Source organism: Rhizobium rosettiformans W3, from assembly GCF_004912135.1.
GTDB lineage: Bacteria > Pseudomonadota > Alphaproteobacteria > Rhizobiales > Rhizobiaceae > Allorhizobium > Allorhizobium rosettiformans.
The window spans coordinates 1-57671 of record NZ_STGU01000018.1 but is presented as its reverse complement, the minus strand read 5'-3'; the positions used below and the strand labels follow the sequence as shown (position 1 = coordinate 57671).

Annotated in this window: 48 protein-coding genes, 1 other RNA gene and 1 pseudogene (1 of these 50 running past the window's edge); 22 read left to right on the top strand and 28 right to left on the bottom strand. The window is 61.7% G+C overall.

Annotation, left to right across the window (positions count from 1 at the left end; translation table 11 throughout):
* The 3 genes and pseudogenes from FAA86_RS21565 to FAA86_RS21555 all read right to left on the bottom strand — a co-directional run.
* Positions 1-2430 carry part of the coding region annotated (locus FAA86_RS21565; protein ID WP_136543050.1) for a hypothetical protein on the bottom strand (this coding region is incomplete at its 3' end). The annotated region extends 548 nt beyond the left edge of the window, so 2430 of the 2978 annotated nt are shown.
* Between the two features lie 379 nt (positions 2431-2809).
* On the bottom strand, positions 2810-3718 hold the full coding sequence (locus tag FAA86_RS21560; protein WP_136543049.1) for a thymidylate synthase: 909 nt from the start codon (positions 3716-3718) through the stop codon (positions 2810-2812).
* Between the two features lie 137 nt (positions 3719-3855).
* Positions 3856-4383, bottom strand: a pseudogene (locus tag FAA86_RS21555) (thymidylate synthase); the annotation flags it as partial.
* Positions 4384-4545: 162 nt separating this feature from the next.
* On the opposite strand from FAA86_RS21555, the gene ssrA reads away from it, so the two are divergent.
* The 5 genes from ssrA to FAA86_RS21530 all read left to right on the top strand — a co-directional run bounded on the left by ssrA (position 4546) and on the right by FAA86_RS21530 (position 6646).
* Positions 4546-4923, top strand: a transfer-messenger RNA (tmRNA) gene (ssrA, locus tag FAA86_RS21550).
* A 170-nt stretch (positions 4924-5093) separates the two neighbouring features.
* The gene (locus tag FAA86_RS21545) at positions 5094-5597 is read left to right on the top strand and encodes an SspB family protein (RefSeq protein ID WP_136543048.1); all 504 of its coding nucleotides are present in this window, start codon (positions 5094-5096) and stop codon (positions 5595-5597) included.
* 54 nt (positions 5598-5651) lie between these two features.
* Positions 5652-5843: a DUF4169 family protein gene (locus FAA86_RS21540; RefSeq protein ID WP_113460842.1), complete on the top strand. Its 192-nt coding sequence runs from the start codon at positions 5652-5654 to the stop codon at positions 5841-5843.
* A 61-nt stretch (positions 5844-5904) separates the two neighbouring features.
* On the top strand, positions 5905-6135 hold the full coding sequence (locus FAA86_RS21535; RefSeq protein WP_136543047.1) for a ribbon-helix-helix domain-containing protein: 231 nt from the start codon (positions 5905-5907) through the stop codon (positions 6133-6135).
* 142 nt (positions 6136-6277) lie between these two features.
* Complete coding sequence (locus FAA86_RS21530; protein WP_136543046.1) at positions 6278-6646, top strand: FlxA-like family protein; 369 nt, start codon at positions 6278-6280, stop codon at positions 6644-6646.
* 24 nt (positions 6647-6670) lie between these two features.
* On the opposite strand, the gene FAA86_RS21525 is transcribed toward FAA86_RS21530, so the two are convergent.
* From FAA86_RS21525 to FAA86_RS21510, 4 genes are all read right to left on the bottom strand, one after another.
* Positions 6671-10420: an AsmA family protein gene (locus FAA86_RS21525; RefSeq protein WP_136543045.1), complete on the bottom strand. Its 3750-nt coding sequence runs from the start codon at positions 10418-10420 to the stop codon at positions 6671-6673.
* 74 nt (positions 10421-10494) lie between these two features.
* A complete protein-coding gene (locus FAA86_RS21520; RefSeq protein WP_136543044.1) occupies positions 10495-11904 on the bottom strand; it encodes an FAD-binding oxidoreductase in 1410 nt (469 codons plus the stop codon).
* Positions 11905-12031: 127 nt separating this feature from the next.
* Positions 12032-15181, bottom strand: a complete 3150-nt coding sequence (locus tag FAA86_RS21515; protein ID WP_136543043.1) for an efflux RND transporter permease subunit — start codon at positions 15179-15181, stop codon at positions 12032-12034.
* The gene (locus tag FAA86_RS21510; RefSeq protein ID WP_136543042.1) at positions 15178-16389 is read right to left on the bottom strand and encodes an efflux RND transporter periplasmic adaptor subunit; all 1212 of its coding nucleotides are present in this window, start codon (positions 16387-16389) and stop codon (positions 15178-15180) included. The genes FAA86_RS21515 and FAA86_RS21510 overlap by 4 nt, the downstream gene beginning before the upstream one ends.
* A gap of 277 nt (positions 16390-16666) precedes the next feature.
* Between FAA86_RS21510 and FAA86_RS21505 the strand changes: the two genes are divergently transcribed.
* Positions 16667-19147, top strand: a complete 2481-nt coding sequence (locus FAA86_RS21505; protein ID WP_136543041.1) for an ATP-dependent helicase — start codon at positions 16667-16669, stop codon at positions 19145-19147.
* Between the two features lie 26 nt (positions 19148-19173).
* Here the strand turns inward: FAA86_RS21505 and FAA86_RS21500 are convergent, their stop codons facing one another.
* Positions 19174-19773 carry a thymidine kinase gene (locus FAA86_RS21500; RefSeq protein WP_113460836.1) on the bottom strand — a complete coding sequence of 200 codons (600 nt, stop codon included), beginning with the start codon at positions 19771-19773 and terminating at the stop codon, positions 19174-19176.
* 124 nt (positions 19774-19897) lie between these two features.
* A complete protein-coding gene (locus FAA86_RS21495) occupies positions 19898-20815 on the bottom strand; it encodes a LysR family transcriptional regulator (RefSeq protein ID WP_167495062.1) in 918 nt (305 codons plus the stop codon).
* Between the two features lie 143 nt (positions 20816-20958).
* On the opposite strand from FAA86_RS21495, the gene FAA86_RS21490 reads away from it, so the two are divergent.
* Complete coding sequence (locus FAA86_RS21490) at positions 20959-21579, top strand: cupin domain-containing protein (RefSeq protein WP_167495061.1); 621 nt, start codon at positions 20959-20961, stop codon at positions 21577-21579.
* Between the two features lie 2 nt (positions 21580-21581).
* On the opposite strand, the gene FAA86_RS21485 is transcribed toward FAA86_RS21490, so the two are convergent.
* Both FAA86_RS21485 and FAA86_RS21480 read right to left on the bottom strand, forming a co-directional pair.
* Entirely contained in the window at positions 21582-21863 is a 282-nt protein-coding gene (locus FAA86_RS21485) for a DUF6074 family protein (protein ID WP_136543038.1), read from the bottom strand.
* 140 nt (positions 21864-22003) lie between these two features.
* Positions 22004-24343 carry a glucose/quinate/shikimate family membrane-bound PQQ-dependent dehydrogenase gene (locus tag FAA86_RS21480; protein WP_136543037.1) on the bottom strand — a complete coding sequence of 780 codons (2340 nt, stop codon included), beginning with the start codon at positions 24341-24343 and terminating at the stop codon, positions 22004-22006.
* A 193-nt stretch (positions 24344-24536) separates the two neighbouring features.
* Between FAA86_RS21480 and pncA the strand changes: the two genes are divergently transcribed.
* From pncA to panB, 3 genes are all read left to right on the top strand, one after another.
* On the top strand, positions 24537-25163 hold the full coding sequence (gene pncA, locus FAA86_RS21475; protein ID WP_136543036.1) for a bifunctional nicotinamidase/pyrazinamidase: 627 nt from the start codon (positions 24537-24539) through the stop codon (positions 25161-25163).
* Between the two features lie 89 nt (positions 25164-25252).
* Positions 25253-26125, top strand: coding sequence for a pantoate--beta-alanine ligase (gene panC / locus FAA86_RS21470; protein ID WP_136543035.1), 873 nt, complete (start codon positions 25253-25255; stop codon positions 26123-26125).
* Position 26126: 1 nt separating this feature from the next.
* A complete protein-coding gene (gene panB / locus FAA86_RS21465) occupies positions 26127-26954 on the top strand; it encodes a 3-methyl-2-oxobutanoate hydroxymethyltransferase (protein ID WP_136543034.1) in 828 nt (275 codons plus the stop codon).
* On the opposite strand, the gene FAA86_RS21460 is transcribed toward panB, so the two are convergent.
* Positions 26955-27203 carry a DUF2164 domain-containing protein gene (locus FAA86_RS21460; protein WP_167495060.1) on the bottom strand — a complete coding sequence of 83 codons (249 nt, stop codon included), beginning with the start codon at positions 27201-27203 and terminating at the stop codon, positions 26955-26957.
* Between the two features lie 161 nt (positions 27204-27364).
* On the opposite strand from FAA86_RS21460, the gene FAA86_RS21455 reads away from it, so the two are divergent.
* Complete coding sequence (locus FAA86_RS21455) at positions 27365-28072, top strand: AzlC family ABC transporter permease (RefSeq protein ID WP_136543032.1); 708 nt, start codon at positions 27365-27367, stop codon at positions 28070-28072.
* A complete protein-coding gene (locus tag FAA86_RS21450) occupies positions 28069-28380 on the top strand; it encodes an AzlD family protein (RefSeq protein ID WP_136543031.1) in 312 nt (103 codons plus the stop codon). Before FAA86_RS21455 ends, FAA86_RS21450 begins: the two co-directional genes overlap by 4 nt.
* A gap of 3 nt (positions 28381-28383) precedes the next feature.
* Here FAA86_RS21450 and FAA86_RS21445 read toward each other — a convergent pair whose 3' ends face one another.
* Positions 28384-30219: an aminopeptidase P family protein gene (locus FAA86_RS21445; protein WP_136543030.1), complete on the bottom strand. Its 1836-nt coding sequence runs from the start codon at positions 30217-30219 to the stop codon at positions 28384-28386.
* Positions 30220-30481: 262 nt separating this feature from the next.
* On the opposite strand from FAA86_RS21445, the gene FAA86_RS24720 reads away from it, so the two are divergent.
* Positions 30482-30655, top strand: a complete 174-nt coding sequence (locus tag FAA86_RS24720; protein ID WP_167495059.1) for a hypothetical protein — start codon at positions 30482-30484, stop codon at positions 30653-30655.
* Between the two features lie 150 nt (positions 30656-30805).
* Here FAA86_RS24720 and FAA86_RS21440 read toward each other — a convergent pair whose 3' ends face one another.
* The 3 genes from FAA86_RS21440 to FAA86_RS24715 all read right to left on the bottom strand — a co-directional run bounded on the left by FAA86_RS21440 (position 30806) and on the right by FAA86_RS24715 (position 32655).
* Positions 30806-31690 (bottom strand): 50S ribosomal protein L11 methyltransferase, encoded by an 885-nt coding sequence (locus FAA86_RS21440; RefSeq protein ID WP_113460824.1) that lies wholly within the window; start codon positions 31688-31690, stop codon positions 30806-30808.
* 87 nt (positions 31691-31777) lie between these two features.
* On the bottom strand, positions 31778-32377 hold the full coding sequence (locus tag FAA86_RS21435; RefSeq protein WP_136543029.1) for an SCO family protein: 600 nt from the start codon (positions 32375-32377) through the stop codon (positions 31778-31780).
* A 122-nt stretch (positions 32378-32499) separates the two neighbouring features.
* Positions 32500-32655 carry a hypothetical protein gene (locus tag FAA86_RS24715; protein WP_167495058.1) on the bottom strand — a complete coding sequence of 52 codons (156 nt, stop codon included), beginning with the start codon at positions 32653-32655 and terminating at the stop codon, positions 32500-32502.
* Between the two features lie 137 nt (positions 32656-32792).
* Between FAA86_RS24715 and FAA86_RS21430 the strand changes: the two genes are divergently transcribed.
* The 4 genes from FAA86_RS21430 to FAA86_RS21415 all read left to right on the top strand — a co-directional run bounded on the left by FAA86_RS21430 (position 32793) and on the right by FAA86_RS21415 (position 36787).
* Positions 32793-33581 carry a DUF2189 domain-containing protein gene (locus FAA86_RS21430; RefSeq protein ID WP_136543028.1) on the top strand — a complete coding sequence of 263 codons (789 nt, stop codon included), beginning with the start codon at positions 32793-32795 and terminating at the stop codon, positions 33579-33581.
* A 192-nt stretch (positions 33582-33773) separates the two neighbouring features.
* Entirely contained in the window at positions 33774-35741 is a 1968-nt protein-coding gene (locus FAA86_RS21425; RefSeq protein WP_136543027.1) for a methyl-accepting chemotaxis protein, read from the top strand.
* A 2-nt stretch (positions 35742-35743) separates the two neighbouring features.
* Entirely contained in the window at positions 35744-36208 is a 465-nt protein-coding gene (locus tag FAA86_RS21420) for a chemotaxis protein CheW (protein WP_006725961.1), read from the top strand.
* Between the two features lie 219 nt (positions 36209-36427).
* Positions 36428-36787: a hypothetical protein gene (locus FAA86_RS21415; protein ID WP_113460821.1), complete on the top strand. Its 360-nt coding sequence runs from the start codon at positions 36428-36430 to the stop codon at positions 36785-36787.
* A gap of 210 nt (positions 36788-36997) precedes the next feature.
* On the opposite strand, the gene FAA86_RS21410 is transcribed toward FAA86_RS21415, so the two are convergent.
* Together FAA86_RS21410 and FAA86_RS21405 are read right to left on the bottom strand one after the other, a co-directional pair.
* The gene (locus FAA86_RS21410) at positions 36998-37486 is read right to left on the bottom strand and encodes a CreA family protein (RefSeq protein WP_113460820.1); all 489 of its coding nucleotides are present in this window, start codon (positions 37484-37486) and stop codon (positions 36998-37000) included.
* Positions 37487-37532: 46 nt separating this feature from the next.
* Positions 37533-38171 (bottom strand): 3'-5' exonuclease, encoded by a 639-nt coding sequence (locus tag FAA86_RS21405; protein WP_136543026.1) that lies wholly within the window; start codon positions 38169-38171, stop codon positions 37533-37535.
* A 246-nt stretch (positions 38172-38417) separates the two neighbouring features.
* Between FAA86_RS21405 and FAA86_RS21400 the strand changes: the two genes are divergently transcribed.
* From FAA86_RS21400 to FAA86_RS21380, 5 genes are all read left to right on the top strand, one after another.
* Positions 38418-38954 carry a GNAT family N-acetyltransferase gene (locus FAA86_RS21400; RefSeq protein ID WP_136543025.1) on the top strand — a complete coding sequence of 179 codons (537 nt, stop codon included), beginning with the start codon at positions 38418-38420 and terminating at the stop codon, positions 38952-38954.
* Positions 38955-39125: 171 nt separating this feature from the next.
* Positions 39126-41192, top strand: coding sequence for a DEAD/DEAH box helicase (locus FAA86_RS21395; protein ID WP_136543024.1), 2067 nt, complete (start codon positions 39126-39128; stop codon positions 41190-41192).
* Positions 41193-41320: 128 nt separating this feature from the next.
* Entirely contained in the window at positions 41321-42181 is an 861-nt protein-coding gene (locus tag FAA86_RS21390; protein WP_136543023.1) for a TIGR02587 family membrane protein, read from the top strand.
* Positions 42182-42191: 10 nt separating this feature from the next.
* Positions 42192-42596, top strand: a complete 405-nt coding sequence (locus tag FAA86_RS21385) for a TIGR02588 family protein (protein WP_136543022.1) — start codon at positions 42192-42194, stop codon at positions 42594-42596.
* 245 nt (positions 42597-42841) lie between these two features.
* Positions 42842-43687 (top strand): GGDEF domain-containing protein, encoded by an 846-nt coding sequence (locus FAA86_RS21380; RefSeq protein WP_136543021.1) that lies wholly within the window; start codon positions 42842-42844, stop codon positions 43685-43687.
* Here the strand turns inward: FAA86_RS21380 and ligA are convergent, their stop codons facing one another.
* The 10 genes from ligA to FAA86_RS21330 all read right to left on the bottom strand — a co-directional run bounded on the left by ligA (position 43688) and on the right by FAA86_RS21330 (position 57347).
* Positions 43688-45844: an NAD-dependent DNA ligase LigA gene (ligA, locus tag FAA86_RS21375; RefSeq protein WP_136543020.1), complete on the bottom strand. Its 2157-nt coding sequence runs from the start codon at positions 45842-45844 to the stop codon at positions 43688-43690.
* A gap of 62 nt (positions 45845-45906) precedes the next feature.
* A complete protein-coding gene (locus tag FAA86_RS21370) occupies positions 45907-46734 on the bottom strand; it encodes an endonuclease/exonuclease/phosphatase family protein (protein WP_136543019.1) in 828 nt (275 codons plus the stop codon).
* A 75-nt stretch (positions 46735-46809) separates the two neighbouring features.
* Positions 46810-48258, bottom strand: coding sequence for a cardiolipin synthase (gene cls, locus FAA86_RS21365; protein ID WP_136543018.1), 1449 nt, complete (start codon positions 48256-48258; stop codon positions 46810-46812).
* Positions 48259-48316: 58 nt separating this feature from the next.
* Positions 48317-49990: a DNA repair protein RecN gene (gene recN, locus FAA86_RS21360; protein ID WP_136543017.1), complete on the bottom strand. Its 1674-nt coding sequence runs from the start codon at positions 49988-49990 to the stop codon at positions 48317-48319.
* 34 nt (positions 49991-50024) lie between these two features.
* Complete coding sequence (locus FAA86_RS21355; RefSeq protein ID WP_374725483.1) at positions 50025-50831, bottom strand: outer membrane protein assembly factor BamD; 807 nt, start codon at positions 50829-50831, stop codon at positions 50025-50027.
* A gap of 280 nt (positions 50832-51111) precedes the next feature.
* Positions 51112-52068 (bottom strand): UDP-3-O-acyl-N-acetylglucosamine deacetylase, encoded by a 957-nt coding sequence (gene lpxC, locus FAA86_RS21350; protein ID WP_136543016.1) that lies wholly within the window; start codon positions 52066-52068, stop codon positions 51112-51114.
* A gap of 262 nt (positions 52069-52330) precedes the next feature.
* Positions 52331-54076 (bottom strand): cell division protein FtsZ, encoded by a 1746-nt coding sequence (gene ftsZ / locus FAA86_RS21345; protein WP_136543015.1) that lies wholly within the window; start codon positions 54074-54076, stop codon positions 52331-52333.
* A 96-nt stretch (positions 54077-54172) separates the two neighbouring features.
* Positions 54173-55504 carry a cell division protein FtsA gene (gene ftsA, locus FAA86_RS21340; RefSeq protein WP_136543014.1) on the bottom strand — a complete coding sequence of 444 codons (1332 nt, stop codon included), beginning with the start codon at positions 55502-55504 and terminating at the stop codon, positions 54173-54175.
* Positions 55501-56433 (bottom strand): cell division protein FtsQ/DivIB, encoded by a 933-nt coding sequence (locus tag FAA86_RS21335; protein ID WP_377343445.1) that lies wholly within the window; start codon positions 56431-56433, stop codon positions 55501-55503. The genes ftsA and FAA86_RS21335 overlap by 4 nt, the downstream gene beginning before the upstream one ends.
* Positions 56421-57347, bottom strand: a complete 927-nt coding sequence (locus FAA86_RS21330) for a D-alanine--D-alanine ligase (RefSeq protein WP_136543012.1) — start codon at positions 57345-57347, stop codon at positions 56421-56423. Before FAA86_RS21330 ends, FAA86_RS21335 begins: the two co-directional genes overlap by 13 nt.
* Positions 57348-57671: the final 324 nt, after the last annotated feature.

The following is a 57671-nucleotide window of genomic DNA, read 5'->3' as shown; positions in this document are numbered from 1 at the left end:
CAACGTAGGTCTCCACATCTGCGGAGTTAGCGCAACTTGCTCAATGCCATCAATTGTACTGCGCTGCTGTTCGAAGAACTTTCGAAGCCCGTACTGATTAATCGGTTGTATCCGTGGCCCAACCTTCTGCAAGAACATCAGGCCTTCGTGTTCTGGGGGGGCAACGTCTCTCAGGTACTTGCCCCATTTCAGTGCGACTTCCAGAGCAAGGCATTCATCAGACCTAACTTCAAAATAGTATATGATAGGCTTGCCCTTCGCCTTCGCCTTGAAGCCCACAACCCGCCGGTAGTTCTTGTCGTTAGACGGTTGGTAGCATTTTTCCAGCAGCCCGCGCCCAACGGGAAGGTTGACGCCCGACCCTTGGAAATAAATCGACGCGCACGCCAACATGAGGGCATTGGTCGGAAGCAGGTAGGCCTGCATCTCGCTTGATGGGGCGATCTCCTGATAGCGCCTCTTGAAAAACCAGTATCCCTCTTCGCCCTCGAGCGGAGCCTTCCTTTTGAACTTGTCCCGGATAAGCCTAAGAGAATTCTTCAAGGCCGTGCGGTCTTCTGTGTCCGGGTTCGGGAAGAACTCTCTGGTTAGGCGTGATTTTTCACCCTGGCTTAATTCGCCATCACAAAGACGGTGCCAGTAAAGGTCCGGGTCCTGCCCCAGCGACGCGAGACGGTCTCCCTCTTCGAGCGTTTGCACCCCCTCGGCGATAAGCGTTTTGAAGCGCTCGTTGAAAAGCTCCTGCCTCCGTTCGATTATAAATCGGGTCGCAGCCACGACTTCGAGGGGGCCTTCTGTTCCGTTGATAAGGAAGTCCTGCTTCAGGGCGGCATAGAAATTCTTAGAGTCAACGCGGTCGGCTTCCGCAAACAATGAGAAATTGTCTGAGTTGGTGAAATTCTCGATGAACTCCATGAAGCCATCGACTCGGCTCTCGTGACCGTCAACCGGCGTCGGTGCAACCTCTGCGAAAGACTTGATGGTTCCGGTGGGTGCCTTACGTCGCCCATTGGGGATGCCACAAGCGAGCCACGGCACCAGACCGGCGACAGCGAGGTTGCGGCTTAGATTGTTCACGACCGCAATTAAGCGAGGTTGGCTGCGCTCGTCGACGCTGTCTTTGTAGCGCATCAGCACGTAGAGCCAGTCTACGTCCTTAACAGCACCTTTGATATGAATATTGTTGGCTACAGCGGCCACAACCCTGTCCTGATGCTTTAGCCAGATGAACAGTTTCATAAGAGCGAGGTGGTATCGTCCGGCCTCCGGCCCCTTCAGTTCCGAGTATGATTTTCGAAAGCACGTTGCCATGCTCATGACGTAGGACTCGGGATAGCCAAGATCGCACATAGCCCCAAAGGAGAAGTACCGTCCTTCGATCTCGGCGCACAGCGGATCAGCTTTAAGACGTGTAATTTTCTCCTTCTCGAACGAAGCAATGAGTTCCAACGCATCTTGATGGAACCGCGGAATACTCAACTCCTTGCGTAGGGCCTTCAAATTGGCAGTACCGTACAGTTCGCGCGTGAACTTACCGGAGGCCAGCAATTCAGAGAGCCGCTGCAACTGCTTTTCCTTGCGGACGCATATGTATCCGGCCTCGAGTGCTTCGCGATCGCGGCGCTTGAAAAGCGCGGTCATGCGCGCTCGTCTCTCGGCGGTAGAAAATGCTTCGGGGATTTGACTTTGTATCGCCGCCCGGTGCTCTAGTTTACCGACAACAACATCTACCTCGCGTGCCTCGATGGAAGCCGTGATCGCGGCATCGACTCTCCGCTCCAGCTCAGCCTCGATCTTTTCCCAATTTCCGTGAAGTAAATTGAAATGGTCGAAGACCTCGGGATGAAGACTGAGGTTCGCCGGATCGATACCCATCCTCTCGGCGATCTTAGACTTGACTACTCGCCCGTGTTTCCAAATTGGTTCTCCGTTTTCGATGCAATTTTGGACAGCTAGGTAGATGCGCTCGCGCTGTGAACCGGGGGGAAGAAAAACGGCTGGCATGCCGGGCTTCATCGTATATCCGATTTCCCGCGCACGCTTGTCGAAACCGACGAGAGCCGCTTCGATGCGCGGAGACAATGCGGCCTTCCGACCAACATCAATCGCTTCAAATGCTTGCTGCCTATCCAACTTCTCATTGGCATAGTGCAAAGTGCGATCTCGAAAGCCTTGATCGATGAAACCGCATAGTTTGGTCAGTCTGTCTTGGGCGTATCCGTCTGCCGTCCTGTCTTCGAATTCGCGAATGAGGTCCTGGTTCTTCGCGACACAAGCTTGAGATAGGCCAAGCTGTCGAGCGAGCTCCGTGTGATTGACGAACCCATGGTCCGTGTAAGGGACGGAGTTGAACGATGGAGCGCCGTTCAAAAACTGACGGAGCCTCTCTCGCCCCCATGCACCCTGACTGACCTCGTCGACAACCGTCACGCCCGCCGCCCCTCGTGACGCGAGGTGGGGACGTCGACGATCCCAGCGCGGGAGACGCGGCCTTCCTTTTCTAGTAACGATCTCGGATGAGTTTCCATTTCCACCACCATCGAAGAATGATGCCGAAAATGAGAGTTCAAATTCGTTAATTATTCGTTAAAGGATTACTGAGGAAAATATTACGCATCACCCAGTGGAAATAAGACGTTGCATTGATCGATGACGGTCAAAATTTTGGAGTCTTATATTGTTCCTATAAATAGAAATTTCATTCGGAGTCTTATATTTTCATTCCAAGAAATTGAAGACTTGGATTATGTCTTTGATTTCCTGGCACCCGTCAGCAAGCTCGCATTACTTTCACCGTTAAGACATCAGACTAAACCGCTACATCTCCGGCTATAGGTGGATGCGGCTCATACCCAGTGACACTGAAGTCTGCGATAGCGAAATCGTTGATGTCGGAAGCCCTGCGACTGATTGAAAGCTTGGGGAAAGGCCGTGGCTCACGGCTTAGCTGCTCCCTTACCTGCTCAAAATGGTTGGAGTATATGTGAACGTCACCGCCTGTCCAAACAAGCTCACCGACTTCCATGTCCACTTGCTGTGCAATCATATGCAATAAGGCGGCTTGCTGGCACACGTTAAAGGGCAGACCGAGGAAAAGGTCACAAGAGCGCTGGAACACCATAAGATTCAATCGCGGGCGCGAACCTATTCCTGAAACGTGGAATTGGTACACCATGTGACAGGGCGCGAGCGCCATTTCGCGAAGTTCCCCCACGTTCCACGCGTGAAAAATGAGACGCCTGCTTGAGGGATTGCCCTTCAAATCATTGATGAGCGTCGCGACCTGATCATGAACCGTGCCGTCAGACGCTACCCAAGCCCGCCACTGTTTCCCATATACTGGACCGAGATCGCCCCACCGCACCGCGAACTCTTCGTCGTCTAGGATGCGTTGCTCGAAATCCTTTTGACTGATCTTTTCGCCCGTAGCCTGCCGGTAAGCTGCCAGTGGCCAATCGGTCCAAATCCTCACTCCCTGGGCCAGAAGTGGTCGTATGTTGGTGCCCCCGGTGAGAAACCAGATCATCTCTTTGACCGCGAGCTTCCAATAGACCCTCTTCGTGGTGAAAATCGGAAAGTCACCCGTCGAGAGATCAAATCGCATCATCGCACCGAGCGAACTAACGGTACCCACACCAGTTCGGTCCATCCGGCTGTCTCCGGAATCAAGAACACGCTGAAGGAGATCGAGATACTGACTTTCTGGATGATGGGTCATCGATTGCCCCAGGCGCTGTTTTGGATTGCTATCGCGTCAAGCTGTTTTGGCCAAGATAACGGTAGCTTGACGACATTGGAATTATCGCTGATAGTTCAATGAATTGCGTGCGTGCTACCGTTCGACAGTCTGGAAAAGAAGGGCACTCCGAGGAAAATGTCGGCGGAACGCTGATAGAGCTGGCAGGACAGCCGCCCGTCCGCCACATAGAACTGGAACAGGCAATGACAGGGCGGCAGCGCCATCTCATCGACAAGCGCCGGGTTCCAGGCCGTCACGATGTGACGCCGCGAATTCGGGTTCGTCTTGATGCTCTCGACGAGTTTGGCCATCTGGTCGATATGCCCGCCGTCATAATCCGGCCAAGAGCGCCACTGCGCGCCATAGACCGGCCCGAGGTCCCCGTTCTCGTCGGCCCACTCGTCCCAGATGCTGACACCGTTTTCCTTGAGATAGCGGATATTGGTATCGCCCTTCAGGAACCAGAGCAATTCGTGAATGATCGACCTCAGATGCAGCCGCTTCGTCGTGATGACCGGGAAACCATCGGCAAGATCGAAACGCATCTGATGGCCGAACACGGACCGCGTGCCCGTGCCGGTGCGGTCACCGCGGTCGCTGCCATTCTCCAGCACGTGGCGAAGGAGGTCGTGATACTGGTGCATGGGTCCATCATCGAGTCGTTGATGCTGGCATCATATCGCCGCCGCCGCCACGAACCAATGCGTTTCGCGGGTTATCCCCGAATCGAGTGGCGGCGCTTCCTCGGAGCACAGCAGGCGCGGTATCGTCAGCCATCCTGATGCGGTGTCCGATTATCCGCTCGCCCTCTTTTCATCGCGATCGGAAACACCTATATCAGCCTTGCCGGGGCTTGCTCCGGCTATGGCAATAAACGGTCGGTGTAATAAACCTATTGGACCCGGGGGCGGTACCCGGCGCCTCCACCAAAAACCGGTCGGTGACGACATCATGTTCGGACCGGCTTTTGATGGGGGCGAAATAGGATCGACAAGGGCGTAAAGATCGAACTTTTGCTCGGCATGATACCGCCGTTATCGGGTCACAAGTGTAGTTGCAAACGACAACAACGCTAAGGGTTACGCTCTCGCTGCCTAATGGCGGTGCGGGAAACCCGCTCTAAGTCCTTAGGGTTAGCCCCTTAAGGCGGGGTCCGAAGGCACCTGGCAACAGAAGCCTTCACCTAACCTCCCCCATTCCTTCCCCATGACTTTGCTTCGGATTTCGCTGCTACCCGGCGACATTGATTTGATATACATTACGCGAACCAGTTTCACGCGCCGGGGCTTTTCCGCTTCGCCGTGTCATGGCATAAGCCGCTGAAATTCGGCATGACAAGGAAAGCAGGGATCTGATGGGGCACGACCATATTCGCTACGACATTCTGGCCCAGGACGCACTTCGCGGCGTCATCCGCAAGGTCTTGGCCGAGGTTGCCGCGACGGGGCGCCTGCCGGGTGACCATCATTTCTTCATCACCTTTCTGACCGGCGCTCCGGGTGTGCGGATCTCGCAGCATCTGAAGGCCAAGTATGCCGAGCAGATGACGATCGTGATCCAGCATCAGTTCTGGGATCTGAAGGTGACCGACAGCTTGTTCGAAATCGGCCTGTCCTTCTCCGATACCCCGGAGAAGCTGGTGATTCCGTTCAACACCATCCGCGGTTTCTACGACCCATCGGTCAACTTCGAACTCGAATTCGATGTGCCGCTCTCCGAGGAGGAGGAAAACGACGCCGAGATCACCGCGTATCCAGTCGAAGCCATCGCCAAGCCGGACGAGACAGATGCGGCGAAGACCGAGGAAAAGAAGGAGGGCTCAGTCGTATCGCTCGATGCCTTCCGCAAGAAGCATTGATCAGACGACGATCGGCCGGGTCAAAAGCCCGGCCTTTTTTGTGGAGCACCGAGAATGGCCGCCGACATCGTCAATCTTCGCCAGTTTCGCAAGGCCAAGGTCCGCAGCGAGCGCGAAGCCGCAGCCGAGCAGAATCGCATCAGCCACGGTCGCACCAAGGCGGAAAAGTCTCTGACACGGGCATTGAACGACAAGGACGCCCGCCAGCATGAGCAGGGACGCCTCGAGAAGCCTGAGCAGGATTGAGGGCTTTTCAATCCACGTTCGTCCAGCTTGGCACGCGTCAGCGTCTAGCACGGAGTTGCCCTTGATCCGGAAGCGATCAATCAGCCTTCAGGGACACCGGACAAGCTTCTCGATCGAGGATGAATTCCTGGCAGAGCTGAAGCTGATTGCGGGCGAGCGGAAAATGAGCCTTGCGTCCTTGATTGCTGAGATAGACGAGGCACGCCCTGTGACCTCGAACCTGTCGTCGGCCTTGCGACTGTTCGTCTTGGCCGAGGCCAAGAAGACAGCATCCAATCGTGACAAAGAATAATTATCTGCGGCACATACTCATTTAAATATTGGAATAGGATGATCCTGTATCGCCGGAACCGGCGATTCGGCCTAGCTGCCGAATGGCCTGACACTCTGACGGACTTTTGAACTGCAACTTTTTCAGTCAAGGTTTTCCGATCATGACCTCCATCTCGACGTCGACATCCTCCACCACGATATCCACATCCACCACATCCGCCGGCAATTCGACATCGGCCATCAAGGCTCAGATAGCCAGCCTGCAGAAAAGCATCTCGAGCCAGGAAGAAGCTCTGGATGCAGCGGCCACTGACGACGAGAAGGCTGAAATCAATGAAGCCCTGACAGAACTTCGGGCGCAACTCTCGAAACTGGAAGCGCAGCTTGCGGCCGCCAAGGCAGCGTCCGATCAGGCGACTGGTGAAGAGACAGCGCCGCTGCTATCCGGCGAGAGTGATCTGATCGGCAGCTCGAACCTCACCGAAAATGTCGAAGACACGCCCTTCGGTGAACGGACCGCCTACGTCTGAGACGTCCGGGCGAACCAAAAGGCATTACTCAACGCCCGGCAGGCCCTCGAAGGTCATGTCGGGCAGCGGCTGGCGCACGACGCGCTCCTCCGGCGCGACGGGAAACGCCGGTCGTTCGGCGGGAATGGTCTCCGTCGTCACGTCACCGGGCTCGGTGCTCGGCTGCGGCTCGACAGGTGTCTCAGCCTCCCCCGCGGCCTGCGCCTCCGCGGCAGCATTGGCTTCCTGTTCGGCCTTCAGCCTGGCTTCCTCTTCCAGTCTCAAACGCTCGGCCTCGGCACGCTCCCTCTCGGCAGCGCGGGAGCGTGCGAGAGCAGCCTCGCGGCGCAGACGCTGCTTCTCTAGTACACTTGCTTGCAGTGCCTCGACCCGCCGGCGCTCAATCTCGAATGCCCGCAGCGACGCGAAATTCGTCAGTTCCGTTACGTCGAGCGAGCCCTCCGGCGCTAGAACCGGACCATCGAGCAAGAGCCGGAAGTTCGGTTCGGCGCCCTCGATAGCGCCATCGCCAGCATCGAGCGCGATCCCGACTTCGGCCTCCAGCATGCCGCTCCGCAGGTCTAGCCGCAGATTCCCGTCGAGCTCCGCGTCCGCCGTCCGCTGTGTTGCGGCCTGAACACGCACGGTCCCATCCGAAAGGGCAAAGGGCAGCGCCACGTCACCCAGGTCCGTCGGACCGCTCCGCAAGAGACGCTCAGTGATCTCCCGCACCTTCTCCTCGGTTACCTCGGTACCGAGGGCATCAAAACCGCTCAGGAGGTCCGGCATGATCGAGAGATTGAAGTCATCGATGCGCGCTGCCTTGAGGCGGACCTCGCCGGATCCGCTTGCGCCACCGATGAGTTCGGCCGGCGTCTTGCCGCCGCCCTCGACGACGAAGGTGGCGTTGAGCTCTCCAGAAGGCGTCTCGCTGGAAACGATGCCACGCTCGACACGCAGCGCATTGATCGCCCGCGCCAAATCCCCCTTGGAGAGATCGAGACGCGCCTGCATGAAGCCATTGCCGTCGCTGTTGGCGATCGAAAGACGCCCCTCGACCGCCCCACCAAGCCATGTGCCGGAAATATCCTCCAAAGCCAGTTCGCCGGCATTGTTGCGAAGCTTGGCCCGAACCTCAGTCATCGCCTCCGCCAGGCCTGGCCACAGCCGCCCAACGGAAAAATCGAGGTTGAGGTCGAACGGCAATGCGGCAGCAGCCAGCGGCGTTTCGGACAGGCTGCCGGTCGACGGATCATAGACCGGTCCGACCACACTCTCCGCCAGCCACTCGAGGTCGAGTTGTTCGAGCGTCAGTGACCCTGTCGCAGCCGGGACCGTCCCTGTCAGGTTGATTTCTCCCTTGGCCGAAACGTCTTGCCCGGCCACACGGCCGTCGAGGCTCTCGACCGCCAGCTGACCTTTCGCAAGCGAGATCCTGATGTCGCCGGCCACCGGCACGCCCGTCGCGGCCTCCGGCAGACTGAGGCCGAGCGCCATCAGATAGGGGCCAAGATCCTGGCTTTCGACTGAGACGACCCAGGAACCGTCGAGCAGACCAGGCGTATTGACTGCCGTGAGGCTTCCCGTGGCGTCCAGCGTCGTCACTCTGCCTGCGAATGCGACCTCGGCCTCCGCCGTGCCGTCGCCCGCCGCATCCAGCGTCAGCGTCAGGACACCACCCTCACCGACAGTCCAGGGAAGCGGGTCGAAACCGACCTGTCCGAGCAGGATTTGCGCCTCGTCGTTTTCCAGCTGCACGTCAAACCGGCGCGGACCGCCGTTCAGAAGCGCTGAAAGGTCGGCAGCGGTGGCTTTGGCCGAGACTGCACTGTCATTGATCCGACCCGATAGATCGAGGCTGACGTCACCCGATGCCGGTACGGCGAGCGTCCCCCGGAGGTCGCTGTCTTCATACCAGCTTGCGCTGTTCGAGAGCCGCTCGATCAGCGGAGTGTTCGGCAGCCGCTCGCGCATGAGCGCAAGGAATGGGCCGGCATCCGCGGAAGAAAAACCGATCTGTACCTGGCCAATGGGTTTCGTCTCGGCATCGCTCAAATTGCCGGTCACCCGCAGGGAGCTTCCCGCGACATTGCCGAGGTTCAGACGCTCGATCGAAAGCTCACCGGCCTGGTAGGAGGCGACAGCTTCGACATCTTCGGCGGTCACACCGAATGCCCGGAGCGCATCCACCTTCAGGCGCGTCGCCACGCGCTCGGCCAGCAGCCGCTGCTCAGCATCCTCGCCGACCACCAGCGCCGCGATCGCGCGCGCCGCGTCGAGATCGAGCCCCTCGCCCGTGAGGTCAATGGAGAGGCTCGCCGCCTGGCCACTGCGCGATTCCCGCTCGATACGGCCCTTCAGCGGCTCGGCACCGATGGCAAGCTCGAGGTTCTCGAACCGCTGCAACTCGGACGTCAAACTGACCGAGGCGGAGAAGCCGGCCGACGGCAGACCTCGTATCGCCGGATCGACACGCCCGGAAATCCAGGTGGCAAGGCCGGAGGGCTGGGTGGTGGCGATCAGAAGATTGCCCTCGAAGGACGGCGTGCCGCGAAGCACCAGCCGACCACTCGCCTCGACCTGGGTGCGGCCTGGCAAGACCCCGACGGCCTTGTCCACGGTCCAGCCATTCCCCGCCGGACGCACATCGAGCTGCAGGTCACGGAACACGGTGTCACCCGCGACAATGGCCGGAAGCCGCAGCGTTGCGCGACCGGGAACCGTCGGGATCGGGATCTCGGCGGCGGTCGCCATCAAGAGCGCCATGCGCTGCTGCATCGAGACCGTGCCGTTACGCGAGGTCTTGGCCCGGCTTCCATCCGCCGCCAGCCGGTTCACATCCACCTGCTGCCCCTCGGCCGTTAGCAGGAATTCAGGCTCTGCGCCTGTATCGAGCTTGCCCTCCCCTGTGATCACATAGGGGTCGACGGCATCGCCTAGTTCGAGACGGTAGCTGGGAATGGTCACGCTGTCATTGGCAAGCTTGAATTCGCCGCGCACACGAGGCGCCGGCGCCGGCGCCGGCCGCTGGCTCGCTTGCGCCTCCTCGACAGGTTGCGCTACCTTCCAGGTCGAGCTGAATGTGCCCGCATAGAAAGGCTTGCCCTCTTCGAGCGCCAGCTCACCATCGAGCGTCAGATCGAAGGGCCGCGCCTGCGGATCGATCCGCAGCCGGAGAGGCAGGCTCGCATCGGTGAAGGCCGAAGTCGTCAGGGTGAATTGCGCCGCCTCGCCGTCGAGCACCGCCTCGCCTTCGACCGACCATGGCCCGGCCAGCGTGCGCGCCGACAAGGCCGCATCAAGTTCACTCAAGAGCCGATTGCGGCCGGTTTGCTCGTCGATGAATTCCACCGTCCCGCCGGTGACGGAAACCTTCTCCAGGATGACGGACCGCGCCGGGATGGTCGGCCTGCTGCCACGCAGCCAGTCGAGCGTGCCGTCGGGCAAGAGCCGGATGCGCGCCTTCGGCTCTTCGATGCGCATGTCGAAGATGCGAGCCTCACCAGACAGGAAGGGGGCGAGTTCCGCATCGAGGGAAAAGCGCGCCACCCGCACCAGCGGCGTTCCGTCCGTATCCGTCCCGACGGTGACGTCCTCCATCGTGACGGAGGGGAACGGCAGCAGGCGAGCGCTGACCTCGCCATTCACCACGACCTTCTTGCCGAGCAACTGGCTCGCCTGGTCCTCGAAGTTCTGGCGGAAATTGGTCCAGTCGACGAAGAACGGTGCCAGCAGCGCTGCGAAAAGCGCGAGCACCAGAAGTCCGCCGAGCGTTGCCAGTATGCGTCCGAGCACCGAATGCCACTCCCTTGATTACGGCCCCGAAGGTAACGCAATTCGCCGCAGGGGCAACCCGCAAGCTCTTGCAGTCACAGGCGAAAGATCTTGCCGGGATTGAAGATGTCGTGCGGGTCGAGACCGGCCTTGATCGCCCGCATTGCCGGCAAGGCGGAGCCCAGTTCCTGCCGCAGATATCCGATCTTGCCCTGCCCGATGCCGTGTTCGCCGGTGCAGGTACCCTCCATGGCAAGGGCGCGACCGTTGAGGCGCTCCAGGAAGGCTTCTGCCCGCTCGACATCGGCCGCGTCCTTATCGTTGAAGAGCAGCAGAACGTGGAAATTCCCGTCACCGGCATGACCGACGATCGGTGCAAGGAAGCCGTTCTCCTGGATGTCCGCCTGGGTCGCGGCCACGCATTCCGCGAGCCGCGAAATCGGAACGCAGACATCCGTGGAAAGGGCCGCAAGTTCCGGCGCGAGCGCCCGGCTTGCCCAGTATGCATTGTGCCGCGCCTTCCACAGCTGATTGCGCTCTTCCGCATTGGCGGTGTAGGCGAAAGGCCCGCCACCGAACTCAGCCGCGATCTCGCCGAACTGCGCAGCCTGCAGCGCCACCGTTTCCTCCGTGCCGTGAAATTCGACGAAGAGTGTCGGCTGCTCGGCATAGGAGAGCTTGGAATAGGCGTTGCAGGCGCGGATCTGCATTTCGTCCAGCAATTCGATGCGCGCAACGGGTATCCCCATCTGGATCGTCATGATGACCGCATTGCAGGCATCCTCCAGTGTCGGAAAGGCGCAGACGCCGCCGCTGATCTTGGCCGGGATACCCTGCAGCCGAAGCGTGACCGACGTGATGACCCCGAGCGTGCCTTCCGAGCCGACAAAGAGCCGCGTGAGATCATAGCCGGCGGAGGATTTGCGCGCCCGATGGGCCGTGCGGATTTCCTCGCCGTCAGCGGTCACCACGGTCAGCGCCAGCACATTGTCCTTCATCGTGCCATAGCGCACGGCATTGGTGCCCGAAGCGCGCGTCGCGGTCATACCGCCGAGCGAGGCGTTGGCGCCCGGATCGATCGGAAAGAAGAGACCGGTGTCGCGCAGATACGTATTGAGGTCTTCCCGCGTCACACCAGGCTCGACAGTGCAATCGAGGTCTTCGGCATTGACCGACAGGATCTTGTTCATGCGGCTGAAATCGACGGAAATGCCGCCGAACGGCGCATTTACCTGCCCTTCGAGCGAGGAGCCGGTGCCGAATGGCACGATCGGCACCCGATGCTCCGCGCAGAGGCGCACGACTTCCCGAACATCCTCGCTGTTTTCGACGAAGACGACGCCGTCGGGCAACTGCGACGGCAGATAGGTCGTGGTGTGACTGTGTTGCTCGCGGAAGGACTGACCGGTCTGGAAGCGCTCTCCGAAGCGCTGTTTCAGAAGTGGCAAAACGGAGGCGATACCCTCTTCGTTGCGTTTGCCGTCGATCACATCCTTGCGGGCCATCCGCGACCTCCCGAAATCCTGTCATGGCGCGCACCGGCCAACTGCCGATGCGCTCCTGCTATGGGATAGGGTTTGGAGATTGTCCAGCCGTCCGAAGGGCAGAGGAGGAGCGTATCGCCCCTCCCCGTCACTCGGCAGCAATCCGCGGCGGTGCACCGGGATCATTGGCAATCTTCAGCGTCGCATCCTCGAGCTCCGTCTTCAGACGCGCCTCCTCCTGTGCATGCGGCTTGCTGAAGCGCGCGAGCAGCAGATAGGCAACGGGCGTGATGTAGAGCGTGACAAGGGTCGCGATCCCGAGACCGCCGACGATCACCCAGCCGAGCGCGATGCGTGCTTCCGCACCCGCCCCTTGCGCCAGCACCAGGGGCACACCGCCGAGCACGGTCGCAATCATCGTCATCATGACAGGACGCAGGCGGATCGTGCAGGCCGTTTCGATCGCCTCACGCACAGACAGTCCGCGATCGCGCAACTGATTGGCGAATTCCACGATCAGGATGCCATTCTTCGCCATGACCCCGACCAAGAGAACGAGACCGATCTGGCTGTAGACGTTGAGCGTCGAACCGGTGATGACGAGAGCGAAGACGGCACAGGCCAGACCGAGCGGCACGGTCGCCATGATAATCAGCGAGGACACCACACTTTCGAACTGGGCGGCGAGCACGAGGAGGATGATCGCAATCGCAAAGCCGAAGGTCAGCGCCATGCCATAGCTGTTTTCCTCGAGCGTAGCCGCCTCAGCCAGCGGCATGAGACGCGAGCCGCGCGGCAACAGTGGCTCCGCCATCTGGGTCACCAGCTCGACGGCGTCGCCGAGCGCGACGCCGTCCGCAAGACCGGCCGAGAAGGAGACCGACGCCAGCTGTTGCTCGCGATTGAGCGTTGGCGAGACCGCCTTTTCCTCAAGCGATGCGATCGACGACATCGGCACGACACGGCCGTCGGAGGTCGTGAGGAAGATGTTTTCGAGATCCGTCGGATCGTTGATCGGTGTCGTGCTGGACACCAGGCGGACCGGGATCGAATTGCCGTCGACAAACACGTCGGTGACCGAGCGTCCCTCGAGCAGCGCCTGCAGCGAGGTGCCGATCGCGCCGATATCGATGCCGAGATCGGACGCTCGCTCGCGGTCGATCGTCACCGAAATCTGCGCCTGGGTCGGCTCGTTGTCGATCCGCGGGGTCTGGAATTCCGGACGGTCGCGCATCTGCTCGACCATCGCCAGCACTGCCTCGGTCAGCCGCTCATGGCTGGCTCCGACCATGGCCATTTGCAGACCGCTGCCGGCGCCACGGATCCTCAGACTGTTCGTCTGGAAGACATTGCCGCGAAGCGCCGGCACCTTGGCGGCGGCAGCATTGACGTCCTGAACGATCTCGTCCTGCGATCGATCGCGTTCCGACCAGGGGGCGAGCGTCATGACCATGAAGGCGCTGTTGGAAGATCCCTGGCCCGAAATCGAGAAGATGTTCTGGATCTCGCCATTGTCCCGCAAGGGCTGAAGATTCTCCTCGACCCGCTGCAGCTGGTCACGGGTATAGGCGAGGCTCGATCCCTGCGGCGTGGTGAGACGCATCAGGACGACCGAGCGGTCCTCGCGTGGCGTGATCTCGCTCTGGATCATCGTGAAGGCAAGGTAGGCGGCGCCCGAAAACATCCCGGCCACGACAACCACGATCAGCGGGTTGCCAAGGCAGGCGCGCAGGCTGCGGCCATAGAAACTCGCAAACCGCTTCCCGAAGGCACCCAGCAGTCCTTTCTTCTCCTCACTCTGGCGCGAGAGCATGCGCGACGCCATCATCGGGCAGAGCGTGAGTGCCGTGAACGAGGACAGGAGAACGGCAAATGCTAGCACGAAGCCGAATTCGCGGAAAAGGCCGCCGAGCTGCCCCGGCAGGAAGGAAAGCGGAATGAAGACCGCGGCAAGCGTTGCGGTCGTCGCGAGGACCGCGAAGAAGACTTCCTGCGTGCCGAGCACGGCGGCCGCCCGAGGCCCCATGCCCTCGGCGCGTCGGCGCACGATATTCTCGAGCACCACGATCGCATCGTCGACGACAAGACCGGTGGCAAGAACAATCGCGAGCAGGGTCAAGATGTTGATCGAGAAGCCGACGAGATAGATCGCAACCAAGGTCCCGATCAGCGCAACCGGCATGGTAAGCGCCGGGATCAGCGTCGCCCGCCAGTCGCGGAGGAAGAGGTAAAGCACGACCAGCACGATGACGGCGGAGAGGCCGAGCGCGATCTCCACCTCGTGCAGCGCGCCTTGGATGAACACGGCGTCGTCGCTGGTGACGATCACCCGTGTGCCCTCGGGCAGAGCACTCGCCATGGCATCGACAGCCGCATGAACACCGGCCGAGATGTTCAGCGTATTCGATTGAGCCTGACGAATGATGCCGAGACCGACACCCTGGACGCCGTTGGATCGGAGCGAGGTCGAGCCGTCATCCGCGCCGAGCGTAACCGTCGCCACATCCCGCAAACGCACCCGTTCGCCGATCAACACGTTTTCGAAATCCTCGACCGTCGTGAGGTTCGCCGTGGCGCGGACGACGATGTCCTGCGTCTGCGATTCCAGCGTGCCAGCGGGTACGTCGAGCGACGCGCTCTGCAGTTCCGTGGCAAGATCGGCAACGCTCAAGCCCCGGCTCGCCAAAGCCGCCTGGTTCACGTCGATCCGGAAAACCTTTTCCTGATCGCCATAGATCTGAACATCGGCCACGCCTTCGACCGCCGCCAGGCGGTCGGAGATCTCGTTCTCGACCAGCAGCGTCAGGTCTTCCATGGAAAGCGTGCTGGAGGTGACGCCGAGGCGCATGATCGGCTGGGAATCCGAATCGGCCTTTACGATGCGCGGCTCGTCCGCATCATCAGGAAGCTGATTGCGTACCCGCGCGAGCGCGTCCCGAACGTCGTTGGCAGCAACGGCGAGGTCGACATTGTCGCCGAATTCGAGCGTGGTCCGGCTGTCCCCAAAAGATGAGCGCGACGACATGGACTTGAGGCCGCTCACCCGGGCGACGGCCCCTTCGATGATGCGGGTCACCTCCTGGTCCATGGTCTGAGCTGATGCACCGTCATAGTCGGTGCTGACGGTGATGACAGGCTGGTCGACATCGGGCAGTTCGCGGATTTCAATGCCGGCGAGCGCTGCCAGACCGGCAACGACAAGAAGCGTATTGAGCACCGCAGCCAGCACCGGCCGGCGGACGAACAGTGCGGTAAAGCTTCGGCCGGACTGTTCGGAACCGTTCTCTGTCGCGCTCATCGTGTGGCGACCTCCTCGGTACCGGCCCGATCGCCACCCGCGACCTCGACCGCGCCGCCTTCACGCACCCGCTGCAGTCCTTCGACCGCGACCACGTCGCCTTCCGTCAAAGAGGAGTCGACGAGGATCTGGTCGGAATTGCGTTGGACAATGGTGACGCGGGTCTTCACGGATTTGTTATCGACGATCTGCCAGACGAAAGAGCCTTCGCCATCCCATTGAACCGCAAGCGGGTTCACGGCCGCATATTGGTCGCCGGGGAAGCGCATGACGACATTGAAGGACATGCCGGCGCGCAGCACATCGTCGGGATTGTCGATCTTCGCACGAATGCGGATCGTGCGGCTCGCCTCGTCAACCCGGTTGTCAACGGCCTCGACGCTGCCTTTGAACACCTGGCCGGGACGCGAAACGGAGCTCGCCTCGACCGCCATGCCGGGGGTTACGGCGGCTGCGAAACGCTCGGGCGCCCAGAAATCCACCAGAAGCTGGCTGCGGTTGTCGAGCGAGACGATGGCGGTCGTGTTCGTCACGTTGTCGCCAATGCTGACGCCGACGATCCCGATCGTGCCGTCGATCGGCGCGACAATGTCACGGCGCTTCAAGTTGAGCTCGGCGGTCGTCAGCTGCAGCTGCGCCTGCTCCTCGGCAATCTGTGCGTCGAGAACGTCGAGACGCGAGAAGCTCTGCAGATTGCGATAGGACTCGGCCTTTTCCTTTGCGCTGCGCAGCGCAACGGCTGCCTGATCGCGCAGGATCACCTGCTCTTCGCGGTCGAGGCGGGCGATGATGTCGCCCTTTTTCACCTTCTGGCCTGAGGAGACCAGGATTTCCGCGATGGTACCGGAAGCCTGCGGCATGACGGTCACGGCCTCGATGGCCTCGCCGTCACCGATCGCGCTCAGCCGGTCATTGACCACGCCGATCGTCACCGGCTGGGTCGCTACAAGGATGTTCTGATTGCCGCCGCGGCGACCGCCCTGCCCTTGCCCCTGTCCCTGCCCTTGTCCTTGTCCAGCCCCCTGAGCCGACTGACCCTGGGCCTGCTGCCCCTCGCCGTCAGGCTGACCCGAGACGAGAGCCACCACAGATTGCGGCACGCCCATGGACACGAGCGTCTGCCCGGCTCCCGGAGAGAAATAGACCCAGGAACAGAGGGCAACGAAAATCAGGGCAATACTGATGGCGAGTTGCTTCCAAAGCGGCATGCAGGGCTCCGAAATGTCGAACTGGATGATGTCGGTTAAGTATCGGGCGCAAACCCCAAGTGGCAATGGCAGAACGCCAAGCTTACTGATTTGTAATCTCGCGTCTTTTCACGCCACCGTGATCTCGGCCCGGCTGCATGCCATAGGAAGTCTCAGGCGGCGAGCTTAGCACATCCCGTCAATCACGCGCCTGGAAATCCGTGCGCAACACGGCGCAAGGAATAAAACCAGAACGCCGTCACTGGCCTTTCCGACCCGAATCACTACATTGGGCCGCATGAGTAACGGTTTCGACGACATTCCCTTCTTCGACGAAGAGCCCGCGCCGCGCAAGCCGGCTGGATCTCCTGCCACCGCGGCTGGCACGCCTGCCGCAGGAGGACTGGGCATTGCCGCCCGCGCCATGGCAGCCCGTGACCAGGCTCGCGCGCCCGATTACCTCTCCGGCTTGAACCCGGAACAGCGCGAAGCCGTCGAAACCATCGATGGTCCGGTCCTCGTTCTCGCAGGCGCCGGCACCGGCAAGACGCGCGTTCTCACCACCCGCATCGCCCATATCCTGGCAACGGGAAAGGCCTTTCCGAGCCAGATCCTCGCCGTGACCTTCACCAACAAGGCCGCGCGCGAGATGAAGGAGCGTATCGGCCACCTCGTCGGCGGTGCGGTCGAAGGCATGCCCTGGCTCGGCACCTTCCACTCCATCGGCGTCAAATTGCTACGGCGCCACGCCGAACTGGTGGGCCTCTCCTCCGACTTCACCATTCTCGACACCGATGATGTCGTGCGGCTGATCAAGCAGATCATCCAGGCCGAGGGCCTCGACGACAAGCGTTGGCCGGCCAAGCAGTTCGCCCAGATGATCGACGGCTGGAAGAACAAGGGCCTCGACCCCGCGCAAATCCCGGAAGGTGACGCCCGGGCCTTCGCCAACGGCAAGGGCCGCGAACTCTACATCGCCTACCAGAACCGCCTGAAGACCCTGAATGCCTGCGATTTCGGCGATCTGCTGCTGCATCCGATCCGCATGTTTAAGGCGAACCCGGACGTGCTCAAGGAGTATCACCAGCGCTTCAAATACGTGCTGGTCGACGAGTATCAGGACACCAACACCGCGCAGTATATGTGGCTGAGGCTGCTTGCCCAACGTCCCCCGGGCGTGCCGCAGAATGTTTGCTGCGTCGGCGATGACGACCAGTCGATCTATGGCTGGCGCGGTGCCGAGGTCGACAACATCCTGCGCTTCGAGAAGGATTTCCCGGGCGCCAAGGTCATCAAGCTGGAGCGCAACTACCGCTCGACCGAACACATCCTCGGCGCCGCCGGTCATCTCATTGCCCACAACGAAGGCCGCCTCGGCAAGACCCTGTTTACCGACCGCGTCGACCCGAACGACGGCAAGGTCGTCGTCCATGCCGCCTGGGATTCGGAAGAGGAAGCGCGTGCCGTCGGCGAAGAGATCGAACAGCTCCAGCGCCAGCAGCACCCGCTGAACAACATGGCGATCCTGGTCCGCGCTTCTTTCCAGATGCGCGAATTCGAAGACCGCTTCGTCACGCTCGGTCTGAACTACCGCGTCATCGGTGGCCCGCGCTTCTACGAGCGCCTCGAGATCCGCGATGCGATGGCCTATTTCCGCCTTGTGTGCCAGCCTGCCGATGACCTCGCCTTCGAGCGCATCGTCAACACGCCGAAGCGCGGTCTCGGCGACACCACGATCCGCAACCTGCATGATTACGCCCGCGCCCGCGACATCCCCATGCTCGCGGCAGCGGCCGACATCATCGAAACCGACGAGTTGAAGCCGAAGGCGCGCAAGGCGCTCTTCGACGTCGTCACCGACTTCCGCCGCTGGCAATCGCTTCTCGAAAACACACCGCACACCGAACTCGCCGAGCAGATCCTCGATGAGAGCGGCTACACGGCCATGTGGCAGAACGACAAGTCTGCTGAAGCGCCGGGCCGGTTGGAAAACCTGAAGGAACTCATCCGATCGATGGAAGCCTTCGAGAGCATGCGCGGCTTCCTCGAACACGTGTCGCTGGTCATGGACGCCGAGACCAACGAGAACCTCGATGCCGTCTCGATCATGACGCTGCATTCGGCCAAGGGTCTGGAATTCGAGACCGTATTCCTGCCCGGCTGGGAGGAAGGCCTCTTCCCGCACCAGCGTGCGCTTGACGAAGGTGGCCGCGCCGGCCTCGAAGAAGAACGCCGCCTCGCCTATGTCGGCATAACCCGCGCCAAGCGCCGCTGCCACATCTGGTTCGTCTCCAACCGCCGCATTCACGGGCTGTGGCAGTCGACCATGCCCTCGCGCTTCCTCGATGAGCTGCCGTCGGCACATGTCGAGGTCGCCGAGGCCGAGACCTCCTATGGCGGCTATGGTCGCAACCCCTATGGCCAGTCCCGCTTCGACAAGCAGGAGCCCTTCCAGAACAGCTATTCAACGCCGGGCTGGAAACGCGCCCAGGCGAACAAGACGGATGCCACCCGCGACAACTGGGGCACCCGCTCAGGCCATGCTGTCGAGCGGATCGGCTATGGCGAAAGCGGCCCCCGTGCCAAGACGATCGAGGGTGAACTCGTCGCCAAGTCGACGACGTCGGAACCCTCCCGCTTCTCGGTCGGCGACCGCGTCTTCCACCTGAAGTTCGGCAACGGCAACATCGCCTCGATCGAAGGCAACAAGCTGACGATCGATTTCGACCGCGCCGGCCAGAAACGGGTGCTGGATGGGTTCGTGGAAAAGGCCGGCTGATCGGCCTCTTTCGCCTGTCGTTGGGATCAGGCCGCCGAATGCACTTCTTCAGCGGCGAAGGCGAGCTGCCAGTGACGCCGGCAGAGCGAGGTATAGGTCTCGTTGCCGCCGATCAGCACCTGTGCCCCGTCCCGCTGCGCCTTGCCGTCTTCACCCATGCGCACGACCATCGTCGCTTTGCGGCCGCAGTGGCAGATCGAGCGTGCCTCGGTGAGTTCGTCGGCGATGGCAAGCAGCGCCTTGGAGCCAGGAAAGAGCTCCCCGCGAAAATCCGTGCGCAAGCCATAGGCCATGACGGGTATGTCGAGCACATCGACGATCCGGGCGAGCTGCCAGACCTGGTCGGTGGTCATGAACTGCGCCTCGTCGACGAAGACACAGGACAGCGGCGAGGCTTCGTGATCGGCCTTGATGGCAGAGAACAGATCCTCGTCGGGGCCGAAGGCCTCCGCTTCCGCCTTCAAGCCGATGCGGGAGCCGATGAAGCCCTTGCCTGCCCGATTGTCGAGCGCACTGATCAGCGTGGCAACCCGCATGCCGCGTTCGCGGTAGTTATAGGCGGCCTGCAGCAACAGCGTCGACTTGCCGGCATTCATGGTGGCGTAAATGAAATGAAGTTTGGCCAAGGCTTCGCTGCTCAAGAACTGTGTGCGTGATCGGCAACGTTCTAAAGGACGCAAGCCCCGCGGGACAACCGCCACAAGACTTTGCCAACAGGCAATTGCATCGCCGGTCGCAAAAACGGCGACCTCAGGCCGGCACAGCCGCCGCCGCCATTCGCTGCCCGCTGGTCTCCTTCACCAGCTCCTTGATCACGTCCATGACGGCGCGGACGCGGGGCACATGACGCAGCCGTTCATCCGTGACGAGCCATACCTCGGCGGCAGGAGGCACGGGCGGGCGGAAACAGAGAACCAGTTCGGGATCTCCGGCCGCCACGAAGTCGGAGTAAAACCCGACGCCGACGCCATTCCTGACGCTGGTGAAGACGGCGGGCACCGAGTTGTGCCGGAGCAACACCTCTGCCGGGAAGTTCTTCGTTGCCCAATCGAAGATCGGGCGGCCGCGGACATGGGCATCGATGCCGATGATGGCGTGGCCGGCCAGGTCTTCGACGCGACTTGGGACGCCGTGGCGAAGGCTGTAGGAACGCGAGCAGTAGAGGCTCCAGTAGTCCTCGATCAGACGAACTCCCACCAGACCCGCTTGGGTGGGTGCGGGTGACGCCCGTAGCGCCACATCGGCTTCGCCACCAATCAAGTCGCGCAGGACATTGGTCGTATCCACTTCGAGCTTCACCCCGGGATGCCTTTGCCGCAGGCGCTCGATCAACCGCGGCAGCACAAAGGAGCCCAGAACCTCATTGGTCGTGAAGCGGACGGTACCGGAGATCTCGCGGGAAAGGCTGTCGACGGCACCGGAAAATGCATCGACGGCCTGGCGCACGGCCTCTGCGGGTGCGAGAAGAAGTGACCCCGCCTCGGTCAGACAATAGCCAGTTCGGCGCTTGTCGAAGAGCTCCACCTGAAGCGCGTCCTCAAGCGCTGCTATGCGCCGCGAAACCGTGCTCTGGCTGACCCGCAACATCTTGGATGCAGCAAGCGTCGTCCCCGTCTCGGCGACTGCCAGCATGTAGCGCAAGTCATCGAAGTTCAACGGTGCGGTCACGTTATGCAAATCCGGTGATTGTCGCGGCAAAAACGGTGTTTGAAGCGGAAACGCTGACAATCTACACGCTTTTCATCGCCCGCGATACATGTCCGCGGGCTTCCAATACGCACTCAAAACCTAGATCAGCAAGGAGTAAAGCCATGCGCGAAGCGCTTGTGCCAGCCGGCACCCGTATCCTCAATTCCTTCAACAAGGAGACTTTCGTATTCACTCATCCCTATGAGGACACGATCTCCAGCCGCATGGACGTCGTCCTCGGCAAAGGCGGATCCGGCGGCGGCAATGCCGTCGCCCATATCCATCCTGAGACGGACGAGATCTTCACCGTCAACAGCGGCCAGGTCATGGTGATGATCGACGGACAAGAACACTATGCCTCGGAAGGCCAGTCGATCACCGTGCCGAAAGGCGCCAGCCATTTCTTCCGCAATGTCTTCGACGGAGACACGCATCTCACGGTCACGTTTGTGACCGCGCAACAGCATCTGCGTTTCTTCCTGAACCTTGCGCGCTGGACCTCGGAGCAGCCGGGCTACTTCAAGCCGGATGGTTCGGTAAAGCTCTTGCCGATTGCGCTAGGGCTGAACGCGTTCCGCGACCACCTCTATATCTCAGGCCCGCCTGTGGTCGTTCAGAAACTGCTATTCGCCGCGCTCGCGCCCATCGCGCGGATCATGGGCTATCGCCTCGCCGTTGCTCCACGCAGCGCGTCCCGGCAGGTCGAACCGGAACACGAGGGCAGTCTTGTCTCAGGTCTTTGAGATCAGCCCTGGGCAGCTTCTTCGCGGTGCAGCCACATCAGCTCGACCTGGACGGCCGCCTGGAAGTCCATGATCTCGGCGCGCATCTCGTCTTCGGGGCAGCCGAGTTCGAGGAGTTCATTGCCGAGCCTGCGGCAGGTCGTCTTCCAGAATTCGGTGGCCGCATAGCCATTCAGGCGATCGAGTTCGATCGCGGAGCGGCGCACCAGGTCCCGGCGGCTCGCAAGCGGAAAGAAGGCGATGGTCGTCGGATTGGTCTGGCCGTTCATGGCTTGGCTACTCATGCGAAACATCCTCACGTTACGGCATGTGTGTAGAATCACATGGTTAACGTTCCGTTTCGCGCCAAGACCGGACACGCCGAAGTGTGCCGAAAGTGAACCCGCCCACGACGGTGGGCGGGTTCTACTGTGTGTTGCGACCGTCAGTCCGGAAGCGTGTAGGCGATGACATAATCGCCTGGTGTGGTGCCGACGGATCCATGTCCACCGGCCACCATCACGACATACTGCTTGCCGTTGCCGAGCGCGTAGGTCATCGGAGTGGCCTGGCCACCGGCCGGCAGTCGGCTCTCCCAGAGCTGCTCGCCCGTCGTCAGGTTATAGGCCCGCAGGTAGTTGTCGACGGCGGCACCGAGGAAGACAACGCCACCCTTGGTGATCATCGGACCACCGATACCGGGAACGCCTACCTTGAACGGCAGCGGCAGCGGCGTCATGTCGTAGACGGTGCCATTGCGCTTCTGATACGCGATCTGACCGGTTCTCAGATCGACGCCCGCAATCGTGCCCCACGGCGGCGCCTGGCAGGGAATGCCGAGCGGCGACAGGAAGGGCCCCATGACGACGCCGTAAGGCGCGCCTTCATTGCGGTTCAGCCCCTGCTCCGAACCCGTGGCACCCTCTTCCTTCGGCGGAATTTCCGAGCGCGGAACGAGCTTCGAGGTGAAGGCGAGATAGGTCGGCATGCCGAACATCACCTGCCGCTCCGGATCAACCGCGACAGAGCCCCAGTTGAACGTCCCGAAATTGCCGGGATAGACCAGCGTGCCCTCGAGAGAAGGCGGCGTGTACTGGCCCTCGTATTTCAGCTGATGGAACTGGATGCGGCACATCATCTGGTCGATGATGGTCAGACCCCACATGTTGCTCTCGGTCATCGTCTGCGGACGGAAGGTGAGGTCCGAGATCGGCTGCGTCGGCGATGTGAAGTCTTCCGGGATCGCACCGCCAGGGGCCTCTATCTCGCGGACCGGGATGATCGGTTCACCGGTCCGGCGATCGAGCACATAGATGTCCCCCTGCTTCGTCGGTCCGATAAGGGCCGGCGTCTGTTCGCCGTTCTCATTGGTCAGATCAAGCAGCACCGGCTGGGCGGGCACGTCCATGTCCCAGAGGTCGTGGTGCACGGTCTGGCGTACCCAGCGATCCTGTCCGGTGTTGATGTCGAGCGCGACGATCGAGGAGGAATACTTCTCCACACTTTCGCTGCGTCCCATGCCGAGCTGGTCGGGAACCTGGTTGCCGAGCGGGATGTAGACGAGACCGAGAGCCTCATCGACCGAGAAGATCGACCAGCTGTTCGGCGAGTTCGCCGTATAGGTCTCGTCGGGGCCGATCGGCGCCGTTTCTGTCGGGTTGCCACTGTCCCAGTTCCAGACGAGTTCGCCGGTATCGACGTCAAAGGCGCGGATGACACCCGACGGCGACTGGGTCGAGTAGTTGTCGTTGACGGCGCCGCCGATGATGATCTTGCCGGCAGCAATGACTGGTGGAGAGGTCGAGTAGTAGTAGCCAGCCGGGTTGTACGGCATGTTCTGCTCGAGCCGCAGCGTGCCACCGTCCGCGAAGGCCTCGCAGATGGCACCCGTGTCGGCGTCGAGTGCGATGAGACGGGCATCCGACGTCGGCAGGTAGATGCGTTCGGCGCAGACAGTGCCTTCCGTGGCGGCCGGGTCCCGATAATAGGTCACACCGCGGCATGTCTGGTGCTGGCGGTCGGGCTCAAGACCCGCATTGGGATCGTATTTCCACTTTTCCTGGCCGGTCTCGGCATCGACCGCGATCGCCCAGTTGTGTGGCGTGCAGAGGTAAAGCGTGTCGTCCACCTTGAGCGGTGTCACCTGATAGGTCGTCTCGCCCACATCTTCGGGCAGCTTCACGTCGCCCGTTTGGTAGGTCCAGGCGATCTTCAAGTCCTTCACGTTGTCAGTGTCGATCTGCGTGAGCGGCGAGTAGCGCTGACCGTACGGCGTGCGGCCATACTGATGCCAGTCGCTGTCGGGCACATCTCCGCCGAGTTCGGGAGCTGCGGCCACCTGTTCGGTCGGAAGCGAGCCATTGCGGTCATAGGAGTCGGTGAAGAGCGAAATGAGAGCGACGATCGTCGCGATCACGACGGGAACGGCAAGCGGCAGAAGCCCTGCCGCCACCCGGAGCCGACGATCGGCCGGGCCAAGCCGGTGGCGAATGGCAGGCAGCATCAGCCAGAGGCCGAGAACGACGATCAGTCCGCCTCGCGGACCAAGCTGCCACCAGTCGAGCCCGACTTCGGAGACGGCCCAAATGAGGCTGCCGAGAATGAAGAGGCCATAAAGCCAAAGCGCCTCGACGCGGCGCAGGAAAAGCAGCAGAGCCGTGCCGAGAAAGACGAGCCCGGCGATCAGGAAGTATGGGCTGCCGCCGAGCAGCACGAGCTGAGCGCCACCGACGCCGAGCACAAGGCCCAACACGCCGAAGATGACAGCGGTGATAGTGAGAAACATACCGATTCCAATCGTATTGCGAGATGGAAAGTTCGTCCCGCGCCATCAGGATCGCGGGAACAACCACGATGGCCGAACGTGGCAAAAGCGTGATTGTTCCATTTTCACATCCGGCGTCGAAATCCGGCGAAATGGCCTTGATCCCGCAGCGCTCGATTGCCATCTTGCGCCGCACAAGAGAGGACGTGCGATCATGACCAAGGCCCTGCTGCTCATCGACATCCAGAATGGCTTCTGCCCCGGCGGAAACCTGCCGGTTGCCGAGGGCGATGCGGTCGTGCCTGTCGCAAACCGTCTGATGGCAAGCGGCGCCTACGATCTCATCGTCGCCTCCCAGGACTGGCATCCCGCCAATCACGGCAGCTTCGCCTCCCAGCATCCGGGCAAGAAGCCCTTCGACATGGGTGAGCTGTCCGGCCAGCCGCAGGTCATGTGGCCGGATCACTGCGTGCAGGAAACGGCAGACGCAGACTTCCATCCGGATCTCGACACCACCAGGATCGACTTCGTGCAGCGCAAGGGCGAGAACCCCCTGGTCGACAGCTACTCTGCCTTCCGCGACAACGACAAGGCAGCGCTGACGGGCCTCGCCGAGTGGCTGAAGAACAAGGACGTCACCGAACTCGACATCATGGGGCTTGCGACGGATTACTGCGTCAAATTCTCAGGACTGGACGCCGTCGACATGCTGCCCGGCGTCAAGGTCCGCCTGATCGAGGACGGCTGCCGCGGCATTGATCCTGAGGGCGTCAAGGACGCGATGGACGCCATGCGCGCAGCCGGTGTCGAGATCGTCGACAGCAGCCGAATCGGTTTCTGAGGAAGTTTCTGCAAAGGATTCGTGCGATTGCCTTTTTTGTCGGCAAGCGCTAGAGCCGAGCCAACGAGAAGACAGGGAGGACGCCGGTCATGGAAATCGTTACCACGATCGCCGCTTTGCGACAGAAGCTCGCGCCCCGCCGCCGTGCCGGCCAGACGATCGGCTTTGTGCCCACCATGGGTTACCTGCATCAGGGGCACCTGAGCCTTGTCGGACGCGCCAAGTCTGAAAACGACGTGACCGTCGTCTCGATCTTCGTCAATCCGCTGCAATTCGGCAAGAACGAGGATCTCGATAAGTATCCGCGCGATCTCGCCCGCGACAGCGCCATGCTGGAAGAAGCAGGCGTCGACATTCTCTTCGCACCCGGTGTCGAGGACATGTATCCCGAACCCATGCAGACGGTGGTCGACCTGCCGAAACTAGGCTCCGAACTCGAAGGCGAAGCTCGTCCCGGCCATTTCGCCGGTGTGGCGACCGTCGTCACCAAGCTCTTCAACATTGTCCAGCCGGACAACGCCTATTTCGGCGAGAAGGACTACCAGCAGGTCACAATCATCCAGAAGATGGTCGAGGACCTGGCTCAGCCGGTGCGCGTCGTGCCGGTTGCAACCGTCAGGGAAGCCGATGGCCTCGCCTGCTCCTCGCGCAATGTCTATCTCTCGCCCGAGGAGCGCGCTGCTGCGGTGATCGTCCCCAAGACGCTGGCCGAAGCCGAGCGCCTGTTGCTGACGGGGATCCGCGATGTCGCGACCCTGGAAGCCAAGCTGATCGAGTTCCTGCGAAGCGAACCTCTGGCCGAACCGGAAGTCGTCGCCATTCGCGACCCACGAACACTGGAGCGGATCGAGACGGTCAAGGAGACCGCGCTGGTTCTTCTCTATGTGCGTTTCGGCAAGACCAAACTTCTCGACAACCGCATCATCGGCCAAGCGGCCGCCACCGGCATGGAGGCCGCCTGACATGAGCACACCACCCCGCCAGAAGCGTTTCACACCGGCCGACATCACAGCCCTGAAGGGCGTACGGCCGATCGTCTCGCTGACCGCCTATACGACGCCGATCGCACGTATTCTTGACCGTCACTGCGACCTGCTGCTGGTCGGCGACAGCCTGGGCATGGTGCTTTACGGCATGGACACGACCGTTGGCGTCACCATGGACATGATGGTGGCCCACGGCCAGGCGACCATGCGCGGCGCAAGCCGCGCCTGCGTGATCGTGGACCTGCCATTCGGCTCCTATCAGGAGAGCAAGGAACAGGCCTTCCGCAACGCCGTGCGCCTGATGAAGGAAACCGGCTGCGATGGCGTCAAGCTCGAGGGCGGCGCGGAAATGGCGGAGACGGTCGAATTTCTCGTCTCGCGCGGCGTGCCGGTTTTCGGCCATATCGGCCTGATGCCGCAGCAGGTGAACACCTCGGGCGGCTACCGCTCAAAGGGCCACAGCGAAGCCGAGCAGGACAAGATCCGCCGCGATGCGAAGGCGATCGATGAAGCCGGCGCCTTTGCCATGGTCATCGAGGGAACCGTCGAGCCGCTGGCGCGTGAGATTTCGGCCACGGTGAAGGCAGCAACCATCGGCATCGGCGCGTCTCCGGCCTGTGACGGTCAGATCCTGGTCTCCGACGACATGCTGGGCCTGTTCAATGAGTTCAAGCCGCGCTTCGTCAAGCATTACAGCGAACTGGCCGACGTCATCGACAAGGCCGCCAGCGATTATGCCGCCGAGGTCAAGGACCGCGTCTTCCCGGGCCAGGAACACACGTTCCCGATCCGGCCGAAGAAGTAGTCACGCCTCGGGCAGCCGCTCCATTTCATAAAATGCATCGTTGATCTGGTCGACCTGCCGGGCAAGCAGTGCCTGGGCATCCCGAAGACCCTTGTTGTAGTAGTGCGGCCCGATCAGCCGCGCCACGAGGTCGACGAGCGCTTCGACCTCGAAACGCCCCAGATCGACTTCGGCCTCGTCGGATAGATGACGCTGGACCTTGAGCAACAGCCGCTCTTTGTCCTCGCGGCTGATAAGATCCTTTTCCATCTGCCCTTCCCTCCACGCCGGATGCAACTTTTCGACAAGACTGAAATCCTGACCGGATGGCAATCCCATGCATCAATGCCGATGGTCGTTCCATCAGCGGAATTGGTTTGTCGGACAAGCCGACAGCGGTTAGCCAACGGTTGAACGTGAGAACTTGCAGCATGTCCCGATCAGACTTCACCGAAGGCGCACTCAAAGCCCTTCCCATGATCATATCTGCCGGCCCCTTCGCCGTCTTGTTCGGCGCAGTCGCGGTGGCAAACGGCCAGACGGTCGCCGAAGCCGCCCTGATGAGCGCCACGGTCTATGCGGGCGCAAGCCAGCTCGTCGGCATCGAGCTCTTCGGCCAGTCGGTGCCGATGTGGGTCGTCGTGTTGTCGATCCTCGCGGTGAACTTCCGCCACATCCTCTATTCGGCGGCGATCACACCCTTCATGGATCACTTCACCCTGCCCCAGAAGATCCTGAGCTTCTTCCTGCTGACCGACCCGCAATTCGCCGAAACGCTGGCGCGCGGCGAGAGTGGCCGCAGTGTTTCCTTTCCATGGTATCTGGGCTTCGGCGCGATGATCTACGTGCCCTGGGTGGCGATGACCGCGGTCGGCGGACTTGTCGGCAAGGCCATGGGCGACCCGGCGGACTGGGGCATCGACGTGCTCCTGCCGATCTACTTCCTTGGCCTGGTGCTCGGCTTCCGCAAGCGCAGCAATTTCCTGCTGATCGTGATCGTGAGCGCCGTGGTCTCCGTGGTGGCGCAGCACCTCATCGGATCCCCATGGCACATCAGCGTCGGCGCTCTGGCAGGCGTCCTTCTGGCGGCACTATTGCCACCACCGCAGCAGACCGGACCCGAGGAGGTTGCACGATGACCACCCTCCTCACGCCTTACATGACGCTGTTGATCGCGGCCGCAGCCGCGGCCACGTTCGTCACCCGTATCGGCGGCTACATCCTGGTGAAGCGGCTGAAACAGATGCCGCCGCGGCTGGAAGCGGCCCTGAATGCCGTGCCTGCCGCAGTTCTGACAACACTTGTCGCACCGGCCTTCTTCTATGGCCAAATCGACGTGAAGGTCGCCATGGTGGCGGCCTTCCTGATTGGTTTGCGCTATCCGCCAATCCCGATGCTGATCGGCGGCTGGGCCGCCGTCATGCTGATGCGCCAGTTCCTCGGATGACCTTTAGCGCCTGAAGGGCGCCGTTGCCTGTTCCAGCCACTGGCGGGTCGCGGCGTCCGAGATGAGCGGAGAGAGCTCTTCCCGGGTCTTCGCATGATAGGCGTCGAGCCATTGCAGCTCGTCACGCGTCAGCAGGTCCTCGACGATCAGGTTGCGGTCGATCGGTACGAAGGTCAGCGTTTCGAAGCCGAGCATCGGCTGGTCGCCGCCCTCGATCGGTTCTGCCTCGCGCACATAGATCAGGTTCTCGATCCGGATGCCGAAGCTGCCCGGGCGGTAATAGCCAGGCTCGTTCGACAGGATCATGCCGGGCAGGAGTTCCTGCGTGGAAAGCCGGGCAATGCGCTGCGGTCCTTCGTGAACCGAGAGATAGGAGCCGACGCCGTGGCCCGTGCCATGGGCAAAATCGGCACCGGCCTTCCACAGCGCGATGCGCGCCAGCGGATCGAGATCGCAGCCGCGCGTGCCCTTGGGGAAACGCGCCGTGCTGATCGCAATCATGCCCTTCAGTGCCAGCGTGAAGAAGCGCTTCTGCTCGTCGGACACCGCGCCGACGGCAAGCGTCCGGGTGATGTCCGTTGTGCCGTTCACATATTGTGCGCCGGAATCGATGAGAAACATCTCGCCGGAACGGATCTGCCGATCACTCTCCGTCGTCACCCGGTAGTGCATGATGGCTGCATTCTCGCCGGCACCGGAGATGGTGTCGAAGGAGATGTCTTTGAGCGGATTCTGCATCCGCTCGCCAACGGCGGCGCGTACCGCTTCCAGCTTCCGGGCGGCCGCGATTTCGGTCAGGCTGCCATGCGGCTGTTCGTCGAACCAGTGCAGGAACTCGACCATGGCCACACCATCCTGAAGATGAGCGGCAGCCGAACCGTTGAGCTCCACCATATTCTTGACCGCGCGGCCAAGCTTTGCCGGGTCATTGCCTTCGACTACGTCGCCGCCGCTCTCCCGGATCATGCGCGACAGGGCATGAGGAGCCAGATCGGGATCGACCAGAATGCGGGCGCCATCGCGCGCCACGCGCGCCAGTCGCTCAGGCAGGACTGCGGGGTCCACCTGTTCACAGAGATCGCGGAGGTAATTCTCGACCTCGAGATTGGTCTTGGCGCTGTCGAGAAAGAGCTCGGCCGAGCCATCCGACTTGATGATCGCGCGCGACAGCGGATGCGGTGTATGCGGCACGTCATTGCCGCGCAGATTGAAAATCCAGGCGACCGAGGATGGATCGGAGATCAGGACGGCCGCGAGATTCTTCTCAGAAAGATCGGCGGCGATCGTCTTCAGCTTGTCGGCAGCCGAGGCACCCGCATGATTGAGCGACTGGATCATCACCGCGCCTTTCGGCTCCGCCGGGCGGTCCGTCCACAGACGGTCGACGGGGTTGAAGGGCAGCATGACCAGGCTTCCGCCCTTGTCGGCCAGCGCCTTTTCCAGCCGCCGGACTTCAGCGCCGGTATGCATCCAGGGGTCAATGCCGAGACGAAAGCCCTTCGGCGCCCGGTTTTCGATCCACTTGTGTGGCGGCTCGCCGACCAGATCGCCGCCGGTGAAGACTTCCGGGTCGACCTGCTGGGCCAGCTGCGTCACATAGCGGCCGTCGACGAAAACGACGGCCAGTGTTTCCGTAACCATCAGCATGCCTGCCGAGCCGGTAAAGCCCGTTGCCCAGGCAAGCCGTTCGGCCGACTCCGGTACGTATTCGCCAAGATACTCGTCCGAGCGCGGGACGAGCAGCCCATCGATGCCGAGTTCGCCAAACAGCGCACGCAGCGCTGCGATTCTCGACTTGCCGTGATGCGGCGTGGACTTGACGTCAAAGGACTGAAACATGGATTGGCCTGCGCTGGTTGCTGAATCTGTGATCGCTTATAGCAAGGCGCCATCGCCCTCACCACCACCGGCGCATCGTTCCAGGGCAATTGCCGATCATCTAAATCAGATATGCCGCAATTTCAGGCGACCCTTATGTTGCTATGCAGCAAGCGCAGGCCTCCCGTGCTTCAAGCCCTCTGACTGAACATGTCGGATCGGACTATATGAGGATCATCGATGACGCAGAGTGATGCGTCCGAAACCGAAAAGGAACCGAGAGATGGCCAAGTCTTTCCTGCGTACTGCCCTGAACAATCTTGTTGAGGCACGCCAGCGCCGTGCCGATCTCTATGCCACGGGCGCCCTGCTGTCGCTTGACGACGCATCGCTGTCCGCCATGGGTCTGACACGCGACGAACTGCGTCGCCGCCCGCATCAGCGCTCGATCATCTGATCAGCGGCGGTCGGATACGACCACAAACCTAGCATCCGCTTGAGCGCTCCTCCCACGCTCGCGGATTTCGGCGCGGCATGATGCCGATGCCAAAAAGGCGGCTCCCAGCGGGCCGCCTTTTCCATTTCCGGGTGAGACTGACGTTACGTCTCATCCCTTCCCTTGCGTGAAGTGGATGGTCACCCAGCCATTGCGCCAGATGGTCTTCACATGGGAGAGCCCCTCGCCGCTATAGGCCGCGATCACCTTCCAGCGCTGCTCGGCAAGGATCCCTGAAAGGACGACCGAGCCATGGGGCGCGAGATGCGTGACCAGCTGCGGCGCCATCTTGATCAGCGGCCGCGCCAGGATATTGGCGATGATCAGGTCGAACGGACCATGCTCGCGGAAGGCTGTGGAGTGGAAGCCGGGCGCCGTGCGGAAGTCGATGCCATCGACCACCTGGTTGCGCCGCGCATTCTCCTTGGCAACCCGAACCGCGATCGGATCGATATCGGTCGCAAGCACCGGCACCGGAAGCAGCTTGCGCACGGCAATCGCCAGCACGCCGCTGCCCGTCCCGAGATCGAGCGCGTTGCGCACCTTGCGGGACCGAACAACCTTTTCGATGACTTCGAGGCAGCCTGCCGTGGTCCCGTGATGCCCCGTGCCGAAGGCCTGGCCTGCGTCGATCTCGATTGCAACATCATGGCTCTGAACCTTGTCGCGGTCATGCGAGCCATGCACCAGGAAGCGCCCTGCCCGGACCGGCTTCAAGCCTTCGAGTGACTTCGCGATCCAGTCGATGTCCGGGATCACTTCCCGCTCGATCTTGGCGTCGGGATATTCGTCCGCCAGCAAAGCCTCCACCCGGGGCGCGACCTCCTCTTCCTGGTCGCCCATCAGATAGATCGAGGCTTCCCAGATGTCGGCTTTTTCATCCACCTCAGTGGTGGCGATCGCATAATCCTCTTCGCCGAAGGCAAAGCTCATCAGATCGAGGATCCGGTTGGCGTCCTTTTCGGTGCAGGTCACATAGAGGCGGATTTCAGCCACGATCGATTATCCTTGATGGTCAGGTGCGCAAGCGGTTGCGGTACAACGCAATCGCCCCCAAGGCAACCTCCGTGGGCTTGAGGCCGCTCAGCCCTTCATCAAGTTTTCGAGCTTCTTGATCGCCGTGTCGGGATTCTCGCCATAGGCGATCGTGCCCTTGAAGCGTCCCTCAGCGTCCAGCAAGAAGACCGAGGCCGTATGGTCCATGGTGTAGTCGCCGTCGGGCTGGCTTTCGTCGAGCGGGATCTTTTTCGCATAGACGCGGAAGCCTTTTACGACTTCGGCAATCTTCGCCGGATCGCCAGCAATGCCTTTAACCCTGTCGGTGACGTTGGAGATATAGCGGCCGAGGATCTCGGGCGTATCACGCTCCGGGTCTACGGTGACGAAATAGGCCTGGAGGCCGCTGGCATTGGGATCCACCTGCTTCAGCCAGCCATCGAGTTCGAACAGCGTCGTCGGGCAGACTTCGGGGCAATGGGTGAAGCCGAAGAACAGCGCCGTCGGCTTTCCGCGGAAGGCCTGCTCCGTGATCGGCTGGCCATTCTGGTCGACCAGCTGGAACGGTACACCGAAGGGCGCCTCCGCAATCGTCTGGTCCGACTGCGTGACCTGATAGGTCAGCCAGCCGAGGACACCTGCCATCACGACCACCGCGGCCCACAAGACGATCCTGACTGTTTTCATGCTGGCAGTTCCTTGCATAAGAATTCCTAGCCAAGGCGGATAAACCGCTCTGCATCGGGAGGCAATTCAACTCGGTGTGGAAAGAGCGACAAGCGCGGATTTGTCACGGGCCTCAAGCGCATTCAGAAGCAGTAGGCGAGCCCACTCTCGATCAGCGTCAGGAAGATATCGCCGCCATAGCGCATCCAGCCCACGAAAACGGCAAGCGTGAACAGCGCCCCTGCCAGGAACAGGGCCGTCAACGGCAACCATCGATGTGAGCGTACAGCCTCTGCCATGCAACTATTCTAGCGCATTTCGTTCAGGATGACACCGAAGAAAGTGATGCACGCAGTTGCGACTTGACGGTTATCAAGGAACAGAATCATCATTTGCTGACAGATTGTCGCAGGACCGGACGTCTTGGGAGGGACCAATGGAACAGCAGGCACTCGACCGCGGCACATTGCCGAAACTGCAGATCAACCGGCTGCGCATGGATGACGTGAAGGCGGCCTTCGCCGATGGCTGGCGCGACTTCCGCAGCTATCCCACGTTCGGGTTGTTCTTCGGCGCGATCTACGCGCTCGGCGGCCTCTTCATTGCGGTGATGCTGACCTATTATCACCTGCCCTGGATGATCATCCCGGTCGCGATCGGCTTTCCCCTGATCGGCCCCTTCGTCGCCGTCGGGCTTTACGAGATCAGTCGCCGCAATCAGAAGGGCGAGGCGATCAGCTGGAAAGCGGTTCTCGCCGAAGTCTTCCGCCAGCGGGAACGGCAGCTTTCCTGGATGGCCTTTGTTGTCCTCTTCATCTTCTGGATCTGGATCTATCAGGTTCGCCTGCTGATGGCTCTCTTTCTCGGCTTCCGCATTCCGGCAACGCTGGATGCTTTCGTCGACGTCGTGCTGACCACGCCGCCGGGGCTGCTGTTCCTGACCGTCGGAACGGTCGTCGGGGCCGTTCTGGCGACGATCCTCTTCACCGCCACGGTGATCTCCATGCCGCTGCTTTTGGATCACGATGTCGATTTCGTCACCGCGATGCTGACGAGCATGCGCACCGTCATCGACAATCCGGCGCCGATGCTCGCCTTCGGCGTCTTCGTCGCGGCACTGTCGATCCTTTCGCTGATTCCCCTGTTTCTCGGGCTTTTGGTGGTCCTGCCGGTCGCCGGGCATGCCACATGGCATCTTTATCGCCGTGCAATCACAGCAACTTAGCCGCTCGTCGCCGTCCAGTCCTTCGGAATTTGTCCGGATTAGTTCGAGATTAACTAATATTCGGGATTCTTTGTAAGCGTTCTGGCTCACATAGCCAGGCGGACATGATTGTCCACCAGGAGACAGCTCCCCGGTCTGCGCATGTAACGTCACCGGTCCGCAAGGGCGGCCGGATCGGAGCTGGGGAGCACAATGTTCAATTTCATCTTGGGTAGAGACCTGACCGTCAGGCAGCGCCTGATGACACTCGGCGCTGCCGGAGTGATCGGCATCGGCTCGATGCTGGCGGTCGGCTGGTACCAGAATGCGCGGATCTCCACCGCCATCCACGATTCGATCGAGATCAAGAACGAGGTCGAGACAATCAACGAGATGCGCTTGGCCAATGCCAACATGGTTCTGGCGGCCATGGACACCATCATCGACCGGGGCGAAGGGGCCATCCAGCCGGAACGCATCGACATTATCAACGCCGCCGTGGCACTTCTGACCGACGGCATTCCGGTTCTCACCGCCGTGGCGACAGAGGCCGGCGTTCCCGGCGAAGTCGGCACCTACGCCGACGACCTCAAAACCGTGACCCAAGCCATCCAGGTCGATCTGAAGCGCATGGTCGAGACCGGCGCACCGGAAGAAGACTATGCCGCCATCGACGACGCCATCGATGGCGCGGGCGACCGCCTGGGCAGCGTGCTCAACAATCTCTCTGCCCTCGGCGGCAACCTGGTCGAGGAATATGCCAAGGAAGCCACTAGCCGCAGCGATCAGGCCCTGACATTCCAGCTCGGGCTCGGAAGCCTCGCCTTCATCACCGTCATCGTGCTGCAGTTCATTCACGGCAACTCGATTGCCAACGGCATCCGCTTGGTTCGCAACAGCATGCAGCGCATCACAGACGGCGATTACGATGCCCATGTCGACGGCACCGAGCGGCACGACGAGATCGGCGGCATGGCCCGGTCAGCCGACCTGTTCCGCAAGGCCGCGATCGAGAAGCGGGAGCTTGAAGAAACGAGCCGAGCCCAGCGTCAGCAGAACGAGGCCGAGCGCGAAAGCCGCACGGCCGCCATGGAAGCCGATACGCGGGCTCTGAAGCTTGCAGTCGATGCGCTTGGCGAAGGTCTGATGCGCCTCTCGAACGGCGACCTCTGCACGACGATCACCGGCCCCTTCCCGGCCGATCTCGAGCGCCTCCGCACGGACTTCAATGAGGTCTCGACAAACCTGAAACGGGTCATGACCGAGATCTCGACGAACAGCAGCTCGATCTACGCAAACAGCCAGCAGATGCGCAGCGCAGCCGACGACCTTGCGCGCCGCACAGAGCAACAGGCGGCGTCGCTCGAAGAGACCTCGGCGGCCCTCTCGGAGATCACCGAGACCGTGAAGACCGCCTTCGACCGCGCCGAAGAAGCCAGCCACATGGTCGACAACGCCAAGGACTATGCGGAAAAGTCGGGCGAAGTGGTCAACGACGCCATGGCCGCCATGGAGCGAATCGAAGGGGCGACCGACGAGATCGGCAAGATCATCAACGTCATCGACGAAATCGCCTTCCAGACCAACCTTCTCGCACTCAACGCAGGTGTCGAGGCGGCACGCGCCGGCGACGCCGGCAAGGGCTTTGCAGTTGTTGCCCAGGAAGTCCGCGCGCTCGCCGGAAGAGCTGCGGAGGCCGCCCACGACATCAAGACCCTCGTTGGCCGATCGAGCGATGAAGTGCGCTCCGGCGTCGAACTGGTGACGGCAACCGGCGAGGCTCTGCACCGCATCGGCGAAGATGTTTTACGAATTAACGAGCACGTTAAGGCAATCGTTACCAGCGCGAGAGAACAATCAGTTGGACTGAGCGAGATCAATTCGGCCGTCGGACAGATGGACCAGGTCACGCAACAGAATGCCGCGATGGTGGAGCAGACCAATGCGGCGAGCCATACGCTGGCGAGTGATGCGGAAAACCTTTCGCGCCTCGTCGGCCAGTTCAAGGTGAACTTGGACGGACCTGCTCATGGCCAACAGCAGGAGGCAGCGCGCACCGCCTCCCCTCAGAGACCGTCTCCCGCACGGGCCCTGATGAACAAGGTTGCGGGATCATTCAACCGGACCGCTTCGGCAACAGCACCTGCTGCCGCAGCACAAGAACACTGGGAAGAGTTCTGAACATGAGCAATGCCATCAAACAGTCGGGCGCCTATCTGGAAATCGTATCCTTCCATCTCGGCGACCAGGAATTCTGCATCGACATCATGGCCATCCGCGAAATTCGTGGCTGGGCACCGGTAACCCCGATGCCGCACACGCCGCCTTACGTTCTCGGCCTGATCAACCTGCGCGGCGCCGTGATCCCGGTCATCGACATGGCATGCCGCCTGGGCATGAAGATGACGGAACCGTCCGAACGTGCAGCGATCATCGTGACCGACATCGCCGGCAAGCTGGTGGGCCTCCTGGTCGAACAGGTTTCCGACATGATGACGATCAAGAGCGAAGATCTGCAGCCGGCACCGGAAATCATCCCGGAAGCGCAGCGCGCCTTCTGCCGCGGCATCGTCGCTCTCGAGAAGTCGATGGTCTGCTTCCTCAACCTCGACACCGTCATCGCCGACGAACTCGCCCAGGCTGCCTGAGCGTAATCACTCTTCCCCGGAAGGAGCCTCGACCGTGTCGGGGCTCGTTCCCGTTTGTGCAAAAGGTCAGGCCGAAAAGTTCCAAATTTTCCGGCGACAGATAAACACGTTTTAGTCAATAGTTATTTTAAAGCATACGGAACTCTGTCCGGCTCCGGACGTTTCTCCAGTGCTTCCGACGACGCGGAAGTTTCTGAAAGGAAACCAAGGAGAAATATCATGAATTCTGCCGTTAAACTCGCGCTCGCCGGTGCAATGTCTATCGCGTCCTTCTCGGGCGTGGCACTGGCCCAGACCGCTGATCCGATGGTTGACACCACGACCACCACGAATTCCACGACGATGACCGAAGGCGTGAACATCGTCTATCTCGACAGCCTGAACAATGACCAGGACCGTCAGCAGCACACCCGCCTGGAAGCAATGGTCAACGACCAGAGCGCCATGGCTGAAGCCCAGGCAGAGGCAAGCGCTGACCCGGCCATCATGGCAGCTCTGCAGGAAAAGAGCATCGAGACCATGAACGTCATCGACGTTGAAACTGCAGCCAACGGCGGTAAGGTCGTATACGTCAAGTAAGTCGCACTAGCGACTTCCAATAACGCCCTGGATCCGTAAGGCTCCAGGGCGTCTTTGCGTGGAGAGGCGAACAGGTTACCGCTCCGACCGGCTGCGAAATTGGGGGTAACGCGGTGCCGGTCGCGCATGAATGAAGAAGGGCTGGCGGACGTGAAAGTGACGCCCGTCACACAGGGCCACACTCAGTCCATTCCCCCCAAAACTGGTCTGTTACTTCGGCTTCCCGTTGGCCCAGACGACGTTCTGGTTGAAGAGCGGCACCGTCGAAATGGCCATCTTTGCCGATCCTTCCACGACCTGCCGCGAATGGGCGAGATAGATCAGGGTATCGTTTTCTTTGTCGTAGATCCGGTTGACGACCAGCGACTTCCAGATGATCGAAAGCCCCTCGCGGAAAACCTCCTCGCCATCCTCCGAAAGATCGATATTGCCAATCTCGATCGGCCCCGTCTGGCGGCAGGCGATGGAGTTGTTGGAGGGATCCTCGAACCAGTTTCCCTTGGAAAGCCGATCGATGATCGACCGGTCGAAATAGGTGACATGGCAGGTGACGCCCTTCACTTCCGGGTCGGTGACCGCTTCAACAACGATATCATTGCCGACCCAGTCGACCCCGACCTTGCCGACAACTTCGGCAGCCACTGGCAGGGCAGTCGCAGCCGTTACAGCAGCGGCGGCAAGGATATGCTTCAGGGACATGTTCATCACTCCTTTGTGAACGCTGTCCCAAAGATAAGGCGCCGCATCACGCTTGCAAGGCAACAGCCCGTCTTGGCTTGCGCGCAAAGGAGCATGGCTCGTAGCCGCGGCGGTTCAACCGGCCGACATTGAGGCCGAGTTTCACCGCCAGATCGAAGATATCGGCGAGTTCCGCCTCCGCCGCCATTGCAAGGCAAGCCTCCGCGCAGATCCGAGCATCCTCTGCGGCATTGTGGTGCGCGAAGGTCAGGCCTAGGTGAGCAGCGAGAATATTCAGCCGATGCGAACCGAGATCCGGCCAGTGACGCTGGGCAAGCTTGACGCTGCACAGATAGGACAGCTCCGGATATTCGAGGCCACAGAGATCGAGGCAGGCTCTCAAAACCGAGAAATCGAAGGACGCGTTATGCGCGATCATCCGCGCGCCCTCGAAATCTCCCGCGAATTCAGCCATCACATCGGCAAAATCAGGGGCGTGAGCGGTATGCTCAGGACGGATTCCATGGATCGCGATGTTGAACGGCGAGTAGCGATTGCCGGGCGGCCGGATCAGCCGTTCCTCGACACGCACCACCCGACCATTCTCGATGAAGGCGAGCCCCACCGAACAGGCGCTCGCCCGGGCCTCGGTCGCAGTCTCGAAGTCGATCGCAATGGTTTTGCCGGGATAAGGAGAAATCTGCATCCACGATGCTTTAAATCCTCCGGCGGATTCGAACAAGGCACGCGCCGATCGCCTTGACCTTATGCCAGCACTTGGGCATCGTCCTGTCATGTCCATTCATTCGACCACCGTGATGACCTACCTCGTGCTCACCTCCCTTGAGGGTGTGCGGGTCAGGTTGCGTCGATAGAAGGCACCGACCCGGACGCCCTGCGGCAGAGCAGGCGTCTGGATCTCGCTCTCCCGCCATTCCTGAAGGAGAGAGAGATGTCGAAGCAGAAGCCCATCACACGACAGAATGAAGAGCCATGGCCGGAAGGCCTGACAATCAGGGCGCGGTCGGTTGCAGACGCGTCGGCCGTGGCTGAACTGCACAATCTCCAGGGCTATCGTTGGGGCACCATGCGGCTTCCCTTCGAGAGCGTCGAGGAGATCAGGCGCGGCATCGAGCAACAGGCAAGCGGCGTCACAAGCCTCGTGGCTCTACTCGATGGCCTCTTGGTTGGCGACATCGCCTTGCTACCGGGCAAAGGCCGACGCGCGCATGCAGCCACGATCGGCATGGGCGTCCACGATGACTATCGCCGTCGCGGCATCGGCAAGGCCCTGCTTGGCGAAGCTGTTGCAATGGCAGACGACTGGCTGAACCTGCGGCGTCTCGAACTGACCGTCTATGCCGACAACGCGGCCGCGATCGCCCTTTACGAGCGCTTCGGCTTTGCCGTCGAGGGCAAGATGAAGGACTACGGCTTCCGCGCCGGCCACTATGTCGATGCGCTTGCGATGGCTCGCCTGCGCACCTGACACATGGAGGCGAGCGCACTGGGCCGTCCTCGCCTTCACCATATCGCGCCTTTTGCTCGCCTCCCCCTCGACTTTCGGGGTGGAGGCGAGTAGGAACAGCGCCAACATACCCGCAATCGGCGGGCGCGGCGCTTTGGCCCGCATCATCCATCACATTCGAAAGACCACTCCATGACTGATTTCGACGCCATCGTCCCGGCGATCGCCGAGGCCTTGCGCAAGCGCGGCTACGAGACCCTGACCCCCGTGCAGCAGGCCATGATCGACCCCGACCTCGAAGGTCGCGATGCGCTCGTTTCTGCCCAGACCGGCTCCGGCAAGACCGTGGCTTTCGGGCTCGCAATGGCCCCGACCATCATTCCAGACAGCGGCCGCTTCGACCGCGCCGGCACGCCGCTTGCCCTTGCGATCGCGCCGACGCGCGAACTCGCGATGCAGGTCAAGCGCGAGCTGGAATGGCTTTATGCCGAGACCGGTGCGATCATCGGCTCCTGCGTCGGCGGCATGGATATCCGCAATGAGCGGCGCGCGTTGGAGCGCGGTGCCCATATCGTCGTTGGCACGCCGGGCCGCCTGCGCGACCACATCACTCGTGGCGCCCTCGATCTGTCGCAGATGCGCGTCGTCGTGCTCGACGAGGCCGACGAGATGCTCGATCTCGGTTTCCGCGAGGACCTCGAATTCATCCTCGAAGAGTCGCCGGATGACCGCCGCACCCTGATGTTCTCGGCAACGGTGCCGCGCTCGATCGCCGATCTTGCCAAGAGCTACCAGCGTGACGCCCGCCGCATCGAGACCGTTTCGGAAAAGAAGCAGCACGTCGACATCGAATACCGGGCGCTGCCCGTCGCCAATCCCGACCGGGAGAACGCGATCATCAACGTCCTGCGCTTCTATGAGGCGCGCAATGCCATTGTCTTCTGCTCCACGCGTGCAGCAGTCAATCACCTGACCGCCCGCCTGCACAATCGCGGCTTCTCCGTCGTGGCTCTCTCGGGCGAGCTCTCGCAGAACGAGCGCACCCATGCGCTTCAGGCCATGCGTGACGGCCGGGCCCGCGTCTGCATCGCGACCGATGTCGCAGCACGCGGCATCGACCTGCCCGGCCTCGAGCTCGTCATCCATGCCGATCTGCCAACCAATTCCGAAACCCTGCTGCACCGTTCGGGCCGCACCGGGCGTGCCGGCAACAAGGGTGTCTCCGCCCTCATCGTGCCGAACAGCGGGCGCCGCAAGGCGGAGCGCCTGCTCGCCGGCGCCAATGTCCGCCCCACCTGGGCACTGCCGCCGTCGGCGGACGAAGTCCAGGCCCGCGACGACGAGCGCCTGATGGCCGATCCCTCGCTGACCGAAGCGATTTCCGAGGACGAGGCTCAGATGGTCGAGGCGCTGATCGCGACCCATGGCGCCGAACAGGTCGCAGCTGCCTTCTTGCGTCTGCAACGCGGCAATCGCTCGGCACCGGAAGACCTGATCCCCGTCAGCCTGGACGCCGGCAAGGCCCGCAAGGAGCCGGACTATGCCAACCCGTCGAATGCCGCCACCAAGCCGCGCGGCGACTTCGGTCCCAGCGTCTGGTTCTCGGTTTCGGTCGGCCGTCGCCAGAATGCCGAGCCGCGCTGGCTGATCCCGATGCTCTGCCGCAATGGCAACATCACCAAGAACGAGATCGGCGCGATCAAGATGCAGCCGGAGGAGACCTTCGTCGAGATTGCCGAAAGCGCGCTCGACACCTTCCTCGGCGCACTCGGTCCCAACAAGGCGCTGGAGCGCGGCATCACGCTCGCCCAGCTGCCAGGCATGCCCGATTTCAGCGCGCCGCCGAAGGAGCGCGCTCCCCGTCCGCCGCGCGAGAATGGCGATCGCAAGCCTTACGGTGAAAAGAAGGCTTACGGCGACAAGAAGCCCTTCGGCGAGAAGAAGCAGTTCGGCGACAAGAAACCCTACGCCCGCAAGGACGATGGCCCTGCCCGCCCGCGCGACGCCATGGCCGTAACCGATGCCGACGTCTGGGGGGATGCGCCGAAGCCCAAGCGGTCCGATTGGAGCGATGACAAACCCTCTTTCAAGAAGAAGCCAAAGGGCGCTTCCAACGCCTGGGACAAGCCGGCCAAGCCTGAATGGACCGGAAAGCCGAATGGTGACAAGCCGGCATTTGGCGGCAAGCCCAAGGGCAAGTTCGACGATCGCGGCGGCAGCGGCGGGCGCAAGAAGAAGAGCTTCAAGCCGAAAGGCTGACGGCGGAAGCCAGCGCGAGCACTGCGCAGCCCTCAAGCGATAAGCGCGGTCGCCCTTCATGAGCAACCGCGAAATGGAACAAGCATCGTCCCTCGCGCATTCCCCGCGCGGCAAGGGACGGTGCGATTATGACAGCAATCGATGACGAAAACGACGACGCGAAGCGGCTCAATCGCTTCCTGGTCGGACTGGCGCGCGGCATCGCCGGCGCCTTGCTCTTCTCGCTTCCGATGCTGATGACGATGGAGATGTGGTTCCTCGGCTTCTACATGGAGCGGGAACGGCTCCTTCTCTTGCTCCTCCTGAATATCCCCCTGCTCGTCGGCCTGTCCCACCGCATCGGCTTCGAGCGCACGGCGACCTGGCGCGAATCCGCGCGCGATGCGGTGGTGGCCTACGGAATGGGAATTGCAGCCAGCGCGCTGATCCTGGCACTGCTCGGTGTCATCAAGCCGGACATGTCACCGCATCAGTGGATAGGCATGATCGCCCTGCAGTCGGTACCCGCAAGCATCGGCGCCTTGCTCGGTCGAAGCCAGTTGAGCATGAGCGACGACGATGAGGATGAGGAAGACGATCCGTCCAACACGCCCGAGACCAGTTACATCACCGAACTCTTCATGATGGCGGTCGGCGCGCTTTATCTCTCCCTGAACCTTGCCCCGACGGAAGAGATGATCCTGCTCGCCTACAAGATGACGGTGTGGCACGCGCTCGTCTTGCTCGCTCTATCGCTCATGCTGATGCACGGCTTCGTCTACGCACTCGCCTTCAAGGGAAGCCACAGTTTAGATGAGGGAACACCCGCCTGGCATGCCGTCTTCCGCTTTACCGTGCCGGGTTATCTCGTTGCCCTCGCGGTCAGCCTTTATACCCTATGGACCTTCGGCCGGCTGGACGACCTCGGCGCGACCGAAGCCCTTCTGACGATCATCGTCCTCGGTTTCCCGGCTGCCATCGGCGCAGCCGCGGCCCGCCTGGTGTTGTGAGGGATCCGACATGACAAGCAGCAAAAAGAACATGGAACAGGTCAGGTCCCATTGGATCGAGTGGGCAACCGGCCTTATCGCCACGCTGATGATCCTGGCCATGATCGGCTGGCTCCTCTTTGAAGCGGCAACGACGCGGGACCGTCCGCCCGAGCTCTCGGCCAAGGTCCTCGACATCGCGCCCTTGTCCTCCGGCTGGCGCGTGATGATCGAAGTCAGCAATGACGGCGATCAGGCGGCAGCCGCCGTGGACGTCAAAGCGACGCTCACAGAGGGAGACACCACGGTCGAGGAAGCGCAAACGACCTTCGACTATGTGGCGGCCGGTTCAACCTCGCGTGGCGGCCTGATCTTCAAGCAGGACCCATCGTCTTTTGGACTGGAAGTTGTACCGACCGGGTTCACAGAACCGTGACTGTGCCGTCTTGAGACGAATGAAGATGCAATCCTGAGTTACAGATTCATCCAACCTTAATTTTTAAGGGACTAAGACTAGTAGAAATGCAGATAAGGACTTTACTCCTCAGGTTGCATTGGTCACCTTGACATCATGCGGCCACGGGGCACGGGGCCATACAGATTTTATGATGGAAGACGGCGCTGACAGTAGTTCGCGTCGCGAAAGAATTTAACCTCAAGTCCTATTGTGTGGTCGCACCGATGTTGAAGAAGCAGATCGAAGCTTGGGTAATCCAGGACATTGGACTGACGGAGTTCGACAACTGGAACGCCGTCATCCGTTTCGCCAATCGACTGTCCATCCGCAACTCCATCATTGCCTGCTTCATGGTGGCGGGCATGCTGACTGTCATGCATGCCTTCGACCTGCTGCTCAATCCCCTGTGGCGCGACATGGCCATCGGCTGTAGCATCGCCGTCGTCGTAGCCTTCGTGCTGACGATGCTGTGCAGCCTCTACATGGGCTACGCCGTCATCCACCTCGCCCGCACCCGGCTCGAATTTCGCCAGTTGAGCCGGACGGACATGCTGTCGGGCCTTCTCAACCGCCGGGCCTTCATCGATGATCTCTCGCAGGTCGAGCGCGGCCATCTTCTGATCCTCGACATCGATCGCTTCAAACAGATCAACGACCGCTACGGCCACATGGCGGGAGACGATGTCATCATTTCCGTGGCTGCCACGCTGACCGAGATCGTCGGACCGAGCCACCTGGTCGCGCGCATCGGTGGCGAGGAATTCGCCATTCTGTTCCAGGACTGCGAAGTTGCCGAAGTCGTCTCCACGGCCGAACGCATCAGGCGCTCGATCGCAAACCGCCTGATCGAAGCTTTCCATCAATCGATTGCGGTTACCGTCTCCGGCGGCCTCGCCGACATCACGCCGATGCGGGATTTTTCGGCAGTTTACGCGGCCGCAGACCGTGCGCTCTACGCCGCCAAGTCATCCGGCCGCAATCGGATCGTGCTGGAGCGGGAGCTGCCCCGCGGCACACAGGTGGAGCCGACGAGCCTCGATCTCACGAACGCCGCCATGAGCCTTGCCTGATCATCCACCGATCAGAGCAAGCCACTCATCTTCGGTCATGACTTCGACGCCAAGTTCGCGGGCCTTGTCGAGCTTGGAGCCAGCACCGGGCCCAGCAACGACATAATCCGTCTTCTTCGACACCGAGCCTGCCACCTTCGCCCCGAGCCCTTCGGCACGCGCCTTGGCCTCGTCACGCGTGAAGCGCTCAAGCGAGCCGGTAAAGACAACAGTCTTGCCGGCAACCGGACTGTCGCTAACGACGGCTGCCTCGGCATCCAGTGGCGTCACCTCGCTGAGAAGCCTCTCGACGACCTCCAGATTGCGCGGCTCCTTGAAGAACTCGACAATCGAGGCCGCAACCACCTCGCCGATGCCGTCGATGCTGTTCAGGTCGTTCCAGGCATCACCGAACTTCGAGCCAGCCGCCTGCATCGCCTCTGCGAAGGCAGCATAGCTGCCATAGGAGCGAGCCAGGAGCTTTGCCGTCGTCTCGCCCACATGGCGGATGCCGAGCGCGAAGATGAAGCGGTTGAGGGCGATCTCGCGCCGGGCATCGATCGCTTCGAAAAGCTTGCGCACACTGACGCGGCCAAAACCCTCGATGTTTTCGAGCTTGGTCAGCGAGCGCTCCTGCCGCGCCTTGAGGGTGAAGATATCGGGCGCGGTGCGGATCATCAGCGCGGGGTCGTCGCTCTCGAAGAAGAAATCGACCTGCTTGGTGCCAAGTCCCTCGATGTCGAAGGCGTTGCGAGAGACGAAATGCTTGATGTGCTCGACGGCCTGAGCCCGACAAACGAAGCCGCCGGTGCAACGCGTGACGGAATCGAGCTTGCCGGTCTTTTCATTCTTCTCCCGCACGGCGTGACTGCCGCAGACGGGGCACGTCTTGGGGAAGACGTAGCGGCTCGCCTCCGTGGGGCGCTTTTCCAGGACCACATCCAGCACCTGCGGAATGACATCCCCCGCCCGCTGCACGATGACGGTATCGCCGATGCGGATGTCATGGTCTTCGGGGCGGATCCGCTGGCCGGAATTGCCGATGCCTTCGATATAATCGGCGTTGTGGAGCGTGGCATTCGTCACCACGACACCACCGACCGTAATCGGCGTCAGGCGCGCCACGGGCGTCAGCGCTCCGGTGCGGCCGACCTGGATGTCGATGGCCTCGACCGTGGTGAAGGCCTGTTCGGCGGGAAACTTGTGAGCAGTGGCCCAGCGCGGCGACCGCGAACGGAAGCCGAGGCGGGCCTGCAGGTCGAGCCGGTCGACCTTATAGACGACACCGTCGATGTCGTAATCCAGGTCCGGCCGCTGCAAACCGATCTCGCGGTAGTGGTCGAGGATCGCCTGAACCGAGGAGAGCCGCTCGGTCAGCGGATTGATCGGGAACCCCCAGCGGCCGAAGACCTGCACCATCTCCCACTGCGTCTCGGCCGGCATCTGGCTCATTTCGCCCCAGGCATAGGCGAAGAACCGCAGCTTGCGGCTTGCCGTCACCTTCGGATCCAGCTGACGCAGCGAGCCTGAGGCCGTGTTGCGCGGATTCACGTAGGTCTGCTTGCCCTCGGCCTCCATCTGCGCGTTGAGCGCCATGAAGTCGGATTTCGCCATATAGACTTCACCACGCACCTCGACGATATCGGGGGCATCGGCAGGCAGTTCGTTCGGGATCTCGCGGATCGTGCGAATGTTCGCCGTGACGTTCTCGCCGGTCGTCCCGTCGCCGCGGGTCGCGGCTGTCACCAGCTTGCGGTTCTCGTAGCGCAGCGACATCGACAGGCCGTCGATCTTCGGCTCGACCGTGAAGGCGATCGAGTTGTCGGGCATCTGCCCGAGGAAGCGGTAGACGGAAGAAACGAAATCCTGCACGTCCTCGTCGGAGAAGGTGTTGTCGAGCGACAGCATCGGCCGCGCATGGGTCACCTGGGCGAAGATGCCGGCGGGCGCTGCACCCACCCGCTGGGACGGGCTGTCGGTGCGAACGAGCCCCGGAAACTGCGCCTCGATCGCATCATTGCGCCGCTTCAGCGCGTCGTAGTCCGCATCCGAGATCTCGGGCTTGTCCTTGCCATGATAGAGCGCATCGTGATGCGCGATCTCTGCCGCCAGGCGCTGCAGCTCGGCCTTCGCCTGCTCCTCGCTCAGGGTTTCGACGGGAATGGTGTCAACGGCCATGGCAACCTCCGGAATCTCCTGTCGGGTTTAGCGGAAATTCGGCGAATGAAAAGAGCGTGCGATCAGTCCTCGACCTTGCTCAACGACACCTTGCTGAGATCGATCCGAGCGGTGAGCGGCAGGTGGTCGGAAGCAAGCCTCGCAAGCGGCGTGTCATGCACGCTGAGATCGGCGATCAGCCCGACCCTGTTCGCCATGATCCGATCGAGAGACAGAACCGGCAGCCGCGCCGGAAAGCTTGGAAGCGGCGGTGGAAGCGGCCCGAAGACCGGCTCCAGGCGGGTCAGCGCCGAGCCCGGCCCCAGCCGCCACTCGTTGAAGTCCCCCATCAAAAGTGTCGGTCGCTCTGCGCGCCGCTGCAAGAGTTCGAGGATCACGTCGGCCTGCTGGCGCCGCGCCCAGCGCAGAAGCCCGAGATGCGCCGCGATGACGCGCAGCCCTGCCCTGCCCTCGAGATCGATCTCCGCCACCAGCGCGCCCCGCGGCTCGAGTCCCGGCAGCGCCACCTGATGCACGTCCCGGACGATTCCTTCCCGAAACAGCAGCACGTTGCCACGCCAGCCATGCGATTTTGGCCCCGCAACCACGGGCACCGGCAGCAGCCCGGTTTCGAGCCGCAGCCGGTTGAGATCGAGCAGTCCGGATCGCTCCCCGAACCGCTGATCGGCTTCCTGCAGGGCAATCACATCGGGACGGATTTCCTGGATCACGTCGATGATCCGCTCCGGATCGAAGCGCCCATCGACGCCCACGCATTTATGGACATTGTAGGAAGCAACCGTCATCACGCCATCGGCGGTTTCGGACGTGATGCGCTCATCCGGACGCCCTTTGCGGTTGCGGATCGAGGTCAACATCGTCCGGGCGAGGCTGGGTTTTGTCTTCTTCATCAAACCAGTTGCATCCGTCGTCATTGGGCCTGAGGCCGATCGTGGCGAAGGCAACCGATGGCCGGCCGCCTGTATTCAAAGATAGGGCGATCCGAGCCAGAACAAGCGGTCTATCAGCCGGTTCGGCAAAGAACGCGACTTCAGATCCTGCAAGGTCAGCTCCTCGGCATTCGCCAGGCTCTGGTCGATGCGACGCTCGATCTGTTCGGCCAGCACCCGATCGTAAACTTCCAAGTCTATCTCGAAGTTCAATCGCAGCGAACGCGAATCGAGGTTCGAGGAGCCGATGAAACACCACTGGCCATCGATCACCATAAGCTTGGAGTGGTCGAACGAGCCACTCGACAGATGGACGCGACAGCCCTCCCGCAAAATCTGGTCGAACTGTCCCATCATCGCCCGCGCGACGATCGCGAGATTGTTCTGAGACGGCACGATGACATCGACCTCGACGCCGCGGCGCGCCGCGGTATTCAAGGCTGCGATGAAGGTCGTGTCCGGCAGGAAATAGGGCGAAACGATGCGGATCGATTTTTCGGCCACGGAGAAGGCGCCGAGAAGCAGTTTGTGATTGGTTTCGATATGGGAGTCAGGACCTGACACCACCGCTCGGATGGCCGTTCCCGTTCCGGGCACAACGCCGTCGAGCTGGACATGCCAGACAGGTCCCAGCAACACTTCGCCCGTCTCGAAATGCCAGTCTTCCGCCGCAACGGCGAGGATATCCGCAACGACGGGACCGCTTACCTTGAAGTGGGTGTCACGCGCGCCATCAGGACCGGTAAAGGCCGCACGGATGTTCATCCCGCCGATGAAGCCAACCGTGCCATCCACCACGAGGATCTTCCGGTGGGTGCGCAGATTGGCGTAAGGCAGCCGGAGGCCCATGATGACCTGCCCGTTGAAGGTGGCGACAGGCACGCCGCCCTCCTCCAGATAGCCGATGATGCTGGGCACGCTGTAGCGTGCTCCGACGGCGTCGACGATGACGCGCACCTCGACGCCACGCTGATGCGCGGCGATCAGGCAATCTGCGATCCGGCGCCCAACGGCGTCCCGATCGAAAATGTAGGTTTCGAGAATGATGCTCCGCTCGGCCCCCTCGATCGCTTCGCACATGGCATCGAAGGTCTCGTCGCCGGTGGACAGCATCGTGATCGAGTTGCCCGAGGAGAGCGGGTGCCGCGTAACCTTTTCGCCCAGCTGCAACATCTGCCCGAACCGGCGGCCGAACCTGTCGGAAATTTCGTCCTCCCCGATGCTGTAGCGCGAGAGGTGCCGCCAGATCTCATCCAGCTCAAGCGCGCGCCGCGAGATGAGCGTCGCCCGCCGGATCCGGTTGATCCCGGCAACCGCGTAGATCATGGCGCCGACGAGTGGAGAAAGTATGATGATGCCGACCCAGCCGAGCGCCGACCGGACCTCGCGCTTGGTCATGGCCGCATGCACTGCCGCGACCGTGCCGAACACCACGGACATGACGGCAAGGGTCTCGGCCCAGTAGATCTGGATCAGTTCGAGCATGGCAAGCCAGCCAAACAGGTTTCAGCGGAGAGCGCAACCGATACGGGGGTGATGGGGATCACTCCCCGGCCGCCAGAAGCTTGGCGGCGGCCGCACGCGCTTCGTCGGTCACGGAGGCGCCGGCGAGCATACGGGCGATCTCTTCCTTGCGATGCTCCGGCTCCATGATCGCAACGCGTGTCGCGATCTTGTCGCCGGCATCGCCGGTTGGGCCTTTCGAGATCAGGAAATGCGTCGAGGCGCGGGCGGCAACCTGGGGCGCATGGGTGACGGACAGCACCTGGACCTTGGCCGAGAGCCGCTTCAGCCGCTGTCCGATCGCATCGGCCACAGCCCCCCCGACGCCGGTGTCGATTTCATCGAAGACCAGCGTCGGCGCAGAACCGCGATCGGCCAGCGCCACCTTGAGCGCCAGCAGAAAGCGTGACAGCTCGCCCCCGGATGCGACCTTCATGATCGGGCCGGGACGCGTGCCGGGATTGGTCTGGACGTGGAACTCGACCGTGTCGATGCCGTCGGCCGTCGCGTTGTCAGGGTCGGCTGCCACTTCCACCATGAACCGCGCCCGCTCGAGCTTCAGCGCCGGCAGTTCCTGCATTACGGCATCGGCAAGCGTCTGGGCGGCGTTCTGGCGCTTGGCAGACAGCTGCTGGGCCAGATGATCGTAATGCGCCTTGGTCTCGCGCACGGCCGCTTCCAGCTGGCCAAGACGCTCTTCGCCGGCATCGAGATCGGCGAGATCCGCCACCATCTTTTCCGCAAGTGCCGGCAGATCGGCGACGGCGACCGAATACTTGCGTCCGGCCGCTCTCAACGCGAACAGCCGCTCTTCGACGCGTTCCAGCTCGCGCGGATCAAACTCCGTCCGCCGCAGGGCCGATTCGACTTCCATTTGAGCGGCAGACAAGGTGTCGAGCGCCGTTCCCAGGAGTTGCACGGTCTCTTCCAGCAATCCCGGCGCTTCCTGGCTCTTGCGCTCAAGACGGCGCATCAGCGAGGCAATATGCGGGACCGGCGACGCATTGCCGTTCAAGAACTCCGAGGCCTCGGCGATATCGCCCGCGATGCGTTCGGATTTCTGCATGGCAGAGCGACGCTCGGCGAGTTCATCCTCCTCGCCATCGAGCGGCGAAAGACCTTCCAACTCTTCAACCGAAGCCCGCAGATAGTCCGCCTCACGCGCGGCGGCCTCGACCTTGGCCTTGTGCGCCTTGAAGGATCGCTCCGCATCGCGCCAGCGACGATAGCTCTCCCCGAGATCGACGGCCTCGTCGGTCAGGCCCGCAAAGGCATCGAGCAGCATCCGGTGTGCATTGGTGTCGATCAGGGCGCGATCATCATGCTGGCCGTGGATCTCGACCAGCAACTGCCCGACTTGGCGCATCAATTGGACGCTGACTGGCTGGTCGTTGATGTAAGCGCGCGTGCGGCCATCGGCCGACTGGACGCGGCGGAAAATCAGATCGCCGTCGTCGTCGACACCGTTACCCTTGAGCAGGGTCCGTGCCGCATGGCTGTTGTCGACGTCGAAGACGGCTGTCACCTGCCCCTTGTCCTCGCCGTGGCGAACAAGAGACCCGTCACCGCGTCCACCGAGGGCGAGCGACAGACTGTCCAGCAGGATGGATTTGCCGGCACCGGTCTCCCCGGTCAGCACGGAAAGGCCCGTTTCGAATGCAAGATCCAGCCGCTCGATCAGAACGATATCGCGGATCGACAGCTGGACCAGCATGGGCTCAGATTCTCACTTCGTCAGATTAGACTTGTCAGGTCCCGATCAGCAGCCTGCGGCCAGCACGGGTGATCCAGGACCCGCTGTTTTCACGCGGCTCGACCCCACCCCGCTGCAGCAGCGCATAACTATCGGCATACCACTGGCTGTCCGGATAGTTGTGGCCGAGTACGGCAGCCGCCGCCTGTGCTTCCGAGACGACGCCCATGGCGTAATAGGCTTCGACCAGACGCGCCAGCGCCTCTTCGATCTGGTTGGTGTTCGGATACTGCTCGACCACGACGCGGAAGCGCGAGACGGCGGCGAGATATTCCTTGCGCTCCAGATAGTAGCGACCGACCTGCATCTCCTTGCCGGCGAGCTGGTCGCGCGCGAAACGGATCTTCGCCTGTGCGTCGTCGACATATTCCGAATCGGGGAACTCGTTGACGACGCGCTGCATCGCTTCGATCGTCTTGACCGAGTTGCGCTGATCCTGCGTGACGCTCGAAATCTGCTTCCAGTAGGAAAGACCGACCAGATACTGCGCATAGGCAGCGTCTTCAGACTTCGGGTAAAGGCTCATATAGCGGTTGCCGGTGGAGATCGCGTCCGCATAACGGCCGAGGCGATACTTCGTGAAGGTGCTCATCACGAGTGCCTTGCGCGACCATTCCGAGAACGGATGCTGGGCATCGACGGCATCGAACTTGCGCGAAGCTTCGCTCATGTTGCCGGCCTTGATGTTGGCAAGGCCCTGATTGTAGAGCACTTCCGGCGGCTCGGTCTCGGCAGCGAGCTTGCTGATGTCGATATCCGGGTCCGACTGGCATCCGGCGAGCACGGCGCCCACGGACATCATCACACACAGGCCTGCAATACGCGCGGCTTTCTTCACAACGACCGATCCCACTTGATTCATTCGAAAGATCCCGATTGCAGCGCCGCTTGAAAAACCGTCGCCTTCAACTGGCGTTTCTAGCCACAAAAGCGGCACTAGGGCAACGCAGTGATGTGACTTTAACGCATTTTTGTGGCGGGCCGCCCAGAAAGTGCCGCTTGTGCCCGCCTCTTTCCGCACCTTGCAAAAACGCCGACCTCGATAAAGGCCGGCGTTCGAATTCCGTTTCAGGAACTGGCGGTTAAGCCGACCAGGGAGCGAATTCCGGAACCTGGACCGGAACGAACTCGCGGGCGCGAACCTGATAGCTGCGGCTCGGCGCTTCCACGACCTCATAAGCCGTCGGGTCGCTAAGCAGCGCCTTCAGCGCGTTGGCATTCATCTTGTGACCGCCGCGATAGGAACGGTAGCAGCCGATGAACTGCGCACCCGCCAGCGCCAGGTCGCCCACGGCATCCAGCGTCTTGTGACGGACGAATTCGTCCTTCTCGTAGCGCAGGCCTTCAACATTGATCACGGTATCGTCGTCGGAAATGACGACGGAGTTTTCGAGCGACGAGCCGAGCGCAAAACCAGCGGCCCACAGGCGCTCGACATCACGCATGAAGCCGAAGGTGCGCGCCCGCGACAATTCGGTCTTGAAGCTCTCGGCTGTTAGATCGCCTTCCCACTTCTGCCGACCGATCAGCTTGCTGTCGAAGTCGATCTCGACTTCGAAGCGTGTGCCGTCATAGGGGCGGAATTCCGACCAGGAGGCACCCGATTCGATCCGCACCGGCTTGGTCACGCGAATGTAGCGGCGCTTGACGCCGAGATTGGTGATGCCGACCTGTTCGATCGCTTCGATGAACACCTCGGAGCTACCATCCATGATCGGCATCTCGGCGCCATCGACTTCGACGATGACATTGTCGAGGCCAAGCGCATAAAGCGCTGCCATGACGTGTTCGATGGTGGCGATCGACCGGGCGGGATTGGTTCCGAGAACCGTGCAGAGATCGGTATTGCCGACGTGTGCGGAAACGGCGCGGTACTCGCTCACCGAACCATCGTCATGCTGACGCTGGAACACGACGCCCGTTCCGGCTTCCGCCGGCTGGAAGGTGATGCTGACGTCTCGACCGGAATGAACCCCGATCCCAGTCAGCGTGAGCGGCGCTGCGATCGTGGTCTGAAATCCGAGCAAAGCAATTGCCATTCCGATAGCCTTAAAGATGAAGCGACGAGGCGGTGGATCTGAAACTTCCCGTCGCTAATGCGTGTCGAAGACTCAAGCAGAGCCCTGTTTCGATCTCATACATACGTGGCCCCGCCCCTCCAGCCAAATCACTGATTCTTTCGCGCTGTAACGAAGCCAGCCCATTGATTAACATCAAGAATTTCACGAACTGAAACAGTTCGTGAAATACAGAAAACCCGGGTCTTTCAACCCGGGTTTCCAAAGCAGGTCTGATCCAGTCTTAGCTCGTCTGACGACGCAGGAAGGCCGGGATCTCGAGCTGGTCGTCTTCGCTGCCAGCACGTGCCGGCGTTGCACGACCGTGATCATCCAGCTGGCCGCGACGCGGAGCGTAGAGGCTGGCTTCAGCCGAGAGCGGACGGCGCTGCTGCGAAGGAGCAGCCGGCGCAGAACCGGTCATGTCACCCATCACCGGCTCCTCGTCGGCCTGACGGCCCAGCGAGTTGGTGATGCGCTTCAGAAGACCCATCGGGCCACGCTCGTCCTGGGCGGCAGGCGCTGCCGGCTGGGCGCGGTGATCGATTTCGGCGCGCAGCACCGGCGGGAAGTCTTCAACCTTCGGCATGCGGACCGGTTCAGCGGCCATGCGGGGCTCGGCTGCCATCGGTGCCGGCGCGACAGGCGCCTGCATGACCGGAGCCGGCTGCTGCATAACCGGTGCCGGCTGGCTCATGACCGGGGGCGGAGCGACCGGCTGGACCATCTGCGGCGCAGGGGCTGCTTCCGGAGCCGGCGAAGCGAACAGACGGCTGGCCGGACGGAATTCCTGCTGCGGAGCAGGCTGCGGCTGGCTCACCGGCTGACGGGCGACGGCGATTTCGAGTTCCCGTTCCATGGCTGCTTCAGCCGAACGGATGGTGTCTGCGACCGGATCCATGGTCGGCTTGGGGGCCTGCGTCATTGCAGGCTGATATGCGGCCGGTGCCGGAGCAACGGCCGCGGAAGAACGCATAGCGGGCTTTGCGAGCGGAGCGGCTTCGAAGCCCTTGGAGGCAAGAGCAGCACGGTCGATGCCGGTGGCAACGACGGAGACGCGAATGATGCCTTCCAGCGCTTCGTCGAAGGTGGCGCCCAGGATGATGTTGGCATCCGGATCAACTTCTTCGCGAATGCGGGTCGCAGCTTCGTCGACTTCGAAGAGGGTCAGGTCACGGCCGCCGGTGATCGAGATCAGCAGGCCCTGAGCGCCCTTCATCGAGGTTTCGTCGAGCAGCGGATTGGCGATTGCGGCTTCAGCAGCCTGCATCGCACGGCCTTCGCCCGAAGCTTCGCCGGTTCCCATCATGGCGCGGCCCATTTCGCGCATCACGGAACGAACGTCCGCAAAGTCGAGGTTGATCAGGCCTTCCTTGACCATCAGGTCGGTGATGCAGGCAACGCCCGAGTACAGAACCTGGTCGGCCATCGCGAAGGCGTCGGCAAAGGTCGTGCGGTCGTTGGCGATGCGGAACAGGTTCTGGTTCGGGATGACGATCAGCGTGTCGACCGACTTCTGCAGTTCCTCGATGCCCTGCTCGGCCAGACGCATGCGGCGAGCGCCTTCGAAGTGGAACGGCTTGGTGACGACGCCGACGGTCAGGATACCCTTGTTGCGGGCGGCCTGGGCGACGACAGGAGCAGCACCGGTGCCGGTACCACCACCCATGCCGGCGGTGACGAAGCACATGTGGGTACCGTTCAGGTGATCGATGATCTCGTCGATGCACTCTTCAGCGGCGGCGCGACCGACTTCCGGCTGCGAGCCGGCGCCGAGGCCTTCCGTGACGTTGACGCCGAGCTGGATGATGCGCTCGGCCTTGGTCATGGTCAGCGCCTGGGCATCCGTGTTGGCGACGACGAAATCGACGCCCTGCAGACCAGCGGTGATCATGTTGTTGACGGCATTGCCGCCACCGCCACCGACACCGAAGACGGTGATGCGGGGCTTCAGCTCAGTAATGTCTGGCTTCTGCAGCTTGATGGTCATGGTACCCGTTCCTTCTTTTCCCGGCCGCATCGCCAAGCCGGCCATGTCATTTCAACAGATTTCCCTTGGCCGAAGCTTGTGTCCGGCCGGGTAAACTCAAAAACTCTCTTTCAGCCATTGCCCCATGCGGGCGAAGCGGCTGTTTCCGTTGCCGAAGGGCGAGAACAACCCGCCCTGCCCGGCATGTGTTTCCTGATCCGCCATCTGCGGATAGATCGTCAGGCCAACGGCCGTGGAGAAGGCCGGTCCCTTGGCGGCAGCCGGCAGACCCGACACACCCATCGGACGACCGATACGCACGTTCCGGGCCAGAATGCGGCGCGCCGCCTCCGGCATGCCGGTCAGCTGGCAGGCACCACCCGTCAAAACGACGCGCTTTCCGACGACCGGCGAGAAGCCCGACTTCTGGATCCGGTCGCGCAGCATTTCGAGGGTTTCCTCGATGCGTGCGCTGATGATCCGGGTCAGAAGCGCCTTCGACACCTGGGTCGGCTGGTCGCGATCATCCTCGCCGATCGGCGGGACGGATACGACTTCGCGATCGTCGGCGCCGTTGGCGACAGCCGAACCGTGAACGACCTTCAGACGTTCTGCATCCTCGATACGGGTGGAAAGCCCGCGCGCCAGATCGGTCGTCACATGGTGACCGCCGATCCCGATGGCGTCCGTATGGATCAACTTGCCTTCAGCGAAGACCGAGATGGTGGTCATGCCACCACCCATGTCGATCGCCGCGCAACCCAGCTCCACCTCGTCGTCGACCAGGGCAGCAAGGCCGCTGGCGTAAGGCGTGGCAACCACGCCTTCGACGGTCAGGTGAGCGCGGTTGATGCAGAGCTCCAGATTGCGGAGCGCTGCCCGTTCGGCCGTGACCACGTGCATGTCGACGCCGAGAACATCGCCATACATTCCAAGTGGATCACGGATTCCCCGCTCTCCGTCAAGCGAAAAGCCCGTGGGCAGCGAATGTAGCACGGCACGGTCGCTTCCCTGCGACTGCTGGCCGGCAGCGATCAGCACCTTGCGGAGATCGCCGGATTCGACTTCCTGACCACCGAGATCGATGGTCGCGGTGTAGACGTCGGAACCGATGCGGCCCGCAGACACGTTGACGATCAGGCTTTCGACCGTCAGGCCAGCCATGCGCTCGGCAGCGTCGACGGCAAGGCGAACGACGTTTTCAACGGCATCGAGATCGGCAATGACGCCGGACTTGATGCCGTGCGAACGCTGGTGGCCGAGGCCGATGACCTCGACATTGTGGGTGCGCCCCGGCAGCACGGCGGATTCACGCCGCGGCGTCAGCCGGGCAATGATGCAGACAACCTTGGTCGAGCCGATATCGAGTACCGAAACGACATGCGCCCGCTTGGACGACAGCGGCTTGGCGCGCGGGAGACCGAAAGAAGAGCCACCAAAGATGCTCATATCTTCTGCTCCAGCTTCTTGAGGGCTTTGCGGCGCTCTTCGAGAGCCGCAGTACGACGCTCCTGCGCACCAGGCGTCAGGCGAATGGTGACACGGTCGGGGAGACGCAGATCAACGAGCGCCACATCCCGCGACAGAACCTGCTGCTCGGCATCGAAGCGATTGAGAAGTGCCAGCGCGCCCGCAACATTCTCTTCCGGCAGACGGACGATGATGCCGTTGTCCAGATGCACATCCCAGCGGCGACCACCGACGCGAACGAAGGCCTTTACCCGGGACGCAATCGCCGGCCAGTTCGAAAACTCTTCATCGATCGAAGCAGCCGCCGTCTCGGCGTCGCGACCGACAAAGAGCGGAAGCGAGGCAAACTTGTTGTCGCGCAGCGGGGCAATCACCGAACCCGACCGCTCGATCAGCGAGAGATCATTGCCATGCTGCCAGATCCCATAGGCCTGGCGCTCACGCAGCGTGACTTCGACGGTCGACGGATAGACCTTGCGCACCTCGGCCGATTCGACCCAGGGGAGCTCAGCCAGGGCAGCGCGGGCAGCCGCGATATCGAGACCCAGCAGGCTCGTGGAGCCGTCGAGACCGAGAAGCTGCAGGATATCGATTTCGGACGTGTGCTGATTGCCGGAGACGCGAACATCCTCGACGGCGAAACCAGCAGAAGCCGTCACGCCCTGCATGACGACCGGACCATGACCACCAACAACCACACCATGCAGCGCGACCAGACCGTAGAAGCCAGCAAGGCTGACCTTGCCGAAATGCCGCGGGATGGCGATACGCCCGGAGCACAGGCTGATCACGAAACGAACGATGCGGCGCAGCGGGCGCGGAAGCACCTTGGCCTCCGAAGAGGCGAGCGGCGAAGTCGGAAGCAGACCCGAAATCTCAGCCATTTTGTTACCGCTCAACGAGAACAAGAAGCGTCCTCCACCATCCAACGTAAAAACTCACCAAAGCTGTAGCCCGCATGGGCAGCCATTTCCGGCAGCAACGAGGTAGGGGTCATGCCCGGCTGGTTATTGAGCTCCAGCCAAATCAGATCGCCATCCTCGGAGAAGCGATCGTCGTAACGGAAGTCTGAACGACTCACTCCGCGACACCCGAGCGCCTGGTGTGCCTTGAGGGCTAATGATTGTATTTTTTGGTAAATTTTCGGTGAAATTTCTGCCGGAAGTACGTGCTGCGAGCCGCCCGCGGCATACTTGGAGTCGTAGTCGTAGAAGCTGTGACCCAGAGGTACGATCTCGGTTACGCCGAGAACCTGTCCATCCATGACGCCGCAGGTCAGCTCACGGCCGGCCACGTAACGCTCGACCATGACGATATCGCCATAGCGCCACTCGCTCGAAGTCAGGATCTGCGGCGGATGCGCCATGTCTTCGCGCACGATCACCACGCCGAAGCTGGAGCCCTCGCGGACAGGCTTCACTACATAGGGCGGCGCCATCGGATGGGTGTTGCCAATATCGAAGCGGTTGATGACCATGGCCTCGGCGACAGGAATACCCGCCTGGGCCGCGACGATCTTCGCCTGCCTCTTGTCCATGGCGAGTGCAGAGGCAAGAACGCCGGAATGCGTATAGGGAATTTCGAGATATTCCAGCACACCCTGGATCGTGCCGTCTTCGCCATAAGGGCCATGCAGCGCATTGAAGGCGACGTCGGGCTTCAGGTTTTCCAAAACACGGCCGATATCGCGACCGACGTCGACACGCGTGACCTTGAAGCCCTCGGCCTCAAGCGCCTCAGCACAGGCATTCCCCGAAGACAAGCTGACCGGCCGCTCGGAGGACAATCCACCCATCAATACCGCGACATGCTTGCCACTCATCTACGCCTCGCAAATTCTAAAAATCCGACCGGAATCGCACCGCTTGCTCCGGGTTTGTGAGGCAAGTTCAACAACATTAAGGTTAATGAACCGTTTACTTTCGTTAACCGGACCGCGGCCCCACCCGCCCTCGATGGCGAACAAGGACTTGAGAAAACAGACGTAAATGAATGTAAAGACGGGTTAATTTGCGCCCAAGTGACTCTCAGGCTGTGAGCCGTGAGCGATCGACCGGCAACTGATCATTGTCAGGAACAGAAGCCCCGAGAGCCGTTTCCGCGATCTCTCTCGCATGCACGATTCGATTGCGACCGGCCGCCTTGG

What these genes read in the sequence shown, in the direction of transcription:
- FAA86_RS21355 (WP_374725483.1), bottom strand. Translation starts at nt 50,831, where the DNA reads ATGATGTCCGTGGGCGCCGTGCTCGCCGGATGCCAGTCGGACCCGGAT.
- FAA86_RS21515 (WP_136543043.1), bottom strand. Translation starts at nt 15,181, where the DNA reads ATGAGCGCGACAGAGAACGGTTCCGAACAGTCCGGCCGAAGCTTTACC.
- FAA86_RS21410 (WP_113460820.1), bottom strand. Translation starts at nt 37,486, where the DNA reads ATGTCCCTGAAGCATATCCTTGCCGCCGCTGCTGTAACGGCTGCGACT.
- FAA86_RS21420 (WP_006725961.1), top strand. Translation starts at nt 35,744, where the DNA reads ATGAGCAATGCCATCAAACAGTCGGGCGCCTATCTGGAAATCGTATCC.
- FAA86_RS21510 (WP_136543042.1), bottom strand. Translation starts at nt 16,389, where the DNA reads ATGCCGCTTTGGAAGCAACTCGCCATCAGTATTGCCCTGATTTTCGTT.
- FAA86_RS21425 (WP_136543027.1), top strand. Translation starts at nt 33,774, where the DNA reads ATGTTCAATTTCATCTTGGGTAGAGACCTGACCGTCAGGCAGCGCCTG.
- FAA86_RS21445 (WP_136543030.1), bottom strand. Translation starts at nt 30,219, where the DNA reads ATGTTTCAGTCCTTTGACGTCAAGTCCACGCCGCATCACGGCAAGTCG.
- FAA86_RS24715 (WP_167495058.1), bottom strand. Translation starts at nt 32,655, where the DNA reads ATGGCAGAGGCTGTACGCTCACATCGATGGTTGCCGTTGACGGCCCTG.
- FAA86_RS21430 (WP_136543028.1), top strand. Translation starts at nt 32,793, where the DNA reads ATGGAACAGCAGGCACTCGACCGCGGCACATTGCCGAAACTGCAGATC.
- FAA86_RS21540 (WP_113460842.1), top strand. Translation starts at nt 5,652, where the DNA reads ATGGCCGCCGACATCGTCAATCTTCGCCAGTTTCGCAAGGCCAAGGTC.
- recN (WP_136543017.1), bottom strand. Translation starts at nt 49,990, where the DNA reads ATGCTGGTCCAGCTGTCGATCCGCGATATCGTTCTGATCGAGCGGCTG.
- pncA (WP_136543036.1), top strand. Translation starts at nt 24,537, where the DNA reads ATGACCAAGGCCCTGCTGCTCATCGACATCCAGAATGGCTTCTGCCCC.
- FAA86_RS21530 (WP_136543046.1), top strand. Translation starts at nt 6,278, where the DNA reads ATGACCTCCATCTCGACGTCGACATCCTCCACCACGATATCCACATCC.
- FAA86_RS21370 (WP_136543019.1), bottom strand. Translation starts at nt 46,734, where the DNA reads ATGAAGAAGACAAAACCCAGCCTCGCCCGGACGATGTTGACCTCGATC.
- panC (WP_136543035.1), top strand. Translation starts at nt 25,253, where the DNA reads ATGGAAATCGTTACCACGATCGCCGCTTTGCGACAGAAGCTCGCGCCC.
- ligA (WP_136543020.1), bottom strand. Translation starts at nt 45,844, where the DNA reads ATGGCCGTTGACACCATTCCCGTCGAAACCCTGAGCGAGGAGCAGGCG.
- FAA86_RS21545 (WP_136543048.1), top strand. Translation starts at nt 5,094, where the DNA reads ATGGGGCACGACCATATTCGCTACGACATTCTGGCCCAGGACGCACTT.
- FAA86_RS21490 (WP_167495061.1), top strand. Translation starts at nt 20,959, where the DNA reads ATGCGCGAAGCGCTTGTGCCAGCCGGCACCCGTATCCTCAATTCCTTC.
- panB (WP_136543034.1), top strand. Translation starts at nt 26,127, where the DNA reads ATGAGCACACCACCCCGCCAGAAGCGTTTCACACCGGCCGACATCACA.
- FAA86_RS21390 (WP_136543023.1), top strand. Translation starts at nt 41,321, where the DNA reads ATGACAGCAATCGATGACGAAAACGACGACGCGAAGCGGCTCAATCGC.
- FAA86_RS21330 (WP_136543012.1), bottom strand. Translation starts at nt 57,347, where the DNA reads ATGAGTGGCAAGCATGTCGCGGTATTGATGGGTGGATTGTCCTCCGAG.
- FAA86_RS21480 (WP_136543037.1), bottom strand. Translation starts at nt 24,343, where the DNA reads ATGTTTCTCACTATCACCGCTGTCATCTTCGGCGTGTTGGGCCTTGTG.
- FAA86_RS21380 (WP_136543021.1), top strand. Translation starts at nt 42,842, where the DNA reads ATGTTGAAGAAGCAGATCGAAGCTTGGGTAATCCAGGACATTGGACTG.
- FAA86_RS21415 (WP_113460821.1), top strand. Translation starts at nt 36,428, where the DNA reads ATGAATTCTGCCGTTAAACTCGCGCTCGCCGGTGCAATGTCTATCGCG.
- FAA86_RS21435 (WP_136543029.1), bottom strand. Translation starts at nt 32,377, where the DNA reads ATGAAAACAGTCAGGATCGTCTTGTGGGCCGCGGTGGTCGTGATGGCA.
- cls (WP_136543018.1), bottom strand. Translation starts at nt 48,258, where the DNA reads ATGCTCGAACTGATCCAGATCTACTGGGCCGAGACCCTTGCCGTCATG.
- FAA86_RS21385 (WP_136543022.1), top strand. Translation starts at nt 42,192, where the DNA reads ATGACAAGCAGCAAAAAGAACATGGAACAGGTCAGGTCCCATTGGATC.
- FAA86_RS21405 (WP_136543026.1), bottom strand. Translation starts at nt 38,171, where the DNA reads ATGCAGATTTCTCCTTATCCCGGCAAAACCATTGCGATCGACTTCGAG.
- FAA86_RS21450 (WP_136543031.1), top strand. Translation starts at nt 28,069, where the DNA reads ATGACCACCCTCCTCACGCCTTACATGACGCTGTTGATCGCGGCCGCA.
- FAA86_RS21560 (WP_136543049.1), bottom strand. Translation starts at nt 3,718, where the DNA reads ATGACCCATCATCCAGAAAGTCAGTATCTCGATCTCCTTCAGCGTGTT.
- FAA86_RS21505 (WP_136543041.1), top strand. Translation starts at nt 16,667, where the DNA reads ATGAGTAACGGTTTCGACGACATTCCCTTCTTCGACGAAGAGCCCGCG.
- FAA86_RS21400 (WP_136543025.1), top strand. Translation starts at nt 38,418, where the DNA reads ATGTCGAAGCAGAAGCCCATCACACGACAGAATGAAGAGCCATGGCCG.
- ftsA (WP_136543014.1), bottom strand. Translation starts at nt 55,504, where the DNA reads ATGAGCATCTTTGGTGGCTCTTCTTTCGGTCTCCCGCGCGCCAAGCCG.
- FAA86_RS21520 (WP_136543044.1), bottom strand. Translation starts at nt 11,904, where the DNA reads ATGGCCCGCAAGGATGTGATCGACGGCAAACGCAACGAAGAGGGTATC.
- FAA86_RS21460 (WP_167495060.1), bottom strand. Translation starts at nt 27,203, where the DNA reads ATGGAAAAGGATCTTATCAGCCGCGAGGACAAAGAGCGGCTGTTGCTC.
- FAA86_RS21455 (WP_136543032.1), top strand. Translation starts at nt 27,365, where the DNA reads ATGTCCCGATCAGACTTCACCGAAGGCGCACTCAAAGCCCTTCCCATG.
- FAA86_RS21485 (WP_136543038.1), bottom strand. Translation starts at nt 21,863, where the DNA reads ATGAGTAGCCAAGCCATGAACGGCCAGACCAATCCGACGACCATCGCC.
- FAA86_RS21395 (WP_136543024.1), top strand. Translation starts at nt 39,126, where the DNA reads ATGACTGATTTCGACGCCATCGTCCCGGCGATCGCCGAGGCCTTGCGC.
- lpxC (WP_136543016.1), bottom strand. Translation starts at nt 52,068, where the DNA reads ATGGCAATTGCTTTGCTCGGATTTCAGACCACGATCGCAGCGCCGCTC.
- ftsZ (WP_136543015.1), bottom strand. Translation starts at nt 54,076, where the DNA reads ATGACCATCAAGCTGCAGAAGCCAGACATTACTGAGCTGAAGCCCCGC.
- FAA86_RS24720 (WP_167495059.1), top strand. Translation starts at nt 30,482, where the DNA reads ATGGCCAAGTCTTTCCTGCGTACTGCCCTGAACAATCTTGTTGAGGCA.